This is a genomic window from Dickeya aquatica, assembly GCF_900095885.1.
Taxonomy (GTDB): domain Bacteria; phylum Pseudomonadota; class Gammaproteobacteria; order Enterobacterales; family Enterobacteriaceae; genus Dickeya; species Dickeya aquatica.
Genome location: NZ_LT615367.1, coordinates 3,630,531 through 3,686,650, shown reverse-complemented (window position 1 = coordinate 3,686,650; position 56,120 = coordinate 3,630,531). Strand labels below are relative to the sequence as shown.

Sequence of the window (56,120 nt, the reverse complement as noted above, 5' to 3'; positions counted from 1 at the left end):
GCGCACGCAAGGCGATGGCTGATGCGCGCCTTGCCGGTTACGACATGACTGCTGTCGTTGCAGGGCATCGCACATCTGACGGCCGGTTGTGGGAGCCGGGTCAGCGCATTCACGTTATCAGTGATGTGCATGGCATCAACGCCGTGTATTTTCTGATGGGTCGTGAGTTCGTCGGTGGCAGGCAGGACGGCGTGCGCACGACGCTGAGACTGAAAGAAGACGGCGTCTGGATACCTGACGCGTTTCCGAAGAAAAAGCGCAAGCGCCACCGCAAACACAAAAACAAGCAGCAACTGGGGATTGTCGATGTGGGATAATGTTGAAGCAAAGATTCGCCGGGCAATGAACAGCGTCAGGCAAGCGTTTAGGGTGCGTTTATCGCGTGTTAACAGCGTGGGGCCGGTGCAGACGTTTCAGGCAAATGGGCTGGCTGGGGAACAGATTCAAGATGCTGAGTTGTTCCAGCATTATGGATTTACGTCAAACCCGCCGCCAGGCACTATGGGGGTTGTGATCCCGCTGGGCGGCAGAACGTCGCATAGCGTCGTTGTCGCCACCGAGTCGGCGTCGTATCGAATCAAAGCGCTTTCGTCGGGAGAGGTTGCGATTTATACCAATGAAGGCGCGGCAATTGCACTAAAAAAGGGGCGCATAATTACGGTTGATTGCGATGAATATCGGGTCAACTGTAAAAAATATATTGTCAATGCGAATGAAGGGGCGGATTTTAATACACCTTTATTAAAGGCAAGTGAAGAAATCGCAGATAAAACATCAACGATGAGTCGCGTCCGCGAAATTTACGACGGACATAACCACCCTGGCGATTCCGGCGGCACAACCGGCACACCAAATCAGTCAATGTGATCCCGGCAATACCCACTGAACCCCGTCACATTACTCTCTTTCACCATGCAGGCCATCATGGCTGCATGGACAATTTATTGAACCCAACAACCGGCGATTACGCTGGCACAGCAACGGCCACATTGGCTAATGCTGTGTATATCCGACTCATGACCCCACATGGGTCATATTGGGCTGTGCCGTCGCTGGGTTCAAAGTTGCATCTGCTGACGCGCGAAAAGAATGTTAGTCGCGTCTATACGCTGGCTCGTCAATACGCTGCCGAAGCGTTGCAGCCGCTTATTGATGACGGTCGTGCGACATCAATCGACGTCGCTACAGAGGCGGGCGATAACGGCTGGCTGATTCTGATTATTGATGTGACCGCGCCCGCCGGGCGTGAACTGTTTAAATATCCGGTAAGGGTGAGTTAAATGGCGTTCGTGACAGATTCGTTTGATGAGACGCGCGCAAAAATCCTGGCGGATATTAAAAATTTATTGCCATCGGCTGACGTGTCTGAGGACTCTGATTTTTATATCCGTGCGTCGTCGGTCGCGAGTGTTATTACAGGATTATATCGTCATCAAGCCTGGATAGTCCGGCAGATTTTTCCTGACACGGCGGATACAGAATATCTCGAATGGCACTGCCGGCTGCGGAATATAACGCGCAAGGCACAAACGACAGCATCAGGATTTATTTCAGGAACAGGTGAACCCGGCGCGACGTCAGCAGTGGGGCGCACGATAAATCGTGGCTCTCTGTCGTATACAACAACGCAGGCTGTAACTGTAGGCGCTGACGGTAAGTTTAGCGTCGCTGCCGTCCCCTCTCTTGCTGGCACGGCAGGCAATACAACAGCGGCAGTTACAGGGACATTTACCAGCACGCCGCCAGGGTTCGATAGTGTTGTCACAATAGGTTTGATGGCAGGCGGCACGGAACGGGAGACGGATGCTGAGATGCTCGCCCGCCTGCTCGATGTGATTCGGCGGCCGCCTGCCGGTGGCAATAAATACGATTACAGACGCTGGGCAATGAGTGTTGACGGCGTTAGCGCGGCATACGTTTATCCGCTGCGGCGGGGGCTGGGAACTGTTGATGTGGTAATCACGTCAGCCAGCGGGCTGCCGAGCGCTGAAATTATTAACAAGGTGCAGGCGTATATCGACGACGTCAGGCCGGTCACAGCAAAAAGCACAATGATATTAGCGCCGACCCCCAAGAATGTTGATATTTCCGTCGCAATTAGCGTCAGTGGCGTAACCGTGCAAGCTGTTACGCAAAATATTCGCGATGCGTTGACGAGTTATTTTAACACGCTGGAGCCGGGCGAATCATTTATTCGAAGTCAGGCTGAGATGCTGATATCGCAAATCGGCGGTGTTGTTGACCGCGCTATAGTCAGCCCGGCCGGTAATATTGCGGCGACAGTAAATAACAATATTGTTGAGTGGCTGCGAGCCGGAAATATCACAGTGGCGATGCTATGAAAGAGTTGCTGTCATTATTGTTACCTCCAGTTTCATATAGCCCCAATGCCGAGCAATTATCCACCGAATTAACTGCGGAAGGCGATGCGCTATCTGCAACAAAGGCACGGGCAAACGACGTATTAGGCGCAGTCACCCCGCTGCGTGCAAACGGGCTGCTTTCGGACTGGGAGCGCGTTCTCGGCATCGCTCCTGCGGTTGGGCTGTCGTATCAGCAGCGCCTGGAAGATGTTCTGATAAAAGTCGCTGAGACGGGTGGCCTAAGCATTCCGTACTTCACGGGGCTTGCTAAGAAAATGGGGTACGACATCACGATTGATGAGCTCATGCCGTTTCGGTGTGGAGTCAGTCGCTGCGGGCAGCGTCTGGCATCGACGAACATCCGATTTGTCTGGCGCGTCAATGTCGGGTCATCCTCGGTCAAAAAATACTATTTCAGAACAGGCATTAGTCGTTGCGGTGAGCGATTAATGTCATCGCGGGACGCTGTTATTGAATCTGTATTTAACGAGCTGAAACCTGCACACACACTGTGCGTTTTTAATTATACGGAGGCCAAATGAAGCCGCTAATTCCTGTCACGACGCAGTCGTCAGACGGTGCGTTTTATGATGAGAATAAAGTTACCGGCGAAGAGGGAACAATTGTAGATGCCGCATACATGAATAGTATGCAAGGCGCTGTTCGCAGCATTCAAAGTGAATTGCTGACACTGCTGGGGTTTGCAGGCATCAATGCAGACGGATCATCGACAACGCAACTGATGATGGCTCTGGACTGGCGTTATGCAAAATTAACCGGCTTGACTCAGAAACTGGATATCGCAGATATCGCAGGCATCCCGCTGCCGTGGCCGCAGGCTAGCGCGCCCGCAGGCTGGCTGAAATGTAATGGACAGGCGTTTGACAAAACGCTCTATCCCAGGCTGGCGGCGCTGTATCAGTCTGGCGTATTGCCAGATTTGCGCGGCGAGTTTATTCGCGGCTGGGATGATGGACGCGGGGTAGATATGGGGCGTGGATTGATGTCAGCGCAGGGCGACGCTATTCAGAACCACGGACATGGCGATATGCGCTACTCGGGGCAGGCGGCGAGCGGCGGGAATTTACCAATCATCGACGGTGGCGGGGCGTTTAGTGGTGGCGGGGATTTGATTGGCGGTATATCGATAAGGGCGATCTCTGGCGGCCAGCCGCGCGTATCATCTGAAACCCGCCCCCGCAACGTTGCATTTAACTACATCGTGAGGGCCGCATAATGCAAACCAATGAAATCGCTGTATTAGGCGAAAATGGACTGGCGTCAAACACTGGCTGGCTGACGGTTTATCACGCTGATACGCAAACCGGCGAATATAACGGCAGCAGCGATGAGTACCTGATGACCGGCACCGGCGTGCCCGCACACAGCTATGCCGATGCGCCACCAGCCGATGTAGCGACCGGGCAGGCAGTGCGGCGCGCTGCCGATGGGTTGCGCTGGGAGGTGGTGGCGGACTTTCGCGGTCAAACGGCGTATGACACCCGCACCCGCCAGCCGCAGGTGATTGACACGCTCGGTGATTTGCCGGAACACCTGACGTTGTTGCCGCCATCCGGTGAGTTTGACCGCTGGCAAGACGATACGTGGGTGACGGATACGGCGGCGCAGCACGCCACAACGGTACTGGCGGCGCAGCGCGACCTTGATGCACGGCGGCAGGCCGCCCGTGAGCGCATCAGCGAGCTGACCTATGCCGAAGAACTGGCGATGGCGACAGAGACGGAAACGCGCTTACTGAAAGAGTGGAAAATCTATCTGGTGCAATTAGGTCGCATTAACACTGCCGCCGCACCGGATATCGACTGGCCGACGGAACCAGCACACTGAACGAGGTCATATGACATTCTGAGCCCGCCACCCATATGATCGTATTTGATAATCAATATTTGAATATTGATCTGTTAAATCGATCGTATTGGTGCCTTATAAAGATGAAGAAGTTTACGTCGCGCGTATTAATCAAGCCAGATATCATAAAATACAACGGCTCTATTGTCGGGTATGGCTCACCGGAACTGCGGGTTGAAACAATCCCAGCCTGGCTGGCTCGAGCCATTGTTGTTAACAAGCATTATTCAGGCAGGTTTGTTAATAATTCATATTTGCATCTTGGGGTATTTTCCGGGCGAGATATCGTTGGCGTATTGCAGTGGGGGTATGCGCTAAACCCAGCAAGCGGCAAACGTGTCGTCGAAGGAACAGGAAACAAAGAGTACATGGAGCTAAATAGAATGTGGCTACATGACTGCATGCCGCGCAATTCAGAATCAAGAGCGATCAGCTACTCTCTAAAAACCATCAAGCTCCTACACCCCGGCGTTCAATGGGTTCAGACATTTGCTGATGAGCGCTGTGGCCGTTCCGGGGTTGTCTATCAGGCATCAAATTTTGAATATATCGGCAGTCACTACTCAACGTTTTATGAGTTAGATGGTGAGTTTTATCACTCTATTGCAATGAATGCGATTAAGCGCGGCGGCACTAGAGGTGAATATCTAAGAGAGAACAAAGAGCGAGCTACAGCGCATCGCTTCCGGCAGTTTCGGTATATCAGGTTTCTAAACAAGCGGGCGAGAAAGAGACTAAACACAAAGTTGTTTAATATCCAGCCATACCCGAAAATCACAAACTAAAAGGCGGCGAAAGGTTTTACATAATGCAAAAGGCGCAATATCTGCGCCTTCGCGCTGTGTAAAATCTATTGCAAATCTATGCGAAAAATTTCGCCACGCTACATACTGCGTGCATTATTGCGTGTATCACAGCCAGCACCCGCTGGCGATGCGCTCCCACATCGAAGCGCGGCTGGATGCGGCACTGATGCGCAAAGACCCGCAGGCACTGTGGCAGGTGGCGGAAATTCGTGACGCCATCGAACGGCAGCCGCAGCAGCATCACCTGTTTGTGGTGCTGGCCACCTCGGTGGCGGAAGTCGGCCGTGACCACGATTACGACTGGGCCATCGCTGAACCCAGCTCGATGCGTTCATTTATCCAGTTAGCCGGGCGTATTCTGCGCCACCGCCAGCGTGACGAGTATGTGCCGACCTCTCCTAACTTTTATCTGCTAAGCCATAACGTGCGGGCGCTGAAAGGCGAAAACGTGGTGTTCCTTCGCCCCGGTTTTGAATCGGAGCACGGTTTCACACTCGCCAGCCACGACCTGCGGGAGATCCTCAAACCGGAAGACTACCAGCACATCAGCGCCGCGCCGCGTATTACCGAGCCACCGTTAGATCTCAAAAATCTGACGCTAATCAGCCTCGAACACGCAGCATTAAGGTTAATGCTGTTGGGGAGGGCAACACCGCGGCCGACGGATAAACCGGCCGCGGTGTTGTGGTGGAAGGTTGCGTTGCACTGGAACGGCGAACTACAGCGGCGCACGCCGTTTCGCCGCTCAGACCCGCAGCAGCGTTACTGGCTGCGATTGGAAGATGAAGGCGACGATCCGGTCTTTATGTTGCAGGACGATGGGCCGAGCGGCTGGAAAAAAACCGATGAGATTCGCTCAGTACAACAGGCTATGGCCGATGGCGTCAGCCAGTGGGTAGAGATGGATTACACCGCGCGTTATCTGCAACTGGCTGAGGAAAAACAGTGGGAGTTAGCCAGAGTCAGCGATCGCTTTGGTGAAATCAGCATCAGCACCCGCGACAACCGGGCGTGGTGCTGGCACCCGTGGCTCGGGGTGTTTGGGGAACAATCATGATGACAGGAGGAGGCATGGAAGAGAGTGAATTAACGCAGTTTATTGTCAGTTATATCGAAACCCGAAAGCAGGCCAAGCTGGATGCCTTCGATAAGGCCGCCGACAAACAACGGGCGGCGTTAAGCGGCGAAGCGCTGGCCGCAGCGGACGTGGCGCTTTTGCAGCAGCGGCGTGAGATTGAGCAGGCTTATGAGGTGCGCACCTGGCTGACGGATGCCGCCAGCCGCGCCGGGCAGATTAGCCTGGTGACCCACGCGCTGAAATTCACCCACAGCGACGCCAAAGGCAGCAGTGTGTTCAGCTCTGAGCCTGAAACGGCTACGGATGTGCTCTCTACCGCGTCGCTGGCGCAACCGGCGATTGATGCCGTCGGCAACGCGGCGGCGCTGGATGTGGCCAAATTGCTGCAAACCGAGCATCAGGGCGATTCGCTGGTGGCGGCGCTACAGCGGGGCGACCACCGCGCGCTGGAAGCGCTGGCAGAAAGCCCGCAGCAACTTGCACAGTGGCTGGCCGGGTTCGGGCAGGTGTTGAGCGATAAGCAACCCAGTTCCCACAAGCTGGCAAAGCAGATCTATTTTCCGGTGGGTGACGGCGAATACCACTTACTCAGTCCCCTTTATTCCTCTTCGCTGTCGCAGGCGCTGGATCAGCGTTTAAATCCGGCCCGCTTTGGCGAGCAGGCCAAAGCCATCCGCGAGGCCCGGCGACAAAAGCGCTGGCACGATGAGGTTGATGTTAGCTACCCCGGTATTGCGGTGCAGAACATGGGCGGCACCAAGCCGCAAAATATCTCCGCGCTCAATTCCGCCCGCAGCGGTCGCTCCTATCTGCTCAACTGTGCGCCACCACAGTGGCGCAGCCAAATTAAACTGCCGCTGGAGCATGACACCATCTTTCGCCACAACGGCGAGGTGGATGCGCTGACCTACGTGGATCGCCGGGATATGCGGCAATTCCTGCTCAGCGTCAAAGAGGTGGAAAACAACCGCGACATTCGCAACCAGCGCCGGCGTTACCTCGACCAGTTGATCGATACCTTGTTTGGCTATGTCGCCACGGTGCAAAACCTGCGCCCGGCAGGCTGGAGCAAGGATTCCCGCCTGAACCTTCCTCTGCAACTGTGGCTTGACCCATTTCGCTGTCGGCAGGATGACGCTTTTCGTTATGCACGCGACGGCGGGGACTGGAAGGAACAGGTCGCCCATGAATTTGGCCAGTGGCTAAATGATCGATTGCAGCACAAAAAACTGATTTTCGGCGAGGTGGAGCGCCGCGAGTGGTCAACCGCCGCGCTGTTTAAGCAGCGCCTGCGGGAAACCGAGCGTGCGCTGAAGGAGGAACTGGCATGAGCAGCCTGATGATTTTGCGGCGTATTCAGGTGGAAAACGCCAACGCCATTGCCGGGCACACCTACGGTTTTCCTGCCATCAGCCATTTTCTCGGCTTTACCCATGCGTTGTCGCGCCAGTTGCAGGCATCTCACGGTTTGCGGCTGGAAGGCTGCGGTGTGGTGTGCCATCAGCATCAGGTTCACGCTTACGGCAACGGCTGGAACCGCAGCTTTGCGCTGACGCGTAACCCGCTGACCAAAGAGGAAAAAACCGCCGCCTTTAACGAAGAGGGGCGGATGCACCTCACCGTGTCGCTGCTTATCGAATGCCACGGCATGTTGCCCGGTGAAGACGGGCGCGAAGCGCTTCGCCAGCAAGTGCAGCAACAGGCGCAACAGCAGCGGCTGGCGGGCGGGCTGATGGTGGATATCGAACAGGTAAGCTTCCACGACATCCCCGCCAATGGCACTGCCACCCGCAGCCTGATGCGTCGTTTACTGCCGGGCTTTGTGCTGGTAGACCGAACCCCGCTATTGCGTTCGCATCTTGACACCCTGCAACAGACCAACCCGCAGGCGGACATGCTGGATGCCTGGCTCGATTTTGCTGCCCTGAAATATCAGGCGGTGCGATCTTCTGATGATGCGGTGAGCTGGCAGCCGCTGCCGAAACCGCAAGGCGGCTATCTGGTGCCGCTGATGACCGGCTACCGCGCCATTTCGCCGTTGTACAACCCCGGCGAGGTGGAGAAAACCCGCGACCCGTCCACCCCGTTCTGTTTTGCCGAAGCGATTTACGGCGTGGGTGAATGGCGCGGCGCGCACCGTATTGACGACATCAACCGTATTTTCTGGCGTTACCACTATCAACACGACCATCAACACCACACTTACCGCTGCCTGCAAACCGGACAAGGTACAGAGAGCACAGCGGATGATTACGACGAATTCGAACTGAACGACTTTGAATAAGGATGAAGACCATGGCAAAAGCAGCAACCACGTTGAAAACCGCATCGGTACTGGCGTTTGAGCGCAAACTGGCGAATTCCGATGCGCTGATGCTGGCGGGCAACTGGCAGCAGGATAACTGGCAGCCGGTGGTGATTCAGGAAAAATCGGTACGCGGCACCATCTCCAACCGGTTAAAAAACGCCCTCAGCAGTGACCCGGATAAACTGGATGCCGAAATTCAAAAAGCCAACCTGCAAACGGTGGATGTGGCAGCGCTGCCGTTTGATGCCGACACGCTGAAAGTGGCCTTCACCCTGCGGGTGCTGGGTAATCTGGCACTGCCGTCGGTGTGTAACGATCAGGATTATCAACAGGCGCTGACTGACCTGATTAACGGTTACGCCCGCGAGCAGGGCTTTGGCGTGCTGGCGGCGCGTTACGCCGAGAACATCGCCAGTGGTCGTTTTTTGTGGCGCAACCGAATCGGCGCAGAAGCGGTGCAGGTGGTAGTGACGCACGACGATAAGCGCTGGGTATTCAACGGCGAAGACTACTCGCTGCGCCAGTTTAGCCAACCTTCAGGCGCACTGGCCGAACTGGCTCATGCCATAGAGCAGGCGCTGGCGGGCAGCGGTTCGGCGTTTTTCCGTGTGGAAGCGCAGGTAAAACTGGGCAACGGGCAGGAAGTATTCCCTTCGCAGGAGCTGGTGCTGGATGAGCGTGCCCGCAACGGCAAGAGCAAAATTCTGTATCAGGTTAACGGCGTGGCGGCGATGCACTCCCAGAAAATCGGCAATGCGCTGCGCACAGTGGATGACTGGCACCCGCAAGCGGCAGAAACTGGGCCTATTGCGGTTGAACCCTATGGTTCTGTCACCAGCCGTGGCCGTGCGTATCGCCAGCCGAAAGATAAGATGGATTTTTACACCCTGCTGGATAACTGGGTACGTAAAGGTGACGTACCGGAGGTGGCGCAGCAGCACTACGTGATCGCCACACTGATTCGCGGCGGGGTGTTTGGCGAAAAAGGCGAGTAACCTTATGGACCACTATATCGAGATTCGGGTGTTGCCCGACCTGGAGTTCAGCGCGGTGCAGTTGCTGAGCGCGCTGTTTGCCAAGTTGCACCGGGCGCTGGGGCAGCGTGCGACCGGCGATATTGGCGTGAGCTTTCCGGATGCGGGCAAAACGCTGGGGGAACGGCTGCGGTTGCACGGCAGCGTGCAGGCACTGACGGCACTGGAACAAACTGGCTGGCGCACAGGGCTGCGCGACTATAGCACCATCACCGACGCACTGCCGGTACCAGCGGGTGCGCAGTACCGCACCGTGCGCCGGGTGCAGGTGAAAAGCAGCGCTGAACGCCTGCGCCGCCGGGCGGTGAGTAAAGGCCGAATGACTGCGGATGAAGCCGATGCCCGCATTCCCTATGCGGTGGAAAAACGCACCTCGCTGCCGTATTTGCCGCTGCGTAGCCTTTCCAGCGGACAACCGTTTTTACTGTTTGTCGAGCACGGCCCGCTGCAGGACACACCGGTCGCCGGTGTGTTCTCCAGCTACGGCTTAAGCGCGACCGCCACCATCCCGTGGTTTTGACCCTTTTTTTGCGGCCAGCGTTAACGTATTGATTTTTAATACCGCAATCTGGCCGCCAGAAAAAAAGGTTTTTCCAGAAAAACGGCGGTTTTTCTTTAACAATCAGGAAATAAGCGATTATTCGCTACAGTTCACTGCCGCACAGGCAGCTTAGAAAGATGGCTGACCACGACGATGGCCCGGACGCCCGTTCACTGCCGCACAGGCAGCTTAGAAAACCAGCGGCCACTCCTCCGGCCTCCTGATGCCGTTCACTGCCGCACAGGCAGCTTAGAAAACACTGCAAAGCCACGCCAAATATCAGAGTGTGTTCACTGCCGCACAGGCAGCTTAGAAAGGAGTTAGCTGTCGGCATTCAGTCGCCCCCAAGTTCACTGCCGCACAGGCAGCTTAGAAAGAGCACCGGATGCAGGTGATGCAGCAATTTGGGTTCACTGCCGCACAGGCAGCTTAGAAAACCAGTTTTCCCGCAGACTGTGGCAGGTCGAGGTTCACTGCCGCACAGGCAGCTTAGAAATTCGCCTCAAAATAACGGATCGCCTCCTCGGGGTTCACTGCCGCACAGGCAGCTTAGAAAGCACGTTGCCATCACGCCTGTATTGCCGTCGGGTTCACTGCCGCACAGGCAGCTTAGAAAGTGATGCGTCACCATCAGCTGAAGGCGCACAAGTTCACTGCCGCACAGGCAGCTTAGAAATCGACGCGTTGCGGGCGATGGCATAAAGGGGGGTTCACTGCCGCACAGGCAGCTTAGAAATCGTCAGCCTGCAAAGCAGTGGCCGTCCCCTAGTTCACTGCCGCACAGGCAGCTTAGAAACGAATCGAACGGAGCATTTAGCTGCGCGTCGCGTTCACTGCCGCACAGGCAGCTTAGAAAACCGCCGATGGTGACCTGCTCCGCGATGACCCGTTCACTGCCGCACAGGCAGCTTAGAAAAGTTCCAACGCAGTTCACGGCCGATTCAAATAGTTCACTGCCGCACAGGCAGCTTAGAAAGTTGAGGCTGAACGCCAAGACGACACGCTGGATGTTCACTGCCGCACAGGCAGCTTAGAAATATCCCGGCACCGATGCTCATTAATAGCGGTTGTTCACTGCCGCACAGGCAGCTTAGAAATGACTGTTAAAGTTTTTCGCCATCTGCGTGATGTTCACTGCCGCACAGGCAGCTTAGAAATGCGGGGTAGGCTGATATGGCAGATAAAAAACGTTCACTGCCGCACAGGCAGCTTAGAAATACGCATTCATCAGCAGCCAGGCCACTGGCGCGTTCACTGCCGCACAGGCAGCTTAGAAAGGTTCGTGCCCGGACACCGCTGGAGCCGATTCGTTCACTGCCGCACAGGCAGTTTAGAAAGGTGCCGCAAATGCCTGACATCCGGTAATGCGGTTCACTGCCGAATAGGCAGCTTAGAAAAGTCAATGATTAGCTGCGTGATGCTGCCGATCAGGCCGCTTAGATACGCCCTGCCAAGCCATAGCGGGCACGGCCGGACAGGCAGGCGCAGGGGCGGTGTATGGTGGGGTTGTGTTATAACAAGCAGGGCGAGGCGGTGTGCGTCTCGCCCTGACTGGCGGTGGCGTTAGCCGTTATCTGTTGCCAGTGCGGAGGTTGCCTGTTTGCGCTGTTTGATGGCGTAACCCGCCCCCAGTGCCAGCAGCCAGAAGGGGATGAGCCAGACGGAGATTTGAATGCCCGGCGTCATCGCCATAATGACCAGAATCCCGGCCAGAAACAGCAGGCAGATAAGGTTGGTGAGCGGGTAGCCGAGGCTTTTAAAGCGCGTTTCCTGCCCGGTGCGCTGTTTGGCCTGGCGGAATTTCAAATGAGTGATACTGATCATCGCCCAGTTAATCACCAGCGCGGAAACCACCAGCGCCATCAGCAATTCGAAGGCCTTGCCCGGCATCAGGTAATTAATCAGTACGCACAGTGCGGTAGCCAGCGCAGAAACCCCAAGCGCGAGCAGCGGAATGCCGCGTGTGTTCACGCGCAGCAGAGCACGCGGTGCGTTGCCTTGCTGCGCCAGCCCAAACAGCATGCGGCTGTTGCAGTAAACGCAACTGTTGTAGACCGACAGCGCGGCGGAGAGCACCACCAGATTGAGCACATTTGCCACCAGCGTGCTGTCCAGCGCCTGAAAAATCAGCACAAACGGGCTGCCACCTTCCACCACTTTCTGCCACGGGTAGAGCGAGAGCAGCACCGCCAGCGCCCCCACATAAAACAGCAAAATGCGGTAGATAACCTGATTGGTGGCGCGGGGAATACTGCTTGCCGGGTCATCGGCTTCGGCGGCGGTGATGCCGACCAGCTCCAGCCCGCCAAAGGAAAACATGATAACGGCCATCGCCATCACCATGCCGCTCACGCCATTAGGGAAAAAACCACCTTGCTGCCACAGGTTGCTCACGCTGGCCTGCGGCCCGCCAAGGCCACTGAAAAGCAGATAGCCGCCGAAGGCAATCATGCCGATGATGGCGGCAACCTTAATGATGGAAAACCAGAATTCCAGCTCGCCATAGACCTTGACGTTGGTCAGATTAATGGCGTTAATCGCCACGAAAAAGACCGCGGCGGATACCCAGGTGGGCACCTGCGGCCACCAATACTGAATGTAGATGCCCACGGCGCTCAGTTCCGCCATGCTCACCAGCACATACAACACCCAGTAGTTCCAGCCTGACATAAACCCGGCAAAGCCGCTCCAGTAGCGGTGTGCGAAATGGCTGAACGAGCCTGCGACCGGCTCTTCCACCACCATTTCCCCTAGCTGGCGCATAATGAAAAACGCGATAACACCGGCGATGGCATAACCAAGCAGTACCGATGGCCCGGCCATGCGAATGGTCTGAGCAATGCCGAGGAAAAGCCCGGTGCCCACTGCGCCACCGAGCGCAATAAGCTGAATGTGGCGGTTTTTTAGCCCGCGTTTAAGCTGTGGTTGTTGCTGTGTGTCCATCCCTTGCCCCCAAAACATGCTGTGATTGCTATGATGTTGCTACAGCACAGCAATTATCGGGCCAATCACGAACCCGATGCCGCTTTCACATAGCTGGCCCGGTTTAACCAGCTGAATCATTTCAGGAAAAGTGGCTCGCACGGTTGTTGCGTTTTTTGCTGTTTTTGGGTTTTTTTGTGCAAAAATGCCATTTTTTTGGCAAGAGTTGGGCCTGTGGTCAGGTTTTCATACACAAAAATGAACCAGCGTGGTGCAGCATGGTGGGACGATGTTACATCACAGACTTCCGGTGACAAAAAAAGCTGCTAGTCTGTAACTTTTGTTGCTTTTGGCAAGGTAGGGCTATGTACCACATTGATGATTTCGACCTGAAAATGCTGACTCTGCTACAGGCCAACGGACGCCTTACCAATCAGGAACTCAGCGAGCTGGTTGGGTTGTCTGCCTCGCAGTGTTCTCGTCGCCGGATTGCGCTTGAACAGGCACAGTTGATTTTGGGGTACCACGCCCGGCTGGCACCGGATGCCGTGGGGCTTGAAGTCCTGGGTTTGATAGAGGTACGGCTTATCAATCATACCCCGGAGTGCGTGGACAGTTTTCACCAGATGCTGGGTGAAGTTGCCGCGATTATTGATGCGTATAAAACCACCGGTGATGCCGACTATATGCTGAAAGTTGCCGTGGCGGATTTACATGGCCTGAGTGCCCTGATAAGCCAGATTCTGGCGCGCAATAAAAGTGTGGCGCACCTGAAAACCTCGGTGGTGTTAAACCGGTTAAAAGAAAACGGATTGATGACACCGGCCGAACCATTGCCCTGATTGGGTGCAAGGTTTGCTCTTGTGGAGTGCAAAAGTGCGCGAATGGTGTAATTTTATTGTTATTTATGCACGATAAAAACAATAAGCGGCTTTTATATGCATGAAGTGAGCGTCTTTCTTCTTCCTGTTTATTTAGGGGGTTAGTGATGCTCAGGGCGATGAAACGGTCAGGCTGCTGTTGTAGGTTGGCGAACTGGTGCGGTTTTTGCTTGATAAATCCTATCGTTCGTTGATGTTATTATTTCAGGCAGCTCTTTTATGGACAACATTGTTTCCCCCCAGGCGGTTTCACACAGTGCGCTGGAAGACATTCTGGCGCTGCTGATTGGTACACTGATGGTGTCGTTCGGCGTGATTTTGCTGCGCCAGGCCGGTGCGCTGACCGGCGGCACGGCGGGTATGGCGTTTTTGCTGCACTACCTCACTCAGCACAGTGCCGTTAAGCTGTCGTTCGGCAGCGCTTTTTTCCTGCTTAACCTGCCGTTTTATTACCTTGCCATTCGCCGTATGGGGTGGGCGTTTAGCCTGAAAACCTTCTGCGCGGTGGCGCTGGTGTCGCTGTTTTCTGATTTGCATCCGCTGTTTATTCACTTTGACCATCTGCAACCGACGTATGCCACGCTGTTTGGTAACACCGTCATGGGGCTTGGGTTTATTGTGTTGTTTCGTCATCGTGCCAGCCTGGGCGGCGTGAATATTCTGGCGCTCTATTTACAAGACAAAAGTGGAATCCGTGCCGGAAAATTCCAGATGGCGGTGGATGTGAGCATTGTGCTGGCTTCCCTGTTCGTGGTAAGCATACCGATGTTGCTGGCATCTGTGCTGGGTGCGGCGGTGCTGAATGTGATTATCGCTATGAATCATCGCCCCGGCCGCTATCTTGCCTGACGCATTGCCGAACTTTTTTATCTGAGGAGAGTGACCAACCGTGTTCCAGAATGTCGATGCCTATGCAGGCGACCCTATCCTGTCGCTGATGGAGAAATTCAAGCAAGACCCGCGCACCGATAAAGTGAACCTCAGCATCGGGCTGTATTATGACGGGCAGGGGGTTATCCCTCAGTTGCAGGCCGTCAACGCCGCGGAAGCGCAAATGCAGGCCGAGCCGCATCAGGCTTCGGTGTATTTGCCGATGGAAGGGCTGGCTGCTTACCGCAGCGCCGTGCAAACACTGCTGTTTGGCGCACACCATCCTGCACTGAGTGCGCAGCGTATTGCCACCATTCAAACGCTGGGCGGTTCGGGGGCGCTGAAGGTCGGGGCGGATTTCCTCAAACGGTATTTCCCCGATTCCGAGGTCTGGGTCAGTGATCCGACCTGGGAAAACCATATCGCCATTTTCGCCGGTGCCGGGTTTACCGTGCATACCTACCCGTATTTTGACGCTGATACGCTCGGCGTTAACATTGAAGGGATGATTAGCACCCTGAAACAGCTGCCGCCGCGCAGTATTGTGCTGTTGCACCCGTGCTGCCATAACCCAACTGGCTCGGATTTGACACCCGCCGAGTGGGATCGCGTGGTTGAGGTATTGATAAGCCGTGAGCTGATCCCGTTTTTGGACATCGCCTATCAGGGCTTTGGCGGTGGCATGGACGATGATGCCTATGCCATTCGCGCCATTGCCAGCGCCGGGCTGCCTGCGCTGGTCAGCAACTCGTTTTCTAAAATCTTCTCGCTGTATGGTGAACGCGTGGGCGGGCTGTCCGTTGTGTGTGAAGACAAAGAAGCCGCTGCGCGCGTGTTGGGCCAGTTGAAAGCAACGGTGCGCCGTAACTATTCCAGCCCGCCGAATTTCGGGGCGCAGATAGTCTCACGCGTGCTGAATGATGCGGCGCTCAACGCCAGCTGGCAGGCCGAAGTGGAAGCGATGCGCGTGCGTATTCTGGCGATGCGCCAGACGCTGGTCGATGAGCTGAAAAAAGCCTTGCCGCAGCGTAATTCCGACTACCTGCTGACCCAGCGCGGCATGTTTAGCTACACCGGGTTTAGCGCCGCACAGGTTGATCGTCTGCGTGATGAGTTTGGTGTGTATTTGATAGCCAGCGGCCGCGTATGTATGGCGGGCCTGAATCTTCAGAATGTTAAACAGGTGGCCGCCGCGTTTGCTGCGGTGCAGTAACCAGGCTTGTGAATATAAAGGTATCTGCTCCCCGCCGCGTCAGGCGGGGTTTTTGTTTTTCAAATAAAAAAGCGCTGGAAAACTAAAAATAAAAAAATTAAGATTGCGCTAATTAAATAAAAGAGAGAAATAATGAAAAATATTATTTTGCATTGTGGTATGCATAAAACAGGAACAACCTCTATTCAGCATTTTTTGATGGAGAATAACGCCGTTTTAAATAAAAAAAACATGGATTATTATAAGGGGATACATATCCCATCCAATCATGTTGAGCTGCATACCTCATCACTTCGGCCAGAACGGATGACGCCATTTAAACTCTCCATGCCAATTGATAATTACGAAAAATACCGCAAGGATATTGAGTTATCTATCTTAACCTATTTGTCTGAAACCCCTTTTGATACCTGTATTTTCTCCGCCGAGGGCAACTCTTATATTCGGTATGAAGATGAAATGAACAGGTTGTTGGCACTGTTTCCTGGTTGTCAGATTACCATCGTTATTTGTTTTAGAAATAAAGAGGATTACTTCATTTCTTACCAGAAAGAAATGAAAAAACATAATCCGCCGCCAAGTGATGACAGAAATAACTTCGCCTACTCAGGAAAAGATCATTGGCTGATGGATTATGATGAAAAAAGACAGTTTTTCATCGATTCAGTTGGAAAGGATAATGTTTTATTCATGGATTATGATAAGGCAATCGCCAGGGATGGAAATATTATTCCAGAATTTTTGCGTACAATCGGTGTATTAGAACTTTTCAATGGTGAGCCATGGGGTAATTATTTCCAGAATAAAACGCTGATTTAGATTGGGATATATACTTACTGAGCATTATGATGCTGTCGTGTGACATCTTTGTGGATGACATCACGTAGGGTTAGCTCATTGAATTAATAAAAATCATTTGTTGTTACTGTTATCGCAGATGTTTTTAGCGTTCAATTCGTTGTGCAAGGGGCCCGTATGAATAAATATAATTTATCATTTCTGTCTTTCATTCTATTGCTCGGGCTGGTGGGCCGGGCCGGTGCGGCGTCGCATCTTGATGCGGTTCAGGAGCGTGGCGTACTGAAGGTTTGTACAACTGGTGATTATCGCCCTTATACCTCGCTAAACAGCGACGGAAATTATGAGGGCATTGATATTGAAATGGCGCAGTCACTGGCAAAAAGCCTCGGGGCAAAAGTGGAGTGGGTGAAGACTAGCTGGAAAACCCTGATGCCCGATTTTCAGTCAGGCCAGTGTGATATCGCCATGGGCGGGATTTCCGTCACGCTGGAGCGCCAAAAGAAGGCATTCTTTTCCAGCACGCTGGATGTCGATGGCAAGATCCCGCTGGTGCGCTGTGTCGATAAAGAGAAATATCAGACGCTCGGGCAACTCAATCAGCCTGCGGTCAGGGTGATTGAACCCGCAGGTGGCACCAATGAGGCGTTTGTACATGCCCGTTTGCCGAATGCCCAACTGATGCTGCATGACAATGTGACCATCTTTCAGCAACTGGTGGATAAACAGGCGGATGTGATGATAACCGATGCCTCGGAAGCGCTTTATCAGCAAAAGCGTTATCCCCAGCTGTGTGCCCTGAATCCTGATTCGCCGCTACAGTATGGCGAAAAGGCCTATATGCTGCCGCGCGATGATATGAGCTGGAAGCTGTACGTCGATCAATGGCTGCATTTGTCCAAATCGACCGATGAATATCGGAAGATTATTTCTGATTGGATAGCCAATCCAGAATAATATATCGAGTATGTTATGTAAGTTAATGTAATTTAGCACATTGAAACTTAATATCAGAGAATTATTTTTTTTGTGCGCACCGAAAGCGTATTTTTGCTTACCTTTTGGTGCTTTTTTTGTTCAAAAAAATTGTTCTTAATCGGCAAATTAACTCGATTTTAACAGCCTCATAACGGCGCTATTCTTCTCCACATCGAAGGCAGTACGCCTTCCCGAACCGAATAACGTAAAAACGTAAAGAGGCTTATCATGAAATCGATTAAAACTGTTGTTGCTGCTATCGCTCTGGCTACCGTTTCTTTTGGCTCTCTGGCGGCGACCGAAGTGCAATCGGCACAAAGCCGTGAGCTGGGCACCGTCTCGGTGACAGGCCACACGCTTGATGACCTACAGGCTCAACTGTCGTCTAAAGCGGATGCGGCTGGCGCAAAATCATTCCGTATCATCTCTGCGACCGGTGATGATCAGATGCGTGCCGTCGCTGAACTGTACAACTGATTATCGGTTATTTACGCTACCGAATATTCCATCGCTGATGTTTAGCTGCCTGTTTTAGGGCACAGAGCGAGAAAGCCCGAGCCCCGGATAATCCGGGGTTCGGGCTTTTTATCGATGGGAAATACGCACAGAATAACCGGTGTTGACCGGGTTAACCTATGTACTCAATACGGGTGCGAGAGGTCAGGCGGGTGATCAGTTCATAGGCGCTGATGCCATTATGAGCGGCGACCTGTTCAACCGGTAACGGCCCGCCCCATAAGATGACCTCATCACCGGCTTTGTCGTGCGCATCCGGCCCGAGATCGACGGTTATCATATCCATCGATACCCGGCCTGACAGCGGCACCAGACGGCCATTGACCCAGACGGGTGTCCCGGTTTTGGCATCGCGCGGATAACCGTCACCATACCCTATCGCAACCACGCCAAGGCGCGTGTCTCGCGGGCTTATCCAATGGCCGCCGTAGCCGACGGCCTCACCGGCACGATGTTCGCGCACTGCTATCAGGTGTGAGGTTAATGTCATGGCGGGCTGAAAATCCCACTGACGGGCATCGCCTTCTCCCAGCGGTGACACGCCATAGAGAATGATGCCGGGGCGCACCAGGTCACGGTGTGCCTGTGGCCAGAGCAGGATGCCGCCGGAGGCGGCGATAGATTGCTGACCCGGTTTGCCTTGTGTGAACCCATCAAGGCAGGCCAGTTGTGCTTCGGTGGTGCCCGCCTGCGGCTCATCGGCCCGGCTGAAGTGGCTCATCAGGTTCACCGGTTGCACCACATTAGGGCAGGTGCTCAGCCGGGTGTAAAACGCCTGCGCCTGTTCCGGGCGCACGCCAAGGCGGTGCATACCGGTGTCAATTTTCATCCAGACCGTGAGCGGATGGGGCAAGTCCGCCTGCTCGAGTGCCGCCAGTTGTTCTTCGCTGTGCACGGCGGTTTCCAGACTGTACTGTGCCAGCAGCGGTAAGTCGTCAGCGGAAAAAAAGCCTTCCAGCAATAAGACCGGCTTGGTGATGCCCGCTTCGCGTAACGCCAGCGCTTCGCTTAAGCGTGAGACGCCATAGCCATCGGCGTCGCAAAACGTCTGGGCCGCTTCCCGTGCGCCATGCCCGTAGGCGTTGGCTTTGACAATCGCAATGACCCGGCTGTGTGGCGCGAGTTGCCGGATGCGATGCAGGTTGTGGCGTAGCGCCTGGCGGTCAATGACGGCAGTTGCCGTTTTCATTCTGAGTCCTTAGTGCGTGGATGGGTATCCACAGTTATTCGTCATCATATTGTGGCCCGGCGTAATTATCGAAACGCGACCACTGCCCGTTAAAGGTCAGACGCACGGAGCCAATCGGCCCGTTACGCTGCTTTCCTATAATGATTTCTGCGATGCCTTTCAGATCGCTGTTTTCGTGATACACCTCATCACGGTAAATGAACATAATCAGGTCGGCATCCTGCTCGATAGAGCCAGATTCACGCAGGTCAGAGTTGACCGGGCGTTTATCCGCACGCTGTTCCAGGCTGCGGTTAAGCTGTGACAGCGCGATGACCGGCACTTGCAATTCTTTTGCCAATGCTTTGAGTGAGCGGGAAATTTCGGCGATTTCCAGCGTGCGGTTATCTGACAATGACGGCACCCGCATCAGTTGCAGGTAGTCAATCATGATGAGGCTCAGGCCGTCGTGCTCGCGGAATACCCGGCGCGCCGCGGAGCGCACTTCGGTGGGCGTCAGGCCGGAGGAGTCGTCAATGTACATGTTGCGCTTTTCCAGCAGTAATCCCATGGTGCTGGAGATGCGTGCCCAGTCTTCGTCATCGAGCTGGCCGGTACGAATACGGGTTTGATCGACGCGCGACAGCGAGGCCAGCATACGCATCATGATCTGTTCGCCGGGCATCTCCAGGCTGAAGATCAGCACCGGTTTTTCCTGCGTCATCGCCGCATTTTCGCACAGGTTCATGGCGAACGTGGTTTTCCCCATCGAGGGGCGCGCGGCAACGATAATCAGGTCAGATTTTTGTAAACCAGCGGTCTTCTTGTCCAGATCCTGATACCCGCTCGACACGCCGGTTACGCCGTCGTGCGGGCGCTGATAAAGCTGTTCGATGCGCGAAACGGTATCTTCCAGAATCCGGTCGATGCTTTTCGGGCCTTCATCTTTGCTGGCGCGGTTTTCGGCAATTTGAAACACACGCGATTCGGCCAGATCCAGTAATTCTTCACTGCTGCGACCTTGTGGGTCGTAACCGGCGTCGGCAATTTCGTTGGCGACGGCAATCATTTCGCGTACAACCGCACGTTCGCGCACGATGTCGGCATAAGCACCGATGTTGGCCGCACTTGGCGTGTTTTTCGCCAGTTCGGCCAGATAGGCAAACCCACCGGCGGAGTCCAGCTCGCCTTTTTGCTCCAGTGACTCTGACAGGGTTATCAGGTCAATCGGCTTGCTCATTTCCAGCAGGCGTTGCATCTCGGTAAAGATAAGCCGATGGGCGCGATTAAAGAAGTCGTTCGAACTGACGCGTTCGGCAACGTTGTCCCAGCGCTCGTTGTCGAGCATTAAGCCGCCGAGCACGGATTGTTCTGCCTCAATCGAGTGCGGCGGCAGCTTTAAGCCTTCTACCTGACGGTCGCGGGAGTCTGTCTGTCTGGAGGGGGATTTTTTTTCTGCCATGAAACGCGTTCTTTACCGGTTGATTTACCTTTAGGGGTGGGAGCATTGTATATCCGAAAAGCGGAATGACATATGCCTGTCGGTATTTGCAGGCGAACAGGTGACGTTATTGAGGAGGTTGTATGGCTAAGCGTATTCAATTCAGTGACCACGGTGGGCCGGGGGTGCTGGAGTATGTTGATTACACGCCGCGTGAACCCGGTTTAAATGAGGTACAGGTAGAAAATCACGCTATCGGGATTAACTACATTGATACCTATTTCCGTGCCGGTTTGTACTCAGTGCCTTCAATGCCCAGCGGGCTTGGCACCGAAGCGGCGGGCGTGGTGGTCAAGGCCGGGGCAAATGTGAAGCACCTGAACGTGGGCGACCGCGTGGTGTACGCGCAGGCGGCGCTGGGGGCATATAGCGAATATCACAATGTGCCTGCCGATAAAGTGGCACGGCTGCCTGATAACATCAGTTTTGAGCAGGCGGCTGCCTCGTTTCTCAAAGGACTGACGGTGTATTACCTGCTGCGCCAGACCTATGAAGTCAAACCCGGCGAGGTGTTTTTGTTCCATGCGGCCGCAGGCGGCGTCGGGCTGATTGCCTGTCAGTGGGCGAAAGCGCTGGGCGCAAAGCTGATCGGTACTGTGGGGTCAGATGAAAAAGCGGAACTGGCGTTACAGGCCGGAGCCTGGGCGGTGATTAATTACCGCACGCAAGATATTGCCCAGCGGGTGTTGGAACTGACCGGTGAAGAAAAAGTCCCGGTAGTGTATGACTCGGTGGGCAAAGAAACCTGGGAAGCGTCGCTTAATTGCCTGCAACGCCGTGGGCTGATGGTGAGTTTTGGTAATGCATCCGGCCCGGTGACCGGGGTGAATTTGGGGATTCTGAACCAGAAAGGGTCGCTGTATGTCACCCGCCCGTCGCTATTTAGCTACATCACCACCCGCGAAGAGCTTGAGCAGGCCAGTCAGGCGCTGTTTACGATGATTGCCAGCGGGGCTATCAACGTTGACGTGCCGGAAAGTCAGCGCTTTGCGCTGGAAGATGCCCAGTCGGCCCATCGTGCGCTGGAAAGCCGACAGACACATGGCTCCAGCCTGTTGATTCCGGGCCTGTAAACTCGCGCTGGCGCTAAAAAAAACGCCTCCTGATGGAGGCGTGGTGGACGGTTTCAGCGCGGGCTGATGCCGCTGGGTGTTTCATCAACCGTGATGCCACGGGCTGTATTGTAGGGTACAGCGGTATCACAACGTGTGAGGTGTCATGGCTGACGGGTCATGGTTGACGTTATTGTTGCCTGCACACATTGCTGATGAAACCATTGTTTGCTGATGAAACCGATGCAGGTAAGCGTATCAGCCCGCGCCGGGAAAAAATCTTTGCTGGCGCACAATTCCGTCATGTTATCGATGTCTGGCATCATCATTCTGTAACATCATGTTTTCACCCCGTTCATGAGAGGTCATCGCCCTTGGTGGCTAGTTGCGCCGCGCGCCTTGTTTCTGGTAGCGCCAAAACCAGGCGACTATCAAGGCCAGCAGTAACCAGGGCAGCAGTTTGAATGCCATCATCACTAATCCGCCAAGCCACATCGCGACGGTCGCCACCGCCAGTGCTGCCAGCACGCCCAGTAATGACACGCCAGTGACCACCAGCATGATGAAAAAGCCGATAATAAATAGAATCTCGACCATGACTGCTCCTGTAATTTGCGTTGGGGAGTGGCTTATCCCTCCCTCTTACTTGAATTTACAAGAACCATGCCAAACTGTTTATTTTTTATCTTTATGATTTTTAATGATTTTATTTTCTGCGTGCTGGCGTGGATTGGTTTTTTTGACCAATGATTAGCGAAAAAAAATGGCGAAAAAATACGGAATGATGCGGGAGAGGTGAAAAGCGCCCCGGTTAACGGGGCGCAGCGGTGTGTATCAGGCATCAGGCGCGGATGGGCGGCTGACCAACGCCAGCGCGTGTTCTACCACGCGGGCATCCGCGCCCTGACGATGAGCATTTTCGCTCAGGTAGCGCCGCCACTGCCGTGCACCCGGCAAGCCCTGAAACAGCCCGAGCATATGGCGGGTGATATGGCCGAGCTGCGCGCCGCGACTGAGTTCGCGCTCAATATAGGGGTACATGGCGGCCACGGCATCAAACGGCGTTGGCCCCGGCTCGCCACCGAAGAGGGCTGCATCGACGTCACAGAGCAGGCCAGGGTTCTGATACGCTTCGCGCCCGACCATCACACCATCAACGTGTTGCAAATGCTGCTGTGCCTCAGCCAGCGTCTTGATGCCGCCGTTGATGGCTATCGTCAGCGCGGGAAAATCCCGTTTGAGCTGATAGACGCGCGGGTAATCGAGTGGCGGTATCTCGCGGTTTTCCTTCGGGCTCAGGCCAGACAGCCAGGCTTTGCGGGCATGGACGATAAAGGTGTCGCAGCCGCCCTGTTCGCTAACGGTGCGGATGAAATCGCATAAAAATTCGTAGCTGTCCTGATTGTCGATACCGATACGGGTTTTCACCGTGACGGGAATGCTGACGCGCTCGCGCATCGCCTGCACACAGGCGGCCACCAGCTCAGCCTCAGCCATCAGGCACGCACCAAAACGGCCGTTTTGCACCCGGTCGGACGGGCAGCCGACATTGAGGTTGATTTCGTCATAGCCGCGTTGTTCCGCCAGTACCGCGCACTGTGCCAGCGCTGTCGGGTCGCTGCCGCCGAGCTGCAACGCCAACGGGTGCTCTTCGTCGCTATAGGCCAGATAATCGCCCTTGCCGTGCAAAATGGCTCCGGTGGTGACCATTTCGGTGTACAACAACGCGTTATGACTCAGTAACCGGTGAAAGTAGCGGCAATGGCGGTCAGTCCAGTCCAGCATCGGCGCGATAGAAAAGCGGCCATACCAGAACGGCGATGAAGGCGAAGCGGGCGTGAGATCGGGTGTGCTCATGATGCGGCGGGCTCGTTACCTGGGTGAAAATGAGAGGCGTAATATAACGTGATTTAGGGATAGCGCAATGGCTGTTGTGAGCGGTGCCGGTCAGCGTATCAGGCCATTATGGATATCCCGTTAGTTTCTTTTTTATCTATTTCGTCGCGTATAAATAATAGTGAAATAGTCATTTTGGGTGCTCCTTTGTATTTTATTTTTATTGCCTTTCTAACTTGAATAAATGTTTTTTTAGGCCATGCTTATTAGCGTTGTCTGGGTTTTTTATTGTGGCGCGCTTATTTTTTTCTATTTTAATTATTCGTTGTGTGGTTATTTTTTTATTTATTTCTACTCAATGGTGTGAACTCTATCTTCACGTTCTGAAGTGAAGATATTCCATTTTTATTGGTCATCCTGAACATAACGTTATGAGGTTGAAATGAAAAGTAAACATGTATTGTTGATGGTGATGGGTGCAATGGTGTCGGTATCTTCATTCGCCGCAGTCAATGATGTTCCTAAAGGTGCGCTGGTCGTGCGTTATGGCGCAGCCAATATGGATGAGAATTATAAAAATCAGGATGGTTATCCGGGAAAATTGCAAAACGTTTCCGCCCTGTGCTCTCAAGCGAATTCAGGCGTGGATAGCGCGAAAGTCAAAGCATTAATTATGACAGATGCCAAACACCCCAACCCGTTGAATCAGGCCGGTGCCACTAATGCGTCAACACTGATCAATAAAAATGCGACAGTAACGAAAAATCCGCTCCCCGGTAATCCCAATCATTGCCTGATTAATAATATTGAGTTGAAAAATATTAAAGGTCCCTGGCAAATCTACGCTAACCCGCTGAATTAATCTTTATGCTCTGGCGTTACGCCTCGACATCGACATAGAGCGCGTCGTAGCGCCAGTATTCGTAGTCACAATCAATAATACGGTCATGCTGATCCCGGTTGATGCGGGTGATAAACAGCGCCGGGCTGCCGGGCGCAAGTTTTAATACCGGTGCGGCAACCGGCGGCAGCGGTGTGGGCAGCATGGTAAAACGCACCCGGCCATAGCGAATGCCGTAGCGGGCGTGATAGAGCTGCGTGAGCGATTCTGTCAGGTCACAGTCCAGAAGAGAAGGAAACCAGGCCGGGTTGAGATAATGCTCCACATACAGCACTGCACGCCCATCGAGGCGGCGCAGGCGTCGAATACGGTACACCAACGCACCTTCCTCCAGCGCTAAATGGCGGGCGATGGCGGTGCTGGCGGCGACCACTTCAGCATCCAGCACCTGTGTTTGTGCCTGTCGCCCCTGTTTTTCCGCCATTTCATGAAAATGACTTCTGTGCAGCGGATTATAACTGAGCCGTGGCGGTGACACGAACCAGCCGCGCCGCAATTCCCGGTAAACGATGCCTTGCGACTCCAGCAAAGCCAGCGCTTCACGCAGGGTGATGCGGGTGGTGGAAAATTGTTCACTCAATGTGCGCTCAGAGGGCAGGCGGCCGCGGGCAAATTCTCCCTGACGAATGCGCCCGGCCAGGCGGTCACTGATTAGCGTCACGCTAGTGGATTGTGTCTTCATCACCTTCAAGCCTTGAGATTGTGCAGCCTGCACCATGACAGGGCTGCGCCTGATGCCCGCGAGCGTTATCACCGGATTAGCGGGCGTGAAAATGCACCCTGTACCCTGCCCGTTCCTGCGGCGTTGACAACGGTTGCAACCGCTTTGTCACCTTCACGACATAAAAACGTCATTGTCATGTGCTGAATTGGCTTACTTATTGCTGGACTAGACCAGAGCAGCAATAGGCCTGACCAACATAGCATCACTCCCTTTTTGATGGAGCACCATAATGAAAAAATTGTTGTCTTCTGTGTTAATCAGCAGTGCCTTGTTTTCCGGTATGTCGCTGGCACAAGACCTGGCTGCCCTTGAGAAAGCCGCGCGCGCCGAAGGCGAAGTTAACAGCGTCGGTATGCCGGACAGCTGGGCCAACTGGAAAGATACCTGGAATGATCTCAGCGCCAAATATGGCCTGAAACACAGCGACACGGACATGTCTTCGGCACAGGAAATTGCCAAATTTGCCGCAGAAAAAGACAACGCCAGTGCCGACATCGGCGACGTGGGCGTGGCCTTTGGCCCGGTGGCGGTGCAAAAGGGTGTGAGCCAGCCCTACAAGCCGGGCACCTGGGAGCAAGTGCCGGAATGGGCGAAAGACAAAGAGGGACACTGGGCGATGGCCTACACCGGCACCATCGCATTTATTGTGGATAAACAGCAGGTAAAAGAGATTCCGCACAGCTGGGCGGATCTGCAAAACGGCAAATATGTTGTCACCATTGGTGATGTGGGCACCGCTTCGCAAGCCTCAAGCGGTGTGCTGGCGGCCAGCTTCGCGTTGGGCGGCAGTGAAAAGAACCTGAAACCGGCGCTGGATTTCTTTGCCAAACTGGCCAAAGAAGGCCGCCTTGGCCTGACTAACCCGGCGATTGCCAATATCGAGAAAGGCGAAGTGCAGGTGGGCGTGGTGTGGGATTTCAACGGCCTGAACTACCGCGACAAGATCAATAAAGATCGTTTCGAGGTGCTTATCCCGTCTGACGGATCGGTCATTTCCGGTTACACCACCATCATCAACAAATACGCCAAACACCCGAACGCCGCCAAACTGGCGCGTGAGTACATTTTCTCAGATGCCGGGCAAATTAATCTGGCACGCGGTTATGCCCGCCCGATTCGCGCCGAGCACATCACGCTGCCTGAGGATGTAAAAAGCAAACTGCTGGCACAAGCGCAGTATAAAAATGCCCGTCCGATTGCTGATGCCGAGGCCTGGGATAAGAGCGTGAAAGCCCTGCCGCGCCTGTGGCAGGAAAGCGTCATTATCAATATGAAGCAGTAAACAAGGCGGGAGCAGGGGATGAAAACGATTCTGGTTATCCTCGATGGCCTGAGTTTTCAGGTTGGGCAAGAGGCGATGGGCTATTTGCAGGCGGAGTGCGCCGCCGGGCGCGGGTGTCTGTATCAGCTGGAGTGCGAGCTGCCGTCGCTGTCGCGCCCACTCTACGAGTGCATCCTGACCGGTGTGGTGCCCGTACAAAGCGGTATTATCCACAACGGCGTTGACCGGTTAAGCCGCGAGCGCAGCATTTTTCATTATGCGCGCGACGCCGGATTAACCACCGCCGCCGCAGCCTATCACTGGGTGAGCGAGTTGTATAACCGCACGCCGTTTAATGCTGCGCGCGATCGTCATAGCGTTGAACCGTCGTTACCTATCCAGTATGGCCATTTCTACCATGATGACAGCTACCCTGACTCCCACCTGTTTGAGGATGCTGAAAGCCTGCGCCTGCGTTATCAGCCGGACTTTTTGCTTATCCACCCCATGAACATTGATGACGCCGGGCACCGCCACGGCTTGTCCACCCCGCAGTACCGCAACAAGGCGCGCATGGCCGATGGCTATCTCTCGCACTGGATGCCGCGCTGGCTGGAGGAGGGCTATCAGGTGCTGGTGACGTCCGATCACGGCATGAATGATGACCGCAGTCACGGTGGAATTCTGCCACACGAGCGCCAGGTGCCGCTATATGTGTTCGGCTCGGCGTTCTCCTTGCGCCCGGATGCTGCCGTGCAGCAAACCGAACTGTGCGGCACGGTGTGCCAGTTGCTCGGTGTGGCGCACGACAAGCCGGTGAGCCGCGACCTGCTGGTGAAACGGGATAGGGAGGCGCGAGTGTGAAGACACGATGGCTGGCGGCGCTGGTTTTGCTGCCATTTTTAGCGGTATTTATCGCTTTTCAGATAGCCCCGCTGGTGTGGATGGCTATCAACAGCTTTTACAGTGAGACGCAGAGTGCCTGGGGGCTGGCGAACTATCAGGATTTACTGACCTCGCCGTTTTATTTGCAGGCGATGCGCTTTTCACTGGATATTTCATTCTGGTCAAGCCTGTACGGGCTGATTATCGCGCTGGCTGGCGGTTATTCGTTGCAACAACTGGGTGAAGGGCGGCTGCGGCGTTTTGTGATGTCGTTTGCCAACATGACCAGCAATTTCGCCGGTGTGCCGCTGGCATTTGCCTTCGTTATCATGCTGGGATTAAACGGTTTTATGACCCTGCTACTGCGCCAGAACGGGCTGATTGATGGGTTTAACCTCTACTCGCGTGATGGCCTGATCCTGATTTATACCTATTTTCAAATCCCGCTTGGCGTGTTGCTGCTCTACCCGGCCTTTGACGGGTTGCGCAGCGAGTGGCAGGAGTCTGCCGCTCTGCTGGGAGCCAGCCGCTGGCGCTACTGGTGGCATATCGGTATTCCGGTGCTCTCACCGGCGTTATTAGGCACCTTCGTGATTCTGCTGGCCAATGCACTGGGGGCGTATGCCACGATTTATGCGCTGACCACCGGTAATTTTAACGTGGTGCCGGTACGCATCGCGGCGCTGGTGTCTGGGGATATTTCGCTTGAGCCGAACCTTGGCAGCGCGTTGTCGATGCTGCTGGTTCTGCTGATGGCGCTGATAACGGCCGTCCATCAGTGGCTGTTGCGACGCAGTTACCTGAGTGTGGCTCGCTAATGCTTACCGGAGGCTGTTATGACCCGTGCTGAACGCCGTTACCACCTGTTGGTGGTGTGGCTGGTGTTACTCATTTTGCTGCTGCCTTTACTGGCAACGCTGGGCTATGCCCTGGCGAGCGAATGGGGAGCCACCGTTTTGCCGCAGGGGCTGACCCTGAGATGGTTTACGGAACTGTGGCGCGACAGCCGCTTTTTGCTGGCGTTAGGCCATTCACTGCTGATTTGCCTGGGGGCACTGGTGTTCTCGCTGCTGCTGGTGCTACCGGCGATGTTTGTGATTGCCTGGGCGTTTCCGAAACTCGACGGGGTGATGAACGTGTTGATTTTGCTGCCGTTCGCGGTTCCGCCCGTGGTGTCGTCGGTGGGCTTACTGCAACTCTATTCCGCGCCACCGCTGGCGCTGACCGGCACACCGTGGATCCTGATCGGCTGTTATTTCACCATTGCGCTGCCGTTTATCTACCGCGCCATTGCCAACAACATGCAGGCCATCAACCTGCAAGAGTTGTTGGATGCCGCGCAGTTGCTGGGCGCGAGCACCTGGCAAGCGGCGCTGTGGGTGGTGTTACCGAACCTGCGCAAAGGCGTGATGGTTGCCGTGCTGCTGTCGTTTTCGTTTTTGATTGGCGAGTTTGTGTTTGCCAACCTGCTGGCGGGCACCAACTACGAAACCTTGCAGGTCTATCTCTATAACAAACGCAATGACAGCGGGCATTTCACCAGCGCGCTGGTTATCTCCTATTTTCTGGTGGTGCTGCTGGTGACTTGGCTGGCGAACGCGCTCAACCGCACTCAATAAAAAGGGATTCGCTGAATATGGCCTACCTTGATGTCATTAACCTGAATAAACACTATGGGCCGACCCGGGTGTTTCAGGATATCCACTTTTCGGCGGATGAAGGTGAGTTCGTCACGCTGTTAGGGCCGAGTGGCTGCGGTAAATCGACGCTGCTGCGCTGCCTGGCCGGGTTAACGTCGGTCGATAGCGGCAACATCCTACTGCAAGGGCGTGACATTGTGCCGCTGTCACCGCAACAGCGTGATATCGGTATGGTGTTTCAGAACTATGCGCTGTTTCCCAATATGACCGTAGAAGGCAATGTGGCGTTTGGCCTGAAAATGCAAAAGTTGCCTGCGCGCGAGATCCGCGCTCGCATCGAAGAGGTGCTGGTTTTGGTGGAGTTGAGCGATTATGCCCGCCGTTACCCGCATCAGTTATCTGGCGGGCAGTGTCAGCGTGTGGCGCTGGCGCGATCGCTGGTCACGCGCCCGCGCCTGCTGCTGCTCGATGAGCCGCTCTCCGCGCTGGATGCGCGTATTCGCCGCCATCTGCGCGAGCAGATTCGCCGCATTCAGCAAGAGCTGAATCTGACGACCATTTTCGTCACCCACGACCAGGAAGAAGCGCTGACGCTTTCTGATCGCATCGTGCTGATGAATAAAGGTGAAATTGTGCAAAATGGCGATGCGGAATCACTCTATACCCAACCGGCGAACCTGTTCGCCGCCGGATTTATCGGCAGTTATAACCTGCTGAGCGCCGACGAGGCGATGCGCCTGACCGGTGGGCGTTTTTCCGGCCAGGTAGCGCTGCGCCCGGAGTCCATGCAGTTGTGTGCGCCAGCGCAGGGGCTGGCCGGAGAAATTATCGGCCATAGTCTGCTCGGCAATGTGGTGCGCTATCGGGTGCGCATCAGCGAGATAGAATTGTCAGTGGACGTGCTTAACCGCTCGGTGGCTGACTTATTCGCCGTTGGCAGCCGGGTTGGTGTGCAGATTGATCCTGACGCACTGCGTGAGGTGGCTTAAACGGGGCGGTTTTTTAGACGGGCGAGGCCGTCAGCCAGCGCTGTAACCGTGCGGGAAAATGTTCGGCGAAGATGAGTAACTGTTCGGTGAATTGCGCCACCAGCGCCGAGGCCGGGCGGTGTAACGGACGAATCAGGCTGACGGTAAAGGGCACATCGATGCTGAATCGCCGCATCACCACCGCACCGCTGCTGGCGTAATCCACCGCCGTTAGCGGATTGACTATCGATAATCCTACCCCGGCGCGCACCATCGCGCACACCGAGGCGGCGCTATGGGTATCGAGCACCAGCCGCCGCGTGACATTCGCCTGTTCAAACTGCTGGTCGAGCAATTGCCGGTAACTGTCGGTCATGGATAGGCTGACGAAGGGCTGGTCGCGGAAATCCTCCGGTGTCAGCACCGTTTTGCCTGCCAGCGGGTGGCCGATGGGCAGCACGCAGACTTCGTTTAATTCCATCAGCGTTTGCCGCCCGGTGCCTGCGGGCGTATTCAGATTTTCCGTTAGCCCCAGATCGTGGCGCTGTGCCGACAACCACTCTTCCAGCAGCGGTGATTCCTGTGGGATGACGTGCAGGTTGAGTTCGGGGTAGCGTGCCAGCAGTGGCTGGCACACCTCGGGCAATAACGACTGGGAGAACACCGGCAGGCAAGCTACCGAGAGCGGGGCCTGCCTGAACTGGCGGATATCCTGTGCGGCGTTGATGATGCGCTCCAGCCCGTAATAAGAGTGCTGCACTTCCTCAAACAGCTGTAACCCTTGCGCGGTGGGGTGCAGCCGCCCGCGAATGCGCTCGAACAGCGGCATCTGCACCAGATGCTCGAAGCGCGCCAGTTCGCGGCTCACGGTGGGCTGCGAGGTGTTGAGCAGCGCCGCTGCTTCCGTCAGGTTGCCGGTGGTCATCACCGCGTGAAAAATCTCGATGTGGCGCAGGGAAATATTGGCCATCCGTTCCTCTTTGGTTCTGGTTATCCATATCAATAATGAATAGAGTGCGCGAAAAAGGATATTGGAATTATAGCCTGTGGGCCAGCACAATCCGTTCTATCTGATAACGTTTCGGTAATATCTCCATGCCACACGATTTGAATAACCTGTCTCATGCGCTGAATGCCGAGAGCCTGCGCGCGCTGCCTGCCCAGTTTGGTTGCCCGCTGTGGGCCTATGATGCGGCTACTATCGTTGAGCGCATCGGCCAGTTGCGCCAGTTCGACACGGTCCGTTTTGCCCAGAAAGCCTGTTCGAATATTCATATTCTGCGCCTGATGCGCCAGCACGGCGTGAAGGTGGATTCGGTGTCGCTTGGCGAAATTGAACGGGCGCTGGCCGCCGGTTTTGAGCCCGGTACGGACGCACACGAGATAGTGTTTACCGCTGATGTGCTGGATGACGCCACGCTGCAACGGGTGCATGAGCTGGCTATTCCGGTGAATGCCGGTTCCATCGACATGCTGCATCAATTGGGCACGCGCGCGCCGGGTCATCCGGTATGGCTGCGTATTAACCCCGGTTTTGGCCATGGCCACAGCCAGAAAACCAATACCGGTGGTGAAAACAGCAAGCATGGCATCTGGCATGAGCATTTGCCGCAAGCGCTGGCCGCTGTGCAGCAATATCATCTGAAATTAGTCGGCCTTCATATGCACATTGGCTCCGGCGTCGATTACGGGCATCTTGAGCAGGTGTGTGAGGCGATGGTGCAGCAGGTGGTGGCGCTGGGGCAGGATCTGGACGCGATTTCTGCGGGCGGCGGGTTGTCGATTCCGTATCGTCATGGCGGCGAGAGTATTGATACTCAACACTATTATGGCCTGTGGAACCGCGCGCGCGAGCAGATTGCCGCACATCTGGGGCATCCGGTGACATTAGAAATCGAACCGGGGCGTTTTTTGGTGGCTGAATCCGGGGTGATGATAGCGCAGGTGCGGGCGGTAAAAGACATGGGCAGCCGCCATTTCGTACTGGTGGATGCCGGTTTTAACGATCTGATGCGCCCGGCAATGTACGGCAGTTATCACCACATTACGCTGCTGGCCGGTGACGGGCGCGATTTGGCGGGCGTTGCCGCGCGAGAAACGGTGGTGGCCGGGCCACTGTGTGAATCCGGTGATGTGTTTACCCAGCAGGCCGGTGGTGGTGTGGAAACGATCGCGCTGCCACCTGCACAGGTCGGCGACTATTTAGTGTTTCATGATACCGGTGCTTACGGTGCATCGATGTCATCGAACTACAACAGCCGCCCGCTGATTGCCGAAGTGCTGTTTGAGCAAGGCCAGCCTAGGTTGATTCGCCGCCGCCAGACGCTGGACGAGTTGCTGGCGCTGGAGCGCGTCTAAGCGCGATGCCGGTACGTTGGCATGCTGAACGTTGACATGCCGTACGTTAGCATAGCGTTACGCGGCGACTTAGCGGGCATAAGGCCCTTTGCTCACCGATTCACGCAGTCTTAATGTGCCGGTAAAGGGGGCTATCGCGCTGACGGTTTCCCCTTGTGATAATTTCAGCGCCTGCGATATCGCGGCGCTGATCATCTCTTCAATCGGCAAATGTACGGTTGACAACGCCGGGCTAAGGTAGGCGGCGCTGGGAATATCATCAAAGCCGAACAGCGACACTTCGTGTGGCAAACGTTTGCCTGCCTCTGATAATGCTTTCATCGCACCGATGCACATATCGTCATTGCTGCAAAACAACGCGCTAAACCCAACGTCGTGTGCCAGCAGTTCCCTTACCGCCTGATAACCGCCTGGCACCAGATTATCGCCATGGATGACCCGCAACGGCTCATAGGCGATGCGGTGGTGAGCCAGCGCCTGACGATAACCCGCCAGCCGGGCACGGGCCGTTGGGGTATTGATAGGGCCGGTCACGCAGGCAATTTCCCGGTGCCCTTGCTGCACCAGATAATCCACCAACTGGAACACGGCCTGCTGTTGCTCGAACCAGACGCAGCGCTCCGGGGCCAGCGGTAAATGTCGGTTGATAACCACTATCGGAACACTGGCGTGCTCCAGCAGCGCCATCAGCGCGGTATCGGACATGTGACGGGTATACAGCACAATCGCATCACAGCGCCTGTCGGCCAGTAATTGCACCGCCTGTTGCTCGTCTTCCGGCGTATCGTGGCCGTCGGTGACGATCAGGTGTTTACCGCTGGTTTCGGTGCGTTCTGCGGCGCGGCGCAACAGGCGGCCAAAATAAGGGCCGTCGAAATTGGAGACCACTAACCCAAGGCTGCTGGAACTGCGCTGCGCCAGCGAACGCGCCAGAAAGTTGGGGCGATAGCCCAGCTCTTCCATGGCGTTGAACACGGCGTCGCGCGTGCTTTGCTTCACCTGACCTGTACCGTTGAGTACCCGTGATACCGTGGCTTTGGATACACCGGCGTGTTTAGCCACATCCAGCATCGTTATCATCGTTTTTCTTCCCTGTATTGCCGAATATTACCGACGTTGCTGACAGCATGGTTGCGTGTGTTGGCCACATACTAGCACACTGGAACGACGTCAGTAGGTGAAGTGCGGCATGTTGTGCGCCCGCAACCATCAGGCGTGGGGACGACCAAACAGTTCTTTGCGCAGTTGTACCATTTCGTCAGCCAGATCCCGGCATAGCATGGCGGTCATCAGGTGATCCTGCGCGTGTACCATGATCAGATTAACCGGCACTTTGCCTTCGCCTTCGTCCAGCCCGATCAGCCGCGTCTGGAGCTGGTGGGCCGCTTTGGCCGCCGCCTGCGAGGCCAGAAGTTGCGCATCTGCCGCCACCCAGTCCTGCGCGCGGGCGGCCTGAATCGCCATCATGGCGCAAGATCGCGCCTCGCCCGCGTTGATCAGCAGTTCCATCACCGTCTGTTCCATATCCCATTCCATCGTAATGCCCTCTTGGTATGCCAAAATTGGTGTTTTTTATGTTATTGGAATTCCAATGGTGGCTTGTGAGAACAATGTCACAGAAAAATTATTCGTTTGTTTTATTTTTGGTATGCCAAACGCGAAAGCGCTGAACCTGCCGTCCATTCTCTTGCGCGCGTAACGGCCACTACGGGGGCGATAGCCTCTGATAACAACAACCCCTGAAGTTCAGGTAAATCAAAGAGGTGGAGTTATGTCATTCAAGGATAGGGCCATCGATTCACTCGGATCGTTCGCCAACCAGTTCAACAGCCTGAGATACATCATGGCTATCAAAGCCTCGTTCATCACGCTGATGCCGGTGATCATCGTGGGCGCGTTCTCTGTGTTGATCTCCAACATGGTGCTGGACCCGAAGAACGGGCTGGCGAGTTTCGCTCTGTTTTCATTTCTGGCACCGCTCAAACCGATCATGAGCGGCATTAACTACGCCACGCTCAATTTCCTCACCATTGGTGCGGTGTTCCTGATAGGCATCGAGCTTGGAAAGATCAACGGCTCTCGTAGCCTGTTCCCCGGCTTGCTGGCGGTGATCTGCTTTATTTCTATTACCCCGACCACCATTGATATGGTGATCAACGGTCAGACGCTGCCGGTGAAAGACGTGCTGGCGCGCCAGTTCTCCGACACCAAGAGCCTGTTTCTCGGCATGTTTATCGCCATTGCGTCGGTGGAAATCTACTCGAAGCTGGAATCGGTAAACCGGCTGCGCATCAAGATGCCGGACAGCGTGCCGCCGAATGTGTCCGCGTCGTTCTCGGCGTTGATCCCGGCGATCATCACCGTGACGCTGGTGGCGACCTTCGGCTTTACCTTCCAGAAAGTGACCGGCATGTACCTGTATGACGCTATCTATAAGGTGGTGCAACAGCCGCTGGAGTCGGTGGTGCAGAGCCTGCCGGGGCTGTTGATCCTGATGTTTGTGGCACAGCTGTTTTGGGTTATCGGTATTCATGGCAACCAGATGATCAAACCGATCCGCGAGCCGCTGCTGTTGGGGGCGATTACGGTGAACATGACCGCGTTTGAGCAAGGGCATGAGGTGCCGAACATCATCACCATGCCGTTTTGGGACGTGTACATGAGCATCGGCGGCTCCGGGCTGACCATCGGGTTGTTGCTGGCGGTGATGATCGCCTCTAAACGCCGTGAAATGAAAGAGATAGCCAAGATCTCTTTCGGCCCCGGAATGTTCAACATCAATGAACCGGTGATTTTCGGGATGCCCATCATGCTCAACCCGATTCTGGCTATCCCGTTCATCATCACGCCGCTGGTCACCGGCACCATCGGTTACTTCGCCACCAGCATGGGCTTTGCCGGTAAAGCGGTGGTGATGGTGCCCTGGACTACGCCGCCATTGATTAACGCCTGGTTGTCTACTGCCGGTTCGATGGGGGCAGTGGTGACACAGGTGGTGTGCATCATCGTCGCCACCCTGATTTACCTGCCGTTCGTCAAGGTAGCGTCTCGTCGTGCTGAGCAGGCACAGCGTGAGGCGGAGTCAGAGGCCGCGGCACAGGCCAATGCATTGAAATAATGAATGTATGGCAATACTGAATCTAAGGGAGAACGGTAATGAGCAAGGTATCAATGGCCCTGCCTGAAGGTTTTATTCTGGGGGCGGCGGCGTCCGCCTGGCAGACCGAGGGGTGGTCAGGCAAGAAAAGCGGGCAGGATTCCTATCTGGATCTGTGGTACAAGCGCGATCGTCAGGTGTGGCACAACGGCTACGGCCCGGCGGTCGCCACCGATTTCTACAACCGCTACCGCGAAGACGTGGCGCTGATGAAGCAGGCTGGGCTGACGCATTTTCGTACCTCGATTAACTGGTCACGCTTCATGCTGGACTATGAAAACGGCGTGGTGGATGAAGAGTACGCCGCCTACATCGATAACCTGATCGATGAAATGCAGCGTGAAGGCATCGAACCCATGCTGTGCCTGGAACACTATGAGCTCCCGGCGGTGCTGTTCGAGAAATATCAGGGCTGGTCATCAAAGCTGGTGGTGGAGTGGTTCGTGCAGTATGCCGACGCCGTATTCGCCCGCTACGCTGGCAAAGTCAAACGCTGGTTCACCTTTAACGAGCCGATTGTGGTGCAGACCCGCGTCTATCTGGACGCGGTGCGCTACCCTTACCAGCAGGACACCGGCGTCTGGATGCAGTGGAACCACCACAAGAATCTGGCAACCGCCAAAGTGGTGCAGCTGTTCCGCGATAACGGTTACCACCGGCAGGGCGGCAGCATCGGGGTGATCCTCAACCCGGAAGTTACCTATCCGCGCTCCAGCGCGGCGCATGATGTGGCGGCGGCGCGCCTGTATGACTTGTTCTACAACCGGGTCTTTCTCGACCCGGCGCTGAAAGGCGAATACCCGGCGGAGCTGCTGGCGCTGCTGGAAAAGCATCAGGTGAAGTGGGATTACACCGAGGAAGAGCTGGCGATTATCCGCGCCAATACCGTGGATGAGGTGGGCATCAATCTCTATTACCCGCACCGGGTCAAAGCGCCCAGCCGGGCGTGGCACAGCAATACGCCGTTCCACCCTGCTTACTATTACGAGCATTTCGAGCTGCCTGGCCGCCGCATGAACAAGTCGCGCGGCTGGGAGATTAACCCCCGCATTATTTACGACATGGCGATGCGCCTGAAAGAGGAGTACGGCAACGTGCCCTGGTTTGTGTCGGAAAACGGCATGGGGATTGAAAACGAAGGCCAGTTCAAAGACAGTCACGGCGTGATACAGGACGACTACCGCATCGCGTTTATCGCCGAGCATCTTTACTGGACGCTGAAGGCGCGTGAAGACGGAGCCAATTGTCTGGGCTACATGCTGTGGGCGTTTACCGACAACGTCTCGCCGATGAACGCGTTTAAAAACCGCTACGGCCTGATTGAGATAGACCTGGAACACGACCGGCAGCGCAGAGCGAAGAAATCGGCCAGCTGGTTTCGACAGGTACGGGACAGCGGCGTGCTGGCGCTCGAACTGGACGATGAAGAGAAATAGGGGGAAAGATGAAACGGATCGTACTGGCCTGCTCGGCAGGCATGTCTACCTCGCTGGTGGTGACTAAAATGGAAAAAGAAGCGGCGGCGCGCGGTATGGAATACCAGATTTACGCTATCCCGGAACAGAACCTGCGCGATGAGTTGCAGACTTACGGCAATGACATTATCGCCGTGTTGCTGGGCCGCCAGGTGCGCTTCAAGCTGACGGAAAACAAAAAACTGACCGACGAGTATCACATTCCTATCGCCGTTATCGACTCGGTGGCCTACGGCACCCTGAACGGTGCAAAGGTACTCGATCAGGCGCTGAGTTTGGTAAACTGAGTTTGATTGCTGTAAACGTGAGCCGGTGTAGGACGACGCACCGGCTCGTGTTTAGGCTGTGGACCTGACGAACGCGGTGTGAAGCCGCAGTGACGATGACGAAAGGAAGCAGCCTGGTATCCGGCCCCGTGTCGGGGCGGCAGCGGTGTTCAATTCTCAGCTGTTCGGGGTGGCATTGTGACGAAGGTTGTGGTTCTACAAGACAGAAAGCAATACCAGGAAATAGGGTGTGACCTGCGGGAGAAAATCCAGCAGGGGGAGTACCCGGTCGGGGCGCGTCTTCCGCCGGAGCGGAATATTGCGGAAACCTACGGCGTGAGCCGCACCATCGTGCGTGAAGCCTTGCTGATGCTGGAGCTGGAAGGCACGGTGGATATCCGTCAGGGGTCGGGCGTTTATGTGCTGCGCGTGCCGTCGGCGGAAGAGCCGTCGCCAAATGCGCAAAACCGTATCGGTGCGTTTGAAATGTTGCAGGCGCGTCAGTTTCTGGAAAGCAATATTGCCGCGTTTGCTGCCCGCATGGTGACCCGCAATGACATTGATATCCTGCGGCGCACGCTGGAGCAGGAACAGGCGGCTATCGCCGCGAACGATTACCGCAGCGATTTCGATAAAATCTTTCACTTGCAGGTAGCAGGGGCGACCCAAAACCAGATGCTGCTGGAAACCGTCAGCAATATCTGGTCTTGCCGGGACGAAAGCCCCATCTGGCAGCAGCTTTACAGCCATGTCGGCAACCACGGTTATCGGCTGAAATGGCTGGCGGATCACCAGACGATACTGGCGGCATTGCGTCGTCGCGACGTCAGCGGCTCGTATCAGGCGATGTGGCAGCATCTGGAAAACGTCAAAACCACGCTGATGGAAATTTCTGACGCCGAAGCGCCGGAATTTGACGGCTACCTGTTCGATTCGGTGCCTATCTTTCAGGGAAAACTGGTCTGAGTATGACGACGATGGAATCTAAGGCAACGATAGGCTCTCCTGTCTCGATTGGCTATCTGGCGGATTATCCGCACTTTGAGGCGCAGGTTGCCGACTGGCTATGGCAGGCGTTTGGCGATGGTGTCAACCGGGCCTTTTTTGCCAGTGTGGTGCATCACAGCATGGATAAGCAGGCGCTGCCGCTGACGTTCGTGGCGCTGGCAGGCGACCAACTGGTCGGTACGGTCGGGCTGTGGCGCTGTGATCTGATAAGCCGCCAGGATTTAACCCCGTGGCTGGCGGCGCTGTATGTGGACGAACGCTACCGCGATCGCGGTCTGGGGGCGGATCTTCAGCGTTTTGTCATCGAATTCAGCCGCGAACGCGGTTTTGACTCTCTCTACCTGTACGCCAGTTTTAGCGGTTACTACGAGCGCCACGGCTGGCGTTACATCGGCGATGCACCCGAGTACCCCGATAAGCAGGTACGGCTGTACCACCGTTCTCTCGGCTGATTTGTGCTGTCTACAAACAGCCTTGTTGTTTTTTACTGCCGATTCATTTGCGAGTGGGGAGAAATTTCGTGCTTGATGACGTTGGTATCCCTTTGCAACATCGTCGCACGCACGACAAGGAGAGGCTCAAACGCCGCCTCTCCTTGACCACTGGCTGAGGGCTAAACCGTGCCGCTGGCGCGGTGCCTTCGGTGTTCGCCTTCGCTATTCGGGCCACCCGTGACGTGGTTACTCGCCCCATCCCTGGGGCTCGCCCTTCGGGCCAGCGTAAACGCTGTTCAAAAACGTTCCCGACGTTTTTGTCCGGCACGGCACGGGTTTTCGCGGCGTCCTGCCGCTCACCCGGCGAAGTCGCCTGCCTCAGCACAGTTTTTGACGCCGTAAAACCATTACCTTCAGCTAAAGGGACTTACCAGTGTCTGCTGCGTCTTAATGCCTTACTAATTTAGTGCCCATTATTCAGACTGGCGACGGAATGGCGGCGAATCAGCGTGGGATGAAACAGGTTGATGGCGTTGGGCAGCGGCGTGTTGTTGGCGAGCGCCAGTGCCATTTGCGCGGCCTGGGTCGCCATCGCGGTTATCGGATAACGGATGGTGGTCAGCCGCGGGCGCAGATAGCGCGATAACAGTACATCATCAAAGCCAATCAGCGACATATCCCTCGGTACGTCGATACCGTTATCGCTCAATACCGCCAGCGCACCGGCGGCCATCGGGTCGTTGTAGCAGGTCAGCGCCGTCATGGGTCGGCCTCGCTCCAGCAAGGCTGTCATGGCCTGCTCGCCACCGGTTTCATCCGGCTCACCGTAGGCAATCAGTTGCTCATCGAGCGCAATACCGTGCTCGGCCAGCGCATCCCGGTGCCCGGCGAGGCGGTCTGCGGCATCAGAAATATCGTGGTTGGAGCACAGAATGCCTATCTGCCGGTGCCCTTGTAAAATGAGATGTCGGGTGGCAAGCCAGGCTCCGTGGCGGTTATCGAGTGCCACACAGCGTGCTTCATACCCCGGCAGAATGCGGTTAATCAGCACCATTCCCGGCGCTTGCGCCATCAGTTGTGATAGCTCGTCATCGGTGATGGTTTTGGCATGAACCACCAGCGCTTCACAGCGATGGCGCAGCAACTGTTCGATAGCCTGACGCTCTTTGTGCGCCAGATGATAACCATTACCAATCAGCAGGAAATTTCCTGTGCGGTAGGCTTCTTGCTCTACGGCTTTGACCATGGTGCCGAAAAAGGGATCAGACACATCAGACACCACTAGCCCAAGGGTTTCGGTGGATTGCTGTGCCAGGGCGCGGGCGTTGGCATTGGGATGGTACTGCAACTGTTGCATGGCCTGAAGAACGGCGCTGCGGGCCTGTTCACTGGCTTTTGGCGAATCGTTAATGACGCGAGAGACGGTTGCGACCGATACGCCTGCCAGTCTGGCGACGTCCTTAATGGTGGCCATGAGATTTCCTGTGCTTGCTGACTCTAAATGAGTGTGCCAAATGGACGGACAGCCTGAGTGTCACGGAATTGGCGCACTACCGCAAGAGGTGGCGATCGCAACTTTGGCCATCGTCAGTTTAGCGCGGCTGCCAACGGGCCGCATGGTGGCTGTTCAGTGGGTGAAACGGGCGTGGACAGGCGTGTCACTGTCAGGTTATTCGTGCATTTTCACGCCTTTATTACACTCCTCCTGAGAATTTTACAGTTGGTTGCACTTCGAACGTTTATCTTTCGATTCTGCGCTAGTTATCCCACCGCACTCTCTTTAGAGTAGCAAGTCCCAGAGGTATTGATGGGTGACAAATCGATGTGTTCTTCACATTGAACCATTCAAATTGCACCAACCTACGCGGATGCGTAGGTTTTTTTTTGCCTGCGCTTTTTATTCTCCTAAAATCATACTGTTCGGCCCGATAACCCGCCCGTGAGGTGACGCTATCAGCGGGCGTTTGGATGACGGATGTCGCAACGGTTTATGGTATGGTGAGCGTTTTGGCACATCCAGACCGGGCAGGGCCGCAGGTAAAATATATCGGGAGAGGCGGGATGATTTATACCTTTTTACGCTGGTTACTAAAGAGCCTGTATCGTATTGAAATAACTGGCGATGAAAGCGTCTTCCGACAGCCAAGGCTCTTGATTACGCCAAACCACGTTTCTTTTTTGGATGGCGCGCTTATGGCGCTGTTTTTGCCGCTGCCCGCCAGACCGGTGTTTGCGGTGTATTCGAATATCGCCAACCGCTGGTTTATGCGCTGGCTGTCACCGTATATTGATTTTCTGCCGCTCGACCCCACCAAACCGCTGGCCATCAAGCAGCTTATCCGCCTGGTGGAGGCTGGCCGCCCGGTGGTGGTGTTCCCTGAAGGGCGCATTACCGTGACCGGCTCGCTGATGAAAGTCTACAGCGGTGCCGCGTTTGTGGCTGCGCGCACCGGGGCGAGTGTGGTGCCGGTACGCATCGAAGGCGCGGAGTTCTCGCCGTTTGGTCGCCTGGGCGGCGTGGTGCGCCGTCGTCTGTTCCCTAACATTTCCCTGCATTTTCTGCCGCCAAAAACGCTGGCTATGCCGGTGGCTGCCTCAGGCCGTGAGCGCCGGGAAAAAGCGGGGGAGGCACTGCACCAGATAATGATGCAGGCGCGCATGGCTGTGCGTCCGCGCCATACGCTCTATCAGGCGTTTTTGGCGGCCTGCGCCCGTTATGGCTACAGCAGCCCATGTATTGAAGACATCACGCTGAAGGAAGATCGCTATCACGGTTTGTTGAAAAAAGTGCTTGGTGTGTCGCGCATTGTGCAACGCTTTAGCGCCGAGCGGGAGGCGATAGGCGTCTTGCTGCCCAATACCACCGTCACGGCGGCGGTGATACTGGGGGCTTCGTTAGGCAACCGCATCCCGGCGATGCTGAACTATACCGCCGGGGCGAAAGGCATTCAGAGTGCGATGCGTGCCGCCTGCCTGAAAACCATTGTGACCTCGCGGCAGTTTCTGGAAAAAGGCAAGCTGACCCACCTGCCCGCACAAGTCAGTGAGGCCAACTGGGTCTATCTGGAAGATCTGAAAGCAACGGTAACGCTGGCTGATAAAGCCTGGATTGTGTTGCATTGGCTATTTCCGTGGCGTGCGGCTGCGGCGCAGCAGGCGGAGGATAGCGCCGTTATCCTGTTTACCTCGGGGTCGGAAGGTGAGCCTAAAGGCGTGGTTCACTCCCATGACAGCCTGCTTGCCAATGTAGAGCAGATCCGCTGCGTGGCCGATTTCACCCCGCGCGATAAGTTTATGTCGGCATTGCCGCTGTTTCACGCCTTCGGGCTGACGGTGGGGCTGTTAACGCCGCTGCTGACCGGTGCACGGGTGTTTCTCTACCCAAGCCCGTTGCACTACCGCATTGTGCCGGAACTGGTGTATGACCGAAACTGCACCGTATTGTTTGGCACCTCGACCTTCCTTGGTCATTACGCCCGCTTTGCCCACCCCTATGATTTTGCCCGCCTGCGCTATGTGGTTGCCGGCGCGGAAAGGCTCTCTGAGCGGGTGCGTGATAGCTGGCAGGCGCGTTTTGGCATTCGCATTCTGGAAGGGTATGGCGTGACAGAGTGCGCGCCGGTAGTGGCAATTAATGTCCCGATGGCCTGTCAGGGCCAAAGCGTCGGGCGTTTATTGCCGGGCATTGACGCCCGGCTGATACCGGTGGCCGGCATTGAGCGCGGTGGCTGCCTGCAACTGCGCGGGCCGAATGTAATGCAAGGGTATCTGCGGGTCGAACATCCCGGTGAACTGGAGCGCCCGGCGGCTCTCAACGCACAGGGCGTGCGTGAGGCGGGCTGGTATGACACCGGGGATATCGTCGCTCTGGATGAGGCCGGGTTTTGCACCATCATCGGCCGCGTGAAGCGGTTTGCCAAAATTGCGGGGGAAATGGTGTCACTGGAAGCGGTTGAGCAACTGGCCAGTCAGGTGTCACCACAGGCGCAACATGTGGCCTGCGCACGTCAGGATGCCAGCAAGGGTGAGGCGCTGGTGCTGTTTACGACCGAAGTGACATTAACCCGTGAGAGCCTGCTGGCGCAGGCGCGCCAGAACGGGTTGCCGGAACTGGCGGTGCCGCGCGACATCCGTTATCAGAAATGCCTGCCGCTGCTTGGTAGCGGCAAGCCCGATTTTGTTACGCTGCGCGCATGGGCGCAACAGCCTGCCGATACGCTTCATCAGGCGGATGCCACCGGGACGGCGACGGAGCAGCCGAAATGACGGGGACACGCACGACGACCGATTCTCTGTTTTCCCGAGGCATGAACGCGGTAATGGTGGCGCAGTTTTTTTCTGCCTTTGGGGATAATGCCCTGTTGTTTGCCACACTGGCGCTGGTGAAATCTCAGGCTTACCCCGAATGGAGCCAGCCGTTTTTACAGATGGGGTTTGTCGCTGCCTATATCGTGCTCGCGCCGTTTGTCGGCCAGTTTGCCGATAGCGTTGCCAAGGGCCGGGTGATGATGTTGGCCAACGCGCTAAAACTGACCGGTGCCTCGCTGATTGCGCTGGGGGGTAATCCGTTTTTGGGCTATACGCTGGTTGGCGTGGGGGCCGCGGCCTATTCGCCGGCCAAGTACGGTATTTTGGGCGAAATCACTCACGGCGGTCAGCTGGTCAAAGCCAATGGCCTGATGGAAGCCTCAACCATTGCGGCTATCCTCACCGGCTCTGTCGCCGGAGGCCTTCTGGCTGACTGGCATCTGTATGGCGCGTTGCTGGTGTGTGCGCTGGCTTACGCGATTGCGCTGGCCGCCAATGTGATGATCCCTCGGCTTGCGGCAGCCCGCCCCGGTGTATCGTGGCGTCCGTTACGGATGACCCAGGCATTTTTCTCAGCCTGTCGCCAGCTATGGCGTGACGGTGAAACCCGTTTTTCACTGGTTGGCACCAGTATGTTTTGGGGCGCGGGCGTCACGCTGCGTTTCTTACTGGTGCTGTGGGTGCCGCTGGCTCTGGGTATCCATGATAATTCGACACCGACATTGCTTAACGCGATGGTGGCGGTGGGGATTGTCATCGGGGCGGCGGCGGCAGGCAGGCTGGTGACGCTGGAAACCGTGCGCCGTTGTCTGCCTGCTGGCGTGTTGATTGGGGTGATGGTGGTGGTGTTTACCCTTCAGCACAGCCTTATCAGTGCCTATACCTGCCTGCTGCTGCTGGGGGCGCTGGGCGGCTTTTTTATCGTGCCGCTAAATGCATTATTACAGGCGCGGGGCCAGCAAAGTGTTGGGGCGGGCAATGCCATTGCGGTACAAAATCTGGGTGAAAATACCGCCATGTTGCTGATGCTGGCACTCTATTCACTGGCGGTGAAACTCGGGGTACCCGTGCGGGTGATTGGTTGCGTTTTCGGGGCGCTCTTTGCTCTGTCGATAGTGGCGCTGTGGGGATGGATGCAACTGACGCAGAGGCGGTATGGCGCGCAAAAAGGCCGTGCGGGCCGCGAATAACGGAGTAGCGATGAGTCTGATTTGGCATGACTGGGGTGTGAAAGACCTGAATGTTTACGCGCTGTATGACATTTTGCGTCTGCGTAGTCAGGCGTTTGTGGTTGAGCAACGCTGTGCGTATCAGGATCTGGACGGGCTGGATTTGATAGACGGCCACCGCCATATTACTGGCTGGCAAAATGGCCGCCTGATAGCCTGCGCACGTTTGCTGGCTCCTCATGACGGGCAGAATGCGGTAACGATTGGCCGGGTGGTGGTGGCACAGGAGGTGCGTGGCCAGCAGCTTGGTCAGCAGTTGCTGATGCACGCACAGGCGGCCTGCACGCGCCACTGGCCGGGGCGGGCGCATTACCTGTCGGCACAGGCGCACTTGCAAGCATTCTATCAGCAGTTTGGTTTTGTGGTGTGTGGCGCAGGCTACGATGAGGATGGCATTCCTCATGTCCCGATGCGCACCGCCGGATAGCGCAGGCCCGATACGCCCCCGCGGCTGTTCGCTGTTGATGCCGCCCCTGAGCGAGCGGCATTCGCTCAACTGGCGGAATGGGAGATGGTGCTACCGAGTTTTTGCACATCCTGACCGAAACCGCGCGCGGTGTTACAACCGCTCAGTGTTGCTGCCATCAACACGGTGGCAACCAATAATGCGAGGGTTTTCATGGTGTTTTACCTTACTTGTCGTGGTGTTGTATGCCGCACTACTCTTCGTTAAGAAACTGCTCCAATAGCGAATTCAGAAACAGTTTGCCATGCGCCGTCACCTGCCAGTGCTGCGGGGTTTGCGTCAGGTAGCCTTGTGCCAGTGCGGCGTCAATCTGGTGCGCAATGGCACTTTGTGCCACACCGGTATAGGCGGTGAAATCGGCGCGTGGCGCAGGCTCCAGCAGGCGAAAGCGGTTCATGAAAAACTCGAATGGCCGCTCACTCATGGCGACGTCGTTGCACTGTTGCAGGTAGTTGCCCTGCATGTAACCGCGTGGGTGACGGGTTTTTACTGTGCGCATAATGCGGCCATCTTCAAACGTCAGTTTGCCATGCGCGCCACAGCCGATGCCAAGGTAATCGCCAAAACGCCAGTAGTTCAGGTTGTGCTGGCATTGATAGCCTGGCTTTGCATAGGCCGATGTTTCGTATTGCTGATATCCGGCGTCACTGAGCAGGCGGTGGCCTTGCTCGAAAATCTCCCACAGCGCGTCATCGTCCGGCAGCACCGGCGGGCGTGAGCCGAACAGGGTATTCGGCTCAATGGTTAACTGATACCACGACAGGTGCGGCGGGTTGAGCGCTATTGCCTGACGCAGGTCATCGAGCGCTTCATCCAGTGACTGATCGGGCAGGCCATGCATCAAATCGAGATTGAAGCTGCCAAGCCCGAGGCTTGCTGCCAGATGGGCGGCGCGTATGGCTTCCTGCGGGCCGTGAATGCGCCCAAGCCGGGTGAGTTTCTCTGCGCTGAAACTCTGCACGCCGATAGAAATGCGGTTGATACCCGCCTGCTGGTAGCCGCTAAACCGGTCGGCTTCCACCGTGCCGGGGTTGGCTTCCATGGTGATTTCTGCCGTTGCAGACAGCGGCAGGCGCGCCCGCACGCCATCGAGCAGTTGCTGCATCGCACGGGCGCTGAGCAGGCTGGGCGTGCCGCCGCCAATAAAAATGCTGTGCACAGGGCGATGGCTTGCCAGCGGCAGGTCAGCATCAAGGTCGGCCAGCAGGTGCGCCACGTAATCATCGTGCGGCACCTCACCTTTGAGCGCGTGGGAGTTGAAGTCGCAATACGGGCACTTTTGCACACACCAGGGAATGTGGATGTACAGGCTCAGTGGCGGCAGCTTAAGCATGGTTTAGTGCATCCAGTAACTGACGCAGCGCCTGCCCCCGGTGCGAATGGGCATGCTTCTCTTCCCGGCTCAGTTCCGCTGCGGTTTTCCCAAGAGCCGGTACGAAGAAAATTGGGTCGTAACCAAAACCGCCCGTGCCAGACGGTGCACGGGTGATGACGCCCTGCCAGTTGCCGTGGCACACCAGCGGCGTTGGGTCATCGGCGTGGCGCAGGTACACCAGAACACAGTGGAAACTGGCCTGACGGCGTTCATCCGCCACCGCTTTCAGCGCAATCAGCAGTTTTTCCAGGTTTTCGCTATCACTGGCTTCTTCACCGGCATAGCGTGCCGAATAAATACCCGGCGCACCGCCCAGCGCATCAACGGCAAGCCCCGAGTCATCGGCGATGGCAGGCAAACCGGTTGCACGGGCGGCGTGGCGCGCTTTGAGAATGGCATTTTCGATAAAGGTCAAACCGGTTTCTTCGGCAGAATCGACACCCAGCGCGGTTTGTGCCACCACATCAAGACCGAAATCTGCCAACAGACCGGCGAGTTCACGCACTTTACCGGCATTACCGGTCGCTAACACCACTTGTTGCATCTGTTTTTCCTGCACTGTTTGAAGAAGGTACTCAGGGGATAAGACCCGCGATATCCGTCGGGATGGCCTGCGGGGCGATGATTCTAATCTGTTTGTGACGCCCGAGCTCGCCCTTTTCAATTTTCACGCAGCCTTTGGCCACACGAAATTGTTTGGCGAGGAATTTGATTAAGTGGGCATTGGCCTGCCCATCTACCGGTGGAGCCGTGATGGCGACTTTCAGCTCATCGCCATGCAGCCCGACAATCTGGTCACGGCTGGCTTTCGGCTGAATATACAGCCGAATCACCAGCCCGTCTTCGCAATGACTGATGGCACTCACAGCAAAAACCACAGCCCCGGGAAAAAGTCCATGCCGAGGTAGTTAAGCAGATAAAGCACCAGAATCAATGCCATTGGTGCGAAATCCAGCCCGCCGGTGGCCGGTAAAATACGCCGGAAAGGGCTCATTAGCGGTTCGGTTAACTGGTGGAGCATGTAGTCTACCGGGCTGCGGCCCTGACTGACCCAGCTCATCAGCGAGCGGATAATCACCACCCAGAACACCAGATAACCGGCAGACTTCAACAATGCCAGTAACCCGACCACCAGATTAATCGGGCTTAACGAGAGTGAGCCGACCTGAATTAACAGCAACAGCGGGTATTTCAGCGTGGTGAGTAAAAAAGCCAGCAGTAACGAGGCGCTGTCGATAGGCCCAAGCGAGGGGATGATGCGGCGCAACGGCCCGATAATCGGCTGAGTGAGTTTGACCACGAACTGCGCCAGCGGGTTGTAAAAATCACTGCGTGTCCACTGCATCCAGATACGCAGTAACAGTACCATCACGTACAGGTCAAGCAGGGTCTTGACCAAAAAAGTCAGGGTCAACATAAGACGGTCATTCCTTCAGTAAAAGTCACGTTTCAGACAGCAATCAGAACAGCGATTCCATTTCTTGTGCCCGGTGTACCGCCGCCTGCATGGCATCGGCGACGGCCTGGCCGAGCTGGCGTTCATTAAACACGCGCAGCGCCTCGGCGGTGGTGCCGCCTTTGGAAGTGACGTTTTCGCGCAGTTGTGACAGCGCAACATCCGGGCTGGCTTCGACTAATGCGGCCGCACCGCTGGCCGCTTGCTGCACCAGCAGGCGCGCGGTATCGGCATCAAACCCCTGGCGCATCGCCTCTTGCTGCATGGCTTCCATAAACAGGAAGAAATAAGCAGGAGCGCTACCTGCGGCGGCAATCACGCCGTTAATCTGCGACTCGTCGGCAACCCAGCACAACTTCCCGACGCTCTCCATTAGCCCGGCGGCGAAGGCGCGATCGGCGTCGTTCACCCCGGCGGGGGCGAACAGCCCGCTCATCCCCTTGCCCACCAGCGACGGTGTATTGGGCATAATGCGCACGATATTGAGAGACGCCCCCAGCAACTGACGAAAACGCGCGACACTGACGCCTGCGGCAATCGACAACACCAGCTTGCCACTGAAATCCACATGCGGTGCCAGTGCCTCACAGACGCCCGCCATCAATTGCGGTTTCACGGCCAGTACCACCACATCGGCTGCGCGGGCGCAGGCCACATTGTCACTCAGGCTGGTGGTGCCGTAACGGGCAGCCAGCGCATCGCGGTGCGTGGTGGAAGGGGCGCTGACGCAGATATGGTCAGCGGGATAGCCGCTGTCCATCAGCCCGGCAATAATCGCCTGTGCCATGTTCCCTGCGCCGATAAAGGCTATTTTACGGTGTTCCATCGAATTCTCGCTGTTGGTCTGTCTGTGGTTATCTGGCGTTAAGAGGCCGGGGTGGCGTAATCACGCGCACCAAAAATGGCCGTGCCGATGCGAACCAGCGTGCTGCCTGCTTCTATTGCCGCCGCCATGTCGTCGGTCATGCCCATCGATAAGGTATCCAAAGTGCCATAATCCGCATTAAGTTGCAGAAAAAGTTCGGTCATTTGGCGAAATACCGCCAACTGGTGCGCGTGGTCTGTCTGGGGCGCAGGAATGGCCATCAGCCCGCGCAGCCGCACATTCGCCAGCCGGGCAACGCCAGCGGCGAGTGCTGGCAAGTCACCAGCCAGTACGCCGGATTTGCTCGCTTCTTCGCTGATATTGACCTGAAGTAACACATTTAGCGGCGGTAAATGCGCCGGGCGCTGTTCACTCAGGCGTTGGGCAATACGCAGCCTGTCAATGGTATGGCACCAGTCAAAGTGCTCGGCCACCGCCCGGCTTTTATTGGACTGCAATGGCCCGATGAAATGCCACTCCAGCGCCAGTTCCGGGTGGTGCGTTTGAAAATAGCGCACCTTTTCGCAGCCTTCCTGCACGTAGTTTTCGCCAAATGCCCGCTGACCCGCGGCAATGGCTTCTTCGAGGGCGCTCACAGGTTTGGTTTTGCTAACGGCAAGCAGAGTAATGTTTTCTGGCGCACGCCCGCATTGTGCTGCGGCGTTCAGGATTCTTTGCCGCACGTCCTGTAGATTTTGCTGCACGATTGTTGTCGTCATGATGATTCAGGAGGCCAGTCAATGGATGTGAGTGAATGGGTGAGGTCTAGTGTAAAACAGAATGCTTCCGATCTGCACCTGTGTAGCGGTTATCCGCCGGTATGCCGCATTAATGGTGCGCTGGTGGCCGATGCCCGTACGCCTTCGTTGCAGCATGCGGATCTTGAGAGGTGGTATCGCAATTGGCTCGAACCTGCCTGCGAGCAACAATTGCAACAATACGGGCAAACCGATTGTGCACTGACATTGCCAGACGGCACGCGCCTGAGAGCGAACCTGTTTATGCAGCGTCTGGGGGTGTCGATTGCTTTGCGTCTTATACCCGCTCAGCCACCGGACTTGGCGGCGTTGAGTGCGCCGCCAGTGCTGGAGACGTTGCTGAACTGTACCGATGGCCTGATGCTGGTGACAGGGGCGACCGGCAGCGGGAAATCGACAACGCTTGCAGCGATGGTGGCCGCACTGAATCACCGCTGTGCGCGTCATATCATCACACTGGAAGACCCGATTGAGTTTTTGCATCGCGGTCAGCAGTGTCTTATTCAGCAGCGGGAAATTGGCCGGCATAGCGAGGGTTTCAGCAGTGCGTTGCGGGCGGCGCTGCGTGAAGACCCGGACGTGCTGTTACTGGGTGAACTGCGTGACCGGGAAACTATCCAGCTGGCATTAACGGCAGCCGAAACCGGCCATCTGGTGCTGGCGACGCTGCATACCCGCCGTGCGGTTCACGCGGTAGAACGGCTGGTGGAGGTGTTCCCCGCAGAAGAAAGGGCATTTGTTCGCACACAACTGGCCGCCAGCCTGCAAGCCGTGGTTGCGCAAAAATTACTGCCCGCCTCTGGCGGCGGGCGTGTGGCATTATTTGAGGTGTTGATAGCGACACCGGCGGTCAGTCACCTGATTCGTGAAGGAAAAACGCATCAGTTACTCAGCCTGCTGCAAACCGGGAGTCAATTCGGTATGCAAACGTTTGAGCACAGCTATCAGCAGCGGCGTCGTGAAGGCCGACTGCCGGATGATGCCGCTGATGGCCTGTTTTCATCATAGTTTGGTCATCTTATCGTGTGGCCACCTTTATCTTAGGTGTTGCCAGCGGCCTATTGTGATTTGGTCAACGAGGTGTTGGCCGTGGCTTGTAACATGGCGGTAAACTCACATGCCGGAACCGGGCGCGAAAACAGGAATCCCTGGGCATAGTCGCAACCGATGCGTGCCAGCGTGCTGCACTGTTGCGGTGTTTCGACGCCTTCGGCCACGACTTTCAGGCCCAGGCTGTGTGCCATGGCGACAATAGCCACGCACAGCTCGAACCCGACGCCTTCAAGGTCTTCAATAAAAGAGCGATCGATTTTCAGGCAGTCGATATCGAATTTTCTGAGATAGGCAAGCGACGAATAACCGGTGCCGAAATCATCGATGGCGATTTGTATACCGGCTTCGCGAAACAGGTGCAGGTTGTTGTTTACCCGCGATTCTGCATTCAGCAGCAACCCCTCGGTAATTTCGATTATCACGGCGCTACCATCCAGTTCTTGCCGTGCCAGCTCTTGAACCCAGTCCATATCGGCAAAGTCTTTACAGCGTAACTGAATGGGAGACTGGTTAATGGCGACCTGAAAATGGGCATCGAACTGTTTGCGCCACTGTGCGAGCTGGTGAATCGCCTGGCGGGCTATCCAGTCACCGAGCGGAACTATCATACCGGTCTCTTCGGCCAGGGGAATAAACTCCGCCGGGCTGACCATGCCGCGAGTGGGATGATGCCAGCGTACCAGCGCCTCGGCTTTAACCACCCGATGGGTGGCAAGCTCAATGATAGGCTGGTAGTAAACCTCGAACTGCTCATGGGCAATGGCATTGCGCAGATCGCTGGTCATGCGCAGGCGTGCGCGCGCAGCCTGGTGCAGGGCGGGAGTGTAATAGTGAAAGCAGTTACGTCCGGCACTTTTGGCGGCATACATCGCCTGGTCAGCATTTTTGAATAAGTTGTCCAGTGTGTCGCTGTCATTGGGGAAAAAGGCAATACCGATACTTGCCGAAACCAGCATGCTTTCGCCTTCAATGTCGAACGGTTGTGCCAGTTGTTCGAGCAGGGTTCTGGCCATGCGCTCGCTATCGTCGAGGCGGATAAGATCGGTCAGGATAATGGCAAACTCATCTCCCCCGAGGCGAGCGAGGGTATCGACTCCCTGCACATACTCGGTAATGCGCGTTGAGACGGCAAGCAGCAGCGCATCGCCTGCGCTGTGTCCCAGGCTGTCGTTGACGGATTTGAAATGATCGAGGTCTATCAGCATCAGCGCCATCGGCTTGCCACTCAGCCTGGCGCGTTCAACGGCACGCTCGAGGTTGTCCTGAAACATATGGCGGTTTGGTAACGTGGTTACGGCATCGTAGTTAGCCTGCCGCCAGATGAGCTCTTCTTGTTTTTTGCGCTGGGTGATGTCGGAGAACATACCCACATAGTTCAGAGGATTGCCTGCACTGTCCTTCACCACATTGATGGTCATCTCTTTGAGAAAATCGCTGCCGTCTTTCTTGCGATCCCACATTTCCCCCATCCACAGCCCTTCTGCGTGTATGGTTTGCCACATCGCATCATAGAACGCGGGATCGTGTCGTGGTGAACGCAGCATATTGGCCTGCTGGCCGACGATGTCCGTGGCGCTATAGCCGGTCAGGCGGGTGAAGGCCGGGTTGATAGCAATAATTCGATTGCTGGTATCGGTGACGATGATGGCTTCCTGACTGCTTTCATAAACAGCGGCGGCTATCTTCATTTGTTCACGGGCTTTTTGCCGTTCGGTAATATCAAGTACGTATACCAGCCTGTCGGCACGAGAACCTTGCTGTGCAAAAGGAACCGATTCAGACCACACGGTCAGGACGGTGCCATCGCGACGCATCACCGTCCATTCTCCACCTAAGCTGCCGCCATTATCCAAAAAGTTCTGGTGGCGAGCCAGTACGGATGCATGGGCGGACTCGGGGAACACCATCGTAAAGCGATGGTTAATCATTTCTTCCTGGGTGTAACCATAGATAGCGCTATAGGCGGGGTTAACGGTGACATAGTTTCCGTCATAACTGATAACGGCAATGCCTACCGGACAACGGTCAAGAATAGCCTGAAACAGACTTTCCGTATTCCATGAAGAACCTGTCATCATTCACCTCATCTATTCATGCTGTTTTTATGACAAACCGCGCAGGCGAACGGGCAACAACATAGCGAGAGTGTGATAGCAATAGTGTTGTTATTCACCCTCACACGATTATTTGTCATCACAGCATTACGGTCATGACAGTGATGATGTTGCCATCCGATGCGGGACGCGCTGTTACGGCTTGTGCTGTGTGTTTTGTTTCTGATTTTTTGATTAATTATTTTTAAAGTGAATGTATTTGCTGGCATCAAACCGGGGCGACGAAGCAGAGGTGAACCGGTTTGATGCCGTGATGCGCCCCACGAATTTTCTTGTCACTCATGTTGAGCCAATAACCCTATCAGAGAAATTATCGACCATGAGCGGCAACTTCTGAGAGGCCCCATTGAATTTAAGGAAAAAAAATCAGCGACAAGCGAAAAGATCAGGCTATCTGGTGGGTTGCAGTAATGACGGGCAGGTAAGTCAGGGGAGGAGCATTGAGCAGCTAAACGGCGGGCGGTAAATGAGTCATTGATAGATAAGCCATACTGCATGTTCTCCGGCAGGTGGTGTCATCATCACCTGCGGTAGCGGTCAACGCCTTGGCTGGGGCACGGTTGGCCGGACTGGCTGAGCGATGTCGTTTACCCGAACCGGTGCACTCGTTCAGTGTCACGTTGCATGATGACCTGCCCGTGACGAATCGAGACGCGCGCTTTAGCCTGACGGCGAACCGCCTCATAGTCGTCCGGTGCATCCAGAATCACCATATTGGCCGGCCGGCCCACCGCCAGGCCGTAACGCTCGCCGAGATGCAGCGCACGGGCACTGTTATCGGTGACAAAATCCAGACAGCGTTGCAAGTCTTTGTAGCCCATCATGTGGCAGATGTGCAGCCCGGCATCAAGCACCCGCAGAATGTTGCCATTACCGAGCGGATACCACGGGTCTTGTATGGAATCCTGGCCAAAGCAAACGTTGATACCGGCACGGTCAAGTTCTGCCACACGGGTCACGCCCCGGCGTTTAGGGAAACTGTCAAAACGGCCTTGCAGGTGGATGCTCTCGGTCGGGCAGGAGATAAAATGAATGCCTGAACGGTGCAACAGGCGGAACAGCTTCGCGCAGTAGGCGTTGTCATAAGAACCCATCGCAACGGTGTGACTGGCGGTGACGAGCTCGCCCATGTTTCTGACCCGTGCTTCTTCTGCCAGGACTTCCAGAAAACGTGAATTTGGGTCGTCGGTTTCATCGCAATGGACGTCCACCAGACAACCGCTATGTTCTGCCAGATCCATCAGAAACTTGATGGAGCTGACGCCCTGTTCGCGTGTGTTCTCAAAATGCGGGATACCGCCGACCACATCCGCACCAAGTGCGATGGCGCGCGCCATCAGCGCACGGCCATCCGGGTAGGATTCAATTCCTTCTTGCGGGAAGGCGACGATTTGCAGGTCGATAACATCGCGGGCTTCGGTTTTGACTTCCCGCATTGCTTCGAGTGCCGCCAGCGTCGGGTCAGTCACATCAACATGCGTGCGCACATGCTGAATACCGTGATCGCGCAGCATAGCGATAGCCGCATGCGCCCGGCGCTTGGTGTCTTCGTGGGTGATGGTCGCCTTACGCTGGCTCCAGCGCTCAATGCCTTCAAACAGCGTGCCGCTCATGTTCCACTGCGGGTCGCCCGCGGTGAGAGCCGCATCCAGATGAATATGTGGCTCGACAAACGGCGGAATAACCAGTTGCCCGTCGGCATCAATGCTATCCGGGCTGACGAGTAACGTGTCGGGTTGCGCCGTGATAGCGGCAATCACGCCCTGATGGCATTGCAGCGTATACAAGCCCGGCTGGTGGCGTAAAACGGCATTAATAATCTTCATTCACCCCTCCTGTGTGTATCGCTGCGCTGCCTGTTTGGTCTGCCCGCTGTGATGACCATAACGAAGAGCCGCATGATGCACCAACGTGATGTTTTAGCGCGTTGGTGCAAAATTAACGCCCGCTAAGGTCTGGCAAGGCTACTGTAGCAGGCCTCTGTGCTGCTCGATGCGAAACATTGCCATGGCTTGCACCAACTGACGCGATTGCTCTTCCAGTGACTGGGTGGTGTCGGTTGAGGCTTTCACCAGCGTGGCATTTTGCTGGGCCACTTTATCAATCTGGCTAAAGGCGATGTGCACCTGCTCAATGCCCTTGTGCTGTTCTTGTGAAGCGTAAGAAATCTCTTTCATCAGCGTGGTGATGCGGGTGATTTCATCGGCCACTTCATCCATGGTTTCCCCGGCTTTGGCAGCCAGATCAAGCCCTTCTGTCACATGGGATTGCGAATCCATGATAAGCGCCCGAATCTCTTTCGCCGCCTGGCCGCTGTGCTGGGCCAGATTGCGAACCTCGCCCGCCACCACCGCAAACCCTTTCCCTTGTTCACCGGCACGCGCAGCTTCAACGGCGGCGTTCAGGGCCAGAATATTGGTCTGAAACGCGATGCCGTCTATCACACCGAGAATGTCGCTGATGCGTTTGGCGCTGTTGGCGATTTCACGCATTTTTTCCACCACGTAATTGACGGATTCATTACCGCGATCGGTGGTGCTGGATACCTGATTCGTGAGCTGGTGCGCCAGCTCGGCATTGTCCGCGTTGCGCTTGACGGTCGCACTGAGTTCTTCCAGGCTGGCACTGGTTTGTTCCAGTGCCGCGACAGATTCTTCGGTGCGTTCGGCCAGATGGCGGTTGCCGCTAAACAGCTCCCGGCTGCCCTGGTCGATTTGCTGGCTGGCATCGCGCACCTGACTGACCGAGTCGAGTAGCGCCAGTTGCATCCGTTCAATGGCGTCACTCAGCCGCCCCAGTTCGTTACTGCCGCCTTGCGTAATGCGGTGAGTCAAGTCACCGGAAGCAACGTGCTCAAGTTGTTCAATGGCGCTATCAAGCGGTTTCAGCAGCATATGGCGCAGCGCCAGCCAGCCGAGTACCACTAACAGCAGTGACATTACGCAGGCGACAGCAATCAGCAGCAGCATCAGTCGCTCGTTAAGATTGGCCTGCTGGATATGCTGCCCGGACAGTTGCTGAGAATAGAGACGGAAGTTTTGAATGGATTTATCAAAGGCGTCGCTTAACGGCGTCAGGTTGTTTTCCAGTAACGTGTAGTATTCATCGGTATACTGTTTTTTCAACGAGTCCAGCATGGGTTTAAGCCCTTGATTCAGGTAGTCCTGATAGCTTTTTTGCACCTGCTGGGCCAGTTTTTGCTCCTGCTCGCTATTGGTCTGTATGGTGTTGAACTGGCGTATGTCTTTTTCTGACTGTTGTACATACACATCCAGTTTTTCGGTTTCTTTCGCCCCAACATCCAGCAGGCCAATTTCAATCTTACGTACCGCCAGCGTGGCGGAGGCTCTGGCGCGCAGCGTCAGGTTATAGCCATTCATCAGTGAGCCCAATTGCTCACCCTGAATTTGATTCAGTGCGGTCAGTGAGTCCCGACTCTTGTTGATGGCCTGAATCCCCATACCACTGACGAGCAGCAACAGCAGTGTGATGACAGACAGCAATGTCAACAAACCGGTACGGATGGAGAGATTTTTCAAACGCATGGTTCCATTTCCTAGTGTGTGCAGAGCAAAAAAACACTGGCAAAGCCGGATTGGATTTGCCGTCCGTTAAGATAATGTCGCAGGGTATTTTTGTTCAGAACATAACAGATGAAACAACCACTGAGGAAGCATGATTCTCT

57 protein-coding genes and 1 CRISPR repeat array (1 of these 58 only partly in view) are annotated in these 56,120 nt (G+C 55.7%); of the genes, 36 read left to right on the top strand and 21 right to left on the bottom strand.

Annotated features, from left to right (window positions below; all coding sequences use genetic code 11):
* The 13 genes from DAQ1742_RS16705 to cas6f form a co-directional block, all read left to right on the top strand.
* Positions 1-317, top strand: the 3' portion of a protein-coding gene (locus DAQ1742_RS16705; RefSeq protein ID WP_035345473.1) for a phage baseplate assembly protein. 907 nt of this gene lie to the left of the window's left edge; only the last 317 of its 1,224 coding nucleotides appear in the window; the start codon falls outside the window, past its left edge; its stop codon occupies positions 315-317.
* Positions 307-867, top strand: a complete 561-nt coding sequence (locus tag DAQ1742_RS16700; RefSeq protein WP_035345476.1) for a phage baseplate assembly protein V — start codon at positions 307-309, stop codon at positions 865-867. Before DAQ1742_RS16705 ends, DAQ1742_RS16700 begins: the two co-directional genes overlap by 11 nt.
* 65 nt (positions 868-932) lie before the next feature.
* Entirely contained in the window at positions 933-1,280 is a 348-nt protein-coding gene (locus DAQ1742_RS16695) for a phage GP46 family protein (RefSeq protein WP_035345479.1), read from the top strand.
* Positions 1,281-2,342 carry a baseplate J/gp47 family protein gene (locus DAQ1742_RS16690; protein ID WP_035345482.1) on the top strand — a complete coding sequence of 354 codons (1,062 nt, stop codon included), beginning with the start codon at positions 1,281-1,283 and terminating at the stop codon, positions 2,340-2,342.
* Positions 2,339-2,905: a YmfQ family protein gene (locus DAQ1742_RS16685; protein WP_035345485.1), complete on the top strand. Its 567-nt coding sequence runs from the start codon at positions 2,339-2,341 to the stop codon at positions 2,903-2,905. Before DAQ1742_RS16690 ends, DAQ1742_RS16685 begins: the two co-directional genes overlap by 4 nt.
* A complete protein-coding gene (locus DAQ1742_RS16680; protein WP_145916138.1) occupies positions 2,902-3,600 on the top strand; it encodes a phage tail protein in 699 nt (232 codons plus the stop codon). Before DAQ1742_RS16685 ends, DAQ1742_RS16680 begins: the two co-directional genes overlap by 4 nt.
* On the top strand, positions 3,600-4,211 hold the full coding sequence (locus tag DAQ1742_RS16675) for a tail fiber assembly protein (protein WP_067486445.1): 612 nt from the start codon (positions 3,600-3,602) through the stop codon (positions 4,209-4,211). The genes DAQ1742_RS16680 and DAQ1742_RS16675 overlap by 1 nt, the downstream gene beginning before the upstream one ends.
* Before the next feature lie 104 nt (positions 4,212-4,315).
* Positions 4,316-5,017, top strand: coding sequence for a Mom family adenine methylcarbamoylation protein (locus DAQ1742_RS16670; protein ID WP_035346460.1), 702 nt, complete (start codon positions 4,316-4,318; stop codon positions 5,015-5,017).
* Positions 4,986-6,095: a hypothetical protein gene (locus DAQ1742_RS16665; RefSeq protein ID WP_408609441.1), complete on the top strand. Its 1,110-nt coding sequence runs from the start codon at positions 4,986-4,988 to the stop codon at positions 6,093-6,095. The genes DAQ1742_RS16670 and DAQ1742_RS16665 overlap by 32 nt, the downstream gene beginning before the upstream one ends.
* A gap of 14 nt (positions 6,096-6,109) precedes the next feature.
* Positions 6,110-7,447, top strand: coding sequence for a type I-F CRISPR-associated protein Csy1 (gene csy1, locus DAQ1742_RS16660; RefSeq protein ID WP_035344067.1), 1,338 nt, complete (start codon positions 6,110-6,112; stop codon positions 7,445-7,447).
* Positions 7,444-8,400: a type I-F CRISPR-associated protein Csy2 gene (gene csy2 / locus DAQ1742_RS16655; RefSeq protein ID WP_035344066.1), complete on the top strand. Its 957-nt coding sequence runs from the start codon at positions 7,444-7,446 to the stop codon at positions 8,398-8,400. The genes csy1 and csy2 overlap by 4 nt, the downstream gene beginning before the upstream one ends.
* An 11-nt stretch (positions 8,401-8,411) precedes the next feature.
* Positions 8,412-9,419 (top strand): type I-F CRISPR-associated protein Csy3, encoded by a 1,008-nt coding sequence (gene csy3 / locus DAQ1742_RS16650; RefSeq protein ID WP_035344065.1) that lies wholly within the window; start codon positions 8,412-8,414, stop codon positions 9,417-9,419.
* A gap of 4 nt (positions 9,420-9,423) precedes the next feature.
* Entirely contained in the window at positions 9,424-9,978 is a 555-nt protein-coding gene (gene cas6f, locus DAQ1742_RS16645; protein WP_067487287.1) for a type I-F CRISPR-associated endoribonuclease Cas6/Csy4, read from the top strand.
* A gap of 129 nt (positions 9,979-10,107) precedes the next feature.
* Positions 10,108-11,396: a CRISPR direct-repeat array (repeat unit 28 nt; unit sequence GTTCACTGCCGCACAGGCAGCTTAGAAA).
* A gap of 166 nt (positions 11,397-11,562) precedes the next feature.
* Here cas6f and DAQ1742_RS16640 read toward each other — a convergent pair.
* Positions 11,563-12,942, bottom strand: a complete 1,380-nt coding sequence (locus DAQ1742_RS16640) for an amino acid permease (RefSeq protein WP_035344061.1) — start codon at positions 12,940-12,942, stop codon at positions 11,563-11,565.
* A 344-nt stretch (positions 12,943-13,286) separates the two neighbouring features.
* On the opposite strand from DAQ1742_RS16640, the gene DAQ1742_RS16635 reads away from it, so the two are divergent.
* From DAQ1742_RS16635 to bhsA, 6 genes are all read left to right on the top strand, one after another.
* Positions 13,287-13,763 carry an Lrp/AsnC family transcriptional regulator gene (locus tag DAQ1742_RS16635; protein ID WP_035344059.1) on the top strand — a complete coding sequence of 159 codons (477 nt, stop codon included), beginning with the start codon at positions 13,287-13,289 and terminating at the stop codon, positions 13,761-13,763.
* Positions 13,764-14,021: 258 nt separating this feature from the next.
* A complete protein-coding gene (locus DAQ1742_RS16630; RefSeq protein WP_035344057.1) occupies positions 14,022-14,651 on the top strand; it encodes a YitT family protein in 630 nt (209 codons plus the stop codon).
* 40 nt (positions 14,652-14,691) lie between these two features.
* Complete coding sequence (locus tag DAQ1742_RS16625) at positions 14,692-15,885, top strand: amino acid aminotransferase (RefSeq protein ID WP_035344055.1); 1,194 nt, start codon at positions 14,692-14,694, stop codon at positions 15,883-15,885.
* A gap of 132 nt (positions 15,886-16,017) precedes the next feature.
* Positions 16,018-16,704 (top strand): hypothetical protein, encoded by a 687-nt coding sequence (locus tag DAQ1742_RS16620; protein WP_035344054.1) that lies wholly within the window; start codon positions 16,018-16,020, stop codon positions 16,702-16,704.
* A 156-nt stretch (positions 16,705-16,860) separates the two neighbouring features.
* Positions 16,861-17,640 carry a transporter substrate-binding domain-containing protein gene (locus DAQ1742_RS16615; RefSeq protein WP_035344052.1) on the top strand — a complete coding sequence of 260 codons (780 nt, stop codon included), beginning with the start codon at positions 16,861-16,863 and terminating at the stop codon, positions 17,638-17,640.
* A gap of 249 nt (positions 17,641-17,889) precedes the next feature.
* Positions 17,890-18,138, top strand: a complete 249-nt coding sequence (gene bhsA / locus DAQ1742_RS16610) for a multiple stress resistance protein BhsA (RefSeq protein WP_035344050.1) — start codon at positions 17,890-17,892, stop codon at positions 18,136-18,138.
* Positions 18,139-18,289: 151 nt separating this feature from the next.
* Here bhsA and alr read toward each other — a convergent pair whose 3' ends face one another.
* Positions 18,290-19,366 carry an alanine racemase gene (gene alr / locus DAQ1742_RS16605; RefSeq protein WP_035344047.1) on the bottom strand — a complete coding sequence of 359 codons (1,077 nt, stop codon included), beginning with the start codon at positions 19,364-19,366 and terminating at the stop codon, positions 18,290-18,292.
* A gap of 34 nt (positions 19,367-19,400) precedes the next feature.
* The gene (gene dnaB / locus DAQ1742_RS16600) at positions 19,401-20,807 is read right to left on the bottom strand and encodes a replicative DNA helicase (protein WP_180706179.1); all 1,407 of its coding nucleotides are present in this window, start codon (positions 20,805-20,807) and stop codon (positions 19,401-19,403) included.
* 122 nt (positions 20,808-20,929) lie between these two features.
* Here dnaB and DAQ1742_RS16595 point away from each other — a divergent pair, with 122 nt between their 5' ends.
* Positions 20,930-21,919, top strand: a complete 990-nt coding sequence (locus DAQ1742_RS16595; RefSeq protein WP_035344043.1) for a quinone oxidoreductase — start codon at positions 20,930-20,932, stop codon at positions 21,917-21,919.
* A gap of 143 nt (positions 21,920-22,062) precedes the next feature.
* Here the strand turns inward: DAQ1742_RS16595 and DAQ1742_RS16590 are convergent, their stop codons facing one another.
* The 3 genes from DAQ1742_RS16590 to dusA all read right to left on the bottom strand — a co-directional run bounded on the left by DAQ1742_RS16590 (position 22,063) and on the right by dusA (position 23,755).
* Positions 22,063-22,227, bottom strand: a complete 165-nt coding sequence (locus DAQ1742_RS16590; RefSeq protein WP_158513821.1) for a hypothetical protein — start codon at positions 22,225-22,227, stop codon at positions 22,063-22,065.
* 52 nt (positions 22,228-22,279) lie between these two features.
* On the bottom strand, positions 22,280-22,495 hold the full coding sequence (pspG, locus tag DAQ1742_RS16585) for an envelope stress response protein PspG (protein ID WP_035344041.1): 216 nt from the start codon (positions 22,493-22,495) through the stop codon (positions 22,280-22,282).
* Between the two features lie 237 nt (positions 22,496-22,732).
* Entirely contained in the window at positions 22,733-23,755 is a 1,023-nt protein-coding gene (gene dusA, locus DAQ1742_RS16580) for a tRNA dihydrouridine(20/20a) synthase DusA (protein ID WP_035344039.1), read from the bottom strand.
* A gap of 421 nt (positions 23,756-24,176) precedes the next feature.
* Here dusA and DAQ1742_RS16575 point away from each other — a divergent pair, with 421 nt between their 5' ends.
* Entirely contained in the window at positions 24,177-24,596 is a 420-nt protein-coding gene (locus DAQ1742_RS16575; protein WP_035344036.1) for a hypothetical protein, read from the top strand.
* Between the two features lie 16 nt (positions 24,597-24,612).
* Here DAQ1742_RS16575 and DAQ1742_RS16570 read toward each other — a convergent pair whose 3' ends face one another.
* Positions 24,613-25,317 carry a UTRA domain-containing protein gene (locus tag DAQ1742_RS16570; protein WP_035346306.1) on the bottom strand — a complete coding sequence of 235 codons (705 nt, stop codon included), beginning with the start codon at positions 25,315-25,317 and terminating at the stop codon, positions 24,613-24,615.
* A gap of 271 nt (positions 25,318-25,588) precedes the next feature.
* Here DAQ1742_RS16570 and DAQ1742_RS16565 point away from each other — a divergent pair, with 271 nt between their 5' ends.
* The 5 genes from DAQ1742_RS16565 to DAQ1742_RS16545 are packed head-to-tail and all read left to right on the top strand — an operon-like array spanning position 25,589 to position 30,134.
* Positions 25,589-26,641 (top strand): ABC transporter substrate-binding protein, encoded by a 1,053-nt coding sequence (locus tag DAQ1742_RS16565; protein WP_035344034.1) that lies wholly within the window; start codon positions 25,589-25,591, stop codon positions 26,639-26,641.
* 18 nt (positions 26,642-26,659) lie between these two features.
* The gene (locus tag DAQ1742_RS16560) at positions 26,660-27,484 is read left to right on the top strand and encodes an alkaline phosphatase family protein (RefSeq protein WP_035344032.1); all 825 of its coding nucleotides are present in this window, start codon (positions 26,660-26,662) and stop codon (positions 27,482-27,484) included.
* Positions 27,481-28,323: an ABC transporter permease gene (locus DAQ1742_RS16555; RefSeq protein ID WP_035344030.1), complete on the top strand. Its 843-nt coding sequence runs from the start codon at positions 27,481-27,483 to the stop codon at positions 28,321-28,323. The genes DAQ1742_RS16560 and DAQ1742_RS16555 overlap by 4 nt, the downstream gene beginning before the upstream one ends.
* An 18-nt stretch (positions 28,324-28,341) precedes the next feature.
* Complete coding sequence (locus tag DAQ1742_RS16550) at positions 28,342-29,124, top strand: ABC transporter permease (protein WP_035344028.1); 783 nt, start codon at positions 28,342-28,344, stop codon at positions 29,122-29,124.
* Between the two features lie 17 nt (positions 29,125-29,141).
* The gene (locus DAQ1742_RS16545; RefSeq protein WP_035344026.1) at positions 29,142-30,134 is read left to right on the top strand and encodes an ABC transporter ATP-binding protein; all 993 of its coding nucleotides are present in this window, start codon (positions 29,142-29,144) and stop codon (positions 30,132-30,134) included.
* Between the two features lie 13 nt (positions 30,135-30,147).
* Here DAQ1742_RS16545 and DAQ1742_RS16540 read toward each other — a convergent pair whose 3' ends face one another.
* The gene (locus DAQ1742_RS16540) at positions 30,148-31,083 is read right to left on the bottom strand and encodes a LysR family transcriptional regulator (protein WP_035344024.1); all 936 of its coding nucleotides are present in this window, start codon (positions 31,081-31,083) and stop codon (positions 30,148-30,150) included.
* A gap of 125 nt (positions 31,084-31,208) precedes the next feature.
* Here DAQ1742_RS16540 and lysA point away from each other — a divergent pair, with 125 nt between their 5' ends.
* The gene (lysA, locus tag DAQ1742_RS16535; RefSeq protein ID WP_035344022.1) at positions 31,209-32,471 is read left to right on the top strand and encodes a diaminopimelate decarboxylase; all 1,263 of its coding nucleotides are present in this window, start codon (positions 31,209-31,211) and stop codon (positions 32,469-32,471) included.
* A gap of 69 nt (positions 32,472-32,540) precedes the next feature.
* Here the strand turns inward: lysA and DAQ1742_RS16530 are convergent, their stop codons facing one another.
* Both DAQ1742_RS16530 and DAQ1742_RS16525 read right to left on the bottom strand, forming a co-directional pair.
* The gene (locus tag DAQ1742_RS16530; protein ID WP_035344020.1) at positions 32,541-33,551 is read right to left on the bottom strand and encodes a LacI family DNA-binding transcriptional regulator; all 1,011 of its coding nucleotides are present in this window, start codon (positions 33,549-33,551) and stop codon (positions 32,541-32,543) included.
* A gap of 129 nt (positions 33,552-33,680) precedes the next feature.
* Complete coding sequence (locus DAQ1742_RS16525) at positions 33,681-34,007, bottom strand: PTS lactose/cellobiose transporter subunit IIA (RefSeq protein WP_035344018.1); 327 nt, start codon at positions 34,005-34,007, stop codon at positions 33,681-33,683.
* A 235-nt stretch (positions 34,008-34,242) separates the two neighbouring features.
* Here DAQ1742_RS16525 and DAQ1742_RS16520 point away from each other — a divergent pair, with 235 nt between their 5' ends.
* The 5 genes from DAQ1742_RS16520 (at position 34,243) to DAQ1742_RS16500 (ending at position 38,829) form a co-directional block, all read left to right on the top strand.
* On the top strand, positions 34,243-35,589 hold the full coding sequence (locus DAQ1742_RS16520; protein WP_067487284.1) for a PTS sugar transporter subunit IIC: 1,347 nt from the start codon (positions 34,243-34,245) through the stop codon (positions 35,587-35,589).
* Positions 35,590-35,627: 38 nt separating this feature from the next.
* Positions 35,628-37,064, top strand: coding sequence for a glycoside hydrolase family 1 protein (locus tag DAQ1742_RS16515; protein WP_035344016.1), 1,437 nt, complete (start codon positions 35,628-35,630; stop codon positions 37,062-37,064).
* 8 nt (positions 37,065-37,072) lie between these two features.
* The gene (locus tag DAQ1742_RS16510) at positions 37,073-37,390 is read left to right on the top strand and encodes a PTS sugar transporter subunit IIB (protein ID WP_180706178.1); all 318 of its coding nucleotides are present in this window, start codon (positions 37,073-37,075) and stop codon (positions 37,388-37,390) included.
* Positions 37,391-37,567: 177 nt separating this feature from the next.
* Complete coding sequence (locus DAQ1742_RS16505; protein WP_035344012.1) at positions 37,568-38,335, top strand: FCD domain-containing protein; 768 nt, start codon at positions 37,568-37,570, stop codon at positions 38,333-38,335.
* A 2-nt stretch (positions 38,336-38,337) separates the two neighbouring features.
* The gene (locus tag DAQ1742_RS16500) at positions 38,338-38,829 is read left to right on the top strand and encodes a GNAT family N-acetyltransferase (RefSeq protein ID WP_035344010.1); all 492 of its coding nucleotides are present in this window, start codon (positions 38,338-38,340) and stop codon (positions 38,827-38,829) included.
* A gap of 445 nt (positions 38,830-39,274) precedes the next feature.
* Here the strand turns inward: DAQ1742_RS16500 and galR are convergent, their stop codons facing one another.
* Complete coding sequence (gene galR, locus DAQ1742_RS16495; RefSeq protein ID WP_035344008.1) at positions 39,275-40,285, bottom strand: HTH-type transcriptional regulator GalR; 1,011 nt, start codon at positions 40,283-40,285, stop codon at positions 39,275-39,277.
* Positions 40,286-40,872: 587 nt separating this feature from the next.
* Here galR and aas point away from each other — a divergent pair.
* Genes aas through DAQ1742_RS16480 form a run of 3 tightly spaced genes read left to right on the top strand, consistent with a single transcriptional unit; the run spans position 40,873 to position 44,775 of the window.
* On the top strand, positions 40,873-43,077 hold the full coding sequence (aas, locus tag DAQ1742_RS16490; protein ID WP_035346304.1) for a bifunctional acyl-ACP--phospholipid O-acyltransferase/long-chain-fatty-acid--ACP ligase: 2,205 nt from the start codon (positions 40,873-40,875) through the stop codon (positions 43,075-43,077).
* Complete coding sequence (lplT, locus tag DAQ1742_RS16485) at positions 43,074-44,309, top strand: lysophospholipid transporter LplT (protein WP_035344006.1); 1,236 nt, start codon at positions 43,074-43,076, stop codon at positions 44,307-44,309. Before aas ends, lplT begins: the two co-directional genes overlap by 4 nt.
* A gap of 10 nt (positions 44,310-44,319) precedes the next feature.
* On the top strand, positions 44,320-44,775 hold the full coding sequence (locus DAQ1742_RS16480; RefSeq protein ID WP_035344004.1) for a GNAT family N-acetyltransferase: 456 nt from the start codon (positions 44,320-44,322) through the stop codon (positions 44,773-44,775).
* A gap of 65 nt (positions 44,776-44,840) precedes the next feature.
* On the opposite strand, the gene DAQ1742_RS16475 is transcribed toward DAQ1742_RS16480, so the two are convergent.
* The 7 genes from DAQ1742_RS16475 to DAQ1742_RS16445 are packed head-to-tail and all read right to left on the bottom strand — an operon-like array spanning position 44,841 to position 49,229.
* Positions 44,841-44,969: an entericidin A/B family lipoprotein gene (locus DAQ1742_RS16475; protein WP_035344002.1), complete on the bottom strand. Its 129-nt coding sequence runs from the start codon at positions 44,967-44,969 to the stop codon at positions 44,841-44,843.
* 38 nt (positions 44,970-45,007) lie between these two features.
* Positions 45,008-46,147 (bottom strand): radical SAM family heme chaperone HemW, encoded by a 1,140-nt coding sequence (gene hemW, locus DAQ1742_RS16470; RefSeq protein ID WP_035343999.1) that lies wholly within the window; start codon positions 46,145-46,147, stop codon positions 45,008-45,010.
* A complete protein-coding gene (gene rdgB / locus DAQ1742_RS16465; RefSeq protein WP_035343997.1) occupies positions 46,140-46,733 on the bottom strand; it encodes an RdgB/HAM1 family non-canonical purine NTP pyrophosphatase in 594 nt (197 codons plus the stop codon). Before rdgB ends, hemW begins: the two co-directional genes overlap by 8 nt.
* Before the next feature lie 31 nt (positions 46,734-46,764).
* On the bottom strand, positions 46,765-47,055 hold the full coding sequence (gene yggU, locus DAQ1742_RS16460) for a DUF167 family protein YggU (protein ID WP_035343995.1): 291 nt from the start codon (positions 47,053-47,055) through the stop codon (positions 46,765-46,767).
* Entirely contained in the window at positions 47,052-47,606 is a 555-nt protein-coding gene (locus DAQ1742_RS16455) for a YggT family protein (RefSeq protein WP_035343993.1), read from the bottom strand. Before DAQ1742_RS16455 ends, yggU begins: the two co-directional genes overlap by 4 nt.
* A gap of 43 nt (positions 47,607-47,649) precedes the next feature.
* Positions 47,650-48,471: a pyrroline-5-carboxylate reductase gene (gene proC, locus DAQ1742_RS16450; RefSeq protein ID WP_035343991.1), complete on the bottom strand. Its 822-nt coding sequence runs from the start codon at positions 48,469-48,471 to the stop codon at positions 47,650-47,652.
* 38 nt (positions 48,472-48,509) lie between these two features.
* Positions 48,510-49,229 (bottom strand): YggS family pyridoxal phosphate-dependent enzyme, encoded by a 720-nt coding sequence (locus DAQ1742_RS16445; protein WP_035343988.1) that lies wholly within the window; start codon positions 49,227-49,229, stop codon positions 48,510-48,512.
* Positions 49,230-49,250: 21 nt separating this feature from the next.
* On the opposite strand from DAQ1742_RS16445, the gene DAQ1742_RS16440 reads away from it, so the two are divergent.
* Positions 49,251-50,276, top strand: a complete 1,026-nt coding sequence (locus tag DAQ1742_RS16440) for a type IV pilus twitching motility protein PilT (protein WP_035343986.1) — start codon at positions 49,251-49,253, stop codon at positions 50,274-50,276.
* A gap of 50 nt (positions 50,277-50,326) precedes the next feature.
* On the opposite strand, the gene DAQ1742_RS16435 is transcribed toward DAQ1742_RS16440, so the two are convergent.
* The 3 genes from DAQ1742_RS16435 to DAQ1742_RS16425 form a co-directional block, all read right to left on the bottom strand.
* Positions 50,327-52,399: a sensor domain-containing protein gene (locus DAQ1742_RS16435; protein WP_232046539.1), complete on the bottom strand. Its 2,073-nt coding sequence runs from the start codon at positions 52,397-52,399 to the stop codon at positions 50,327-50,329.
* A gap of 623 nt (positions 52,400-53,022) precedes the next feature.
* Complete coding sequence (codA, locus tag DAQ1742_RS16430) at positions 53,023-54,261, bottom strand: cytosine deaminase (RefSeq protein WP_035343982.1); 1,239 nt, start codon at positions 54,259-54,261, stop codon at positions 53,023-53,025.
* A 138-nt stretch (positions 54,262-54,399) separates the two neighbouring features.
* On the bottom strand, positions 54,400-55,980 hold the full coding sequence (locus DAQ1742_RS16425; protein WP_035343980.1) for a methyl-accepting chemotaxis protein: 1,581 nt from the start codon (positions 55,978-55,980) through the stop codon (positions 54,400-54,402).
* Between the last annotated feature and the right edge of the window lie 140 nt (positions 55,981-56,120).

Coding starts and splice junctions, on each gene's coding strand:
- DAQ1742_RS16575 (WP_035344036.1), top strand. CDS start 24,177: ATGAAAAGTAAACATGTATTGTTGATGGTGATGGGTGCAATGGTGTCG.
- DAQ1742_RS16595 (WP_035344043.1), top strand. CDS start 20,930: ATGGCTAAGCGTATTCAATTCAGTGACCACGGTGGGCCGGGGGTGCTG.
- alr (WP_035344047.1), bottom strand. CDS start 19,366: ATGAAAACGGCAACTGCCGTCATTGACCGCCAGGCGCTACGCCACAAC.
- DAQ1742_RS16550 (WP_035344028.1), top strand. CDS start 28,342: ATGACCCGTGCTGAACGCCGTTACCACCTGTTGGTGGTGTGGCTGGTG.
- cas6f (WP_067487287.1), top strand. CDS start 9,424: ATGGACCACTATATCGAGATTCGGGTGTTGCCCGACCTGGAGTTCAGC.
- DAQ1742_RS16565 (WP_035344034.1), top strand. CDS start 25,589: ATGAAAAAATTGTTGTCTTCTGTGTTAATCAGCAGTGCCTTGTTTTCC.
- rdgB (WP_035343997.1), bottom strand. CDS start 46,733: ATGCAACAAGTGGTGTTAGCGACCGGTAATGCCGGTAAAGTGCGTGAA.
- lplT (WP_035344006.1), top strand. CDS start 43,074: ATGACGGGGACACGCACGACGACCGATTCTCTGTTTTCCCGAGGCATG.
- DAQ1742_RS16500 (WP_035344010.1), top strand. CDS start 38,338: ATGACGACGATGGAATCTAAGGCAACGATAGGCTCTCCTGTCTCGATT.
- pspG (WP_035344041.1), bottom strand. CDS start 22,495: ATGGTCGAGATTCTATTTATTATCGGCTTTTTCATCATGCTGGTGGTC.
- DAQ1742_RS16545 (WP_035344026.1), top strand. CDS start 29,142: ATGGCCTACCTTGATGTCATTAACCTGAATAAACACTATGGGCCGACC.
- DAQ1742_RS16445 (WP_035343988.1), bottom strand. CDS start 49,229: ATGACGACAACAATCGTGCAGCAAAATCTACAGGACGTGCGGCAAAGA.
- codA (WP_035343982.1), bottom strand. CDS start 54,261: ATGAAGATTATTAATGCCGTTTTACGCCACCAGCCGGGCTTGTATACG.
- proC (WP_035343991.1), bottom strand. CDS start 48,471: ATGGAACACCGTAAAATAGCCTTTATCGGCGCAGGGAACATGGCACAG.
- DAQ1742_RS16700 (WP_035345476.1), top strand. CDS start 307: ATGTGGGATAATGTTGAAGCAAAGATTCGCCGGGCAATGAACAGCGTC.
- DAQ1742_RS16480 (WP_035344004.1), top strand. CDS start 44,320: ATGAGTCTGATTTGGCATGACTGGGGTGTGAAAGACCTGAATGTTTAC.
- DAQ1742_RS16570 (WP_035346306.1), bottom strand. CDS start 25,317: ATGAAGACACAATCCACTAGCGTGACGCTAATCAGTGACCGCCTGGCC.
- DAQ1742_RS16635 (WP_035344059.1), top strand. CDS start 13,287: ATGTACCACATTGATGATTTCGACCTGAAAATGCTGACTCTGCTACAG.
- DAQ1742_RS16680 (WP_145916138.1), top strand. CDS start 2,902: ATGAAGCCGCTAATTCCTGTCACGACGCAGTCGTCAGACGGTGCGTTT.
- DAQ1742_RS16690 (WP_035345482.1), top strand. CDS start 1,281: ATGGCGTTCGTGACAGATTCGTTTGATGAGACGCGCGCAAAAATCCTG.
- DAQ1742_RS16695 (WP_035345479.1), top strand. CDS start 933: ATGGACAATTTATTGAACCCAACAACCGGCGATTACGCTGGCACAGCA.
- DAQ1742_RS16540 (WP_035344024.1), bottom strand. CDS start 31,083: ATGGCCAATATTTCCCTGCGCCACATCGAGATTTTTCACGCGGTGATG.
- DAQ1742_RS16530 (WP_035344020.1), bottom strand. CDS start 33,551: ATGATAACGATGCTGGATGTGGCTAAACACGCCGGTGTATCCAAAGCC.
- DAQ1742_RS16615 (WP_035344052.1), top strand. CDS start 16,861: ATGAATAAATATAATTTATCATTTCTGTCTTTCATTCTATTGCTCGGG.
- DAQ1742_RS16685 (WP_035345485.1), top strand. CDS start 2,339: ATGAAAGAGTTGCTGTCATTATTGTTACCTCCAGTTTCATATAGCCCC.
- DAQ1742_RS16630 (WP_035344057.1), top strand. CDS start 14,022: ATGGACAACATTGTTTCCCCCCAGGCGGTTTCACACAGTGCGCTGGAA.
- DAQ1742_RS16515 (WP_035344016.1), top strand. CDS start 35,628: ATGAGCAAGGTATCAATGGCCCTGCCTGAAGGTTTTATTCTGGGGGCG.
- DAQ1742_RS16520 (WP_067487284.1), top strand. CDS start 34,243: ATGTCATTCAAGGATAGGGCCATCGATTCACTCGGATCGTTCGCCAAC.
- DAQ1742_RS16425 (WP_035343980.1), bottom strand. CDS start 55,980: ATGCGTTTGAAAAATCTCTCCATCCGTACCGGTTTGTTGACATTGCTG.
- DAQ1742_RS16440 (WP_035343986.1), top strand. CDS start 49,251: ATGGATGTGAGTGAATGGGTGAGGTCTAGTGTAAAACAGAATGCTTCC.
- DAQ1742_RS16670 (WP_035346460.1), top strand. CDS start 4,316: ATGAAGAAGTTTACGTCGCGCGTATTAATCAAGCCAGATATCATAAAA.
- DAQ1742_RS16640 (WP_035344061.1), bottom strand. CDS start 12,942: ATGGACACACAGCAACAACCACAGCTTAAACGCGGGCTAAAAAACCGC.
- DAQ1742_RS16455 (WP_035343993.1), bottom strand. CDS start 47,606: ATGTTGACCCTGACTTTTTTGGTCAAGACCCTGCTTGACCTGTACGTG.
- bhsA (WP_035344050.1), top strand. CDS start 17,890: ATGAAATCGATTAAAACTGTTGTTGCTGCTATCGCTCTGGCTACCGTT.
- csy2 (WP_035344066.1), top strand. CDS start 7,444: ATGAGCAGCCTGATGATTTTGCGGCGTATTCAGGTGGAAAACGCCAAC.
- dnaB (WP_180706179.1), bottom strand. CDS start 20,807: ATGGCAGAAAAAAAATCCCCCTCCAGACAGACAGACTCCCGCGACCGT.
- DAQ1742_RS16475 (WP_035344002.1), bottom strand. CDS start 44,969: ATGAAAACCCTCGCATTATTGGTTGCCACCGTGTTGATGGCAGCAACA.
- DAQ1742_RS16590 (WP_158513821.1), bottom strand. CDS start 22,227: ATGATGATGCCAGACATCGATAACATGACGGAATTGTGCGCCAGCAAA.
- DAQ1742_RS16620 (WP_035344054.1), top strand. CDS start 16,018: ATGAAAAATATTATTTTGCATTGTGGTATGCATAAAACAGGAACAACC.
- hemW (WP_035343999.1), bottom strand. CDS start 46,147: ATGCTTAAGCTGCCGCCACTGAGCCTGTACATCCACATTCCCTGGTGT.
- DAQ1742_RS16435 (WP_232046539.1), bottom strand. CDS start 52,399: ATGATGACAGGTTCTTCATGGAATACGGAAAGTCTGTTTCAGGCTATT.
- aas (WP_035346304.1), top strand. CDS start 40,873: ATGATTTATACCTTTTTACGCTGGTTACTAAAGAGCCTGTATCGTATT.
- galR (WP_035344008.1), bottom strand. CDS start 40,285: ATGGCCACCATTAAGGACGTCGCCAGACTGGCAGGCGTATCGGTCGCA.
- dusA (WP_035344039.1), bottom strand. CDS start 23,755: ATGAGCACACCCGATCTCACGCCCGCTTCGCCTTCATCGCCGTTCTGG.
- csy1 (WP_035344067.1), top strand. CDS start 6,110: ATGGAAGAGAGTGAATTAACGCAGTTTATTGTCAGTTATATCGAAACC.
- DAQ1742_RS16560 (WP_035344032.1), top strand. CDS start 26,660: ATGAAAACGATTCTGGTTATCCTCGATGGCCTGAGTTTTCAGGTTGGG.
- DAQ1742_RS16510 (WP_180706178.1), top strand. CDS start 37,073: ATGAAACGGATCGTACTGGCCTGCTCGGCAGGCATGTCTACCTCGCTG.
- DAQ1742_RS16675 (WP_067486445.1), top strand. CDS start 3,600: ATGCAAACCAATGAAATCGCTGTATTAGGCGAAAATGGACTGGCGTCA.
- csy3 (WP_035344065.1), top strand. CDS start 8,412: ATGGCAAAAGCAGCAACCACGTTGAAAACCGCATCGGTACTGGCGTTT.
- DAQ1742_RS16525 (WP_035344018.1), bottom strand. CDS start 34,007: ATGGAATGGGATATGGAACAGACGGTGATGGAACTGCTGATCAACGCG.
- lysA (WP_035344022.1), top strand. CDS start 31,209: ATGCCACACGATTTGAATAACCTGTCTCATGCGCTGAATGCCGAGAGC.